Raw genomic sequence first — 55,769 nt, forward strand, 5'->3', positions numbered from 1 at the left:
ACAACCGTGTCCCCAGCAGCATCCTCCGCAGTCTCAGCGGCAATCACGGTCTCCGGCTCAGCTGGCGCACTGTCTGACTCAACCACATCGATAGCCGCGGCGTCGGCGGAAGGGGTTATTCCGGCGTCGAACGTTTCAGGTGATTCAGGTGAATCAGGTGAATCAGGTGAATCCGGCGCATGAGGGGCCGGGGATTCGGAAGCGGGCACTACAGGGGGCGGCACAATCATGCCGTTGGCGTCAATGACCAGCAGGGCTGGAGCCGGGGACGTCTTGGCAACAGGCGCGCCGGCAGCCGCGGTGGCGCGTCGGGGACCCTTGCGAGCAGGCTTGCCAGTAGCAGCAGCGGCAGTAGTGCCAGCGGCTGGATTCGACGGGGTGGGCTCAGCCGGGGAATTGGTGTTGGTCACAACCGTTGATCATCTCACGACTGCCCTGTACAGTGCACACTTTCGTGGCCCCCGATGACGCAACGAACACCGAATGCGTCCATACTCACACCCGCATCGTTCAGCGGTGGGGGTGGAAACTCGGTAGTCTGTATATCTACAACATCATCAATAGGGAGGCGTGCGTTTTTATGACCAAGCCAGATAGGCCCAAAACGGCCGCACGCTCAGGGAACACGCCCTCAGCCATGGATTCAATAGCTGAAGCCCAAAGACTGCACGCGTTTCTTGCCCCCACAGTGGCTGCTTCCGAACTTTTCCTTGAAGAAGTCAAGGTTCACTTCGCCGGCACCCACCGTACTGTTTCGGTGATTGTCGACCTGCCCGAGGGCGAAAGCGGCGGGGTCGGCCTCGACGCCATTTCGGCCGTTTCCCGTGTGCTTTCTGAAGCCATGGACGCAGATCCCAACGATGACGGAAAACCTTTCGACCTGGAAATCTCCTCCCCTGGAGCCACCCGGCCACTGACTGAGCCCCGCCACTGGCGCCGAGCTCTGGGCCGCATGGTCAAGGTCAACGCAAGCGACCGGGAAAACTTCATGGGCCGCGTTCTCGATGTGGACGATGAAGGCGTGTTGTTCAAGCCCGAACTGCCGGTAAAAAAGGGTATGAAACCGAAGCAGGGTGAGCCGGAAAAAGTCTTGTTTTCGGTGATCCGTCGTGGTGTTGTGGAACTGGAATTTGCTCGCCTGGATGAGGCAGAGCTGGACTTGGAATTTGAACCGACAGGCGGCAACGCTGTCGATGGAGAGGGAAGCTGACTATGGATATAGATATGAGTGCGCTGCGAGAACTGGAGCGCCAGCGGGAAATCCCCGTGGAACTGCTGATTCCCACCATTGAGCAGGCCCTGCTGATGGCCTACCACAAGTCACCGGGCTGCCACGAGATGGCGCGCGCTGAGATTGACCGCAAGAGCGGACACGTCACCATTTGGGCTGCAGAGCTCGACGACGACGGTGCCGCCATTGGTGAATTTGAAGACACACCCAAGGGCTTTGGCCGCATCGCCGCCAGCACCGCACGCCAGGTGATTCTGCAGCGCCTGCGCGATGCAGAAGATGACAACGTTGTGGGTGAATACCGTGGCAAGGAAGGCGAGCTGGTCTCCGGCCAGATCCAGCAGGGTAACAACCCCAACATGATCCAGATCGATCTGGGCGCTGTTGAAGGTGTGCTGCCTCCCAACGAGCAGGTTCCCGGTGAAGATTACCGCCACGGAAACCGCATCCGCACCTTCGTTGTTGAGGTGCACCGCGGCACCAAGGGTCCCGCCATCACCTTGTCCCGCTCGCACCCGGGTCTAGTACGCAAGCTCTTCGAAATGGAAGTTCCTGAGATTGCCGACGGCACAGTCGAGATCGTTGCTTTGGCCCGTGAAGCCGGCCACCGCACCAAGATTGCCGTGCAGGCCCACAAGGCCAGCGTCAACGCCAAGGGCTCCTGCATCGGCGAGATGGGTTCACGCGTCCGTGCAGTCATGACCGAGCTCAATGACGAAAAGATCGACATCGTGGACTTCCACGAGGATCCGGCCACTTTCATTGCAAATTCCCTGTCTCCATCGAAGGTGATATCGGTCACCATTGTTGATGAGGCGGCACGCTCTGCGCGCGTTGTGGTCCCTGATTATCAGCTGTCTTTGGCCATTGGCAAGGAAGGCCAGAACGCGCGTCTGGCCGCCAAGCTCACAGGATGGCGCATTGACATCGTCTCCGACGCAGCGGCGGTTTAGGTAAGCGGCCAAGCGGCGCGGTAGACTTAAAGTAACCGGGCCTGATTCGGTCCCGGCATTCAAAGAGCACGAAGGCACAGCAGAATTGGCTAAGAACGCAGTAGCAGCGCAAAGCGAAGCGACTGATTCCAGCCAGGCTGTGCGGACATGCATTGGGTGCCGGAAGACATCAGACCGGATACAGCTTGTACGTCTAGTGCGCTCAAGCAACTCTTCTGGTGAACTGGAAGCGTTGGTTGATGTGCGCCGTCGTATGCCTGGGCGGGGTGCTTGGCTGCACCCCATCCTTGAATGCTGGAACCTAGCGATCAAACGCCGCGCCGTTGGCAGGGCCCTCCCGGGGGTCACTAAACTGTCTGACGTTGAGGCGTTTGCGCAACAGAATTTGCCACCTTCGGCAGAGTAAGTAAGTTACGAACCAATTGTCCCTTTTGTGAAAGCGGGTCAGAAAACCGATGGAAACCCGATGAGTACCCAGCGATGAGTGCCCAAAAATGAGCATCTTCATGTGCTCTCACGCCGCGCGTTCCGACATGGAACGTCGCAGTAAGAATTAAGCGGTTCGTACCTGTCCGGTGCGGGCCGAGACAGGAGAAATGTGGCCAAGGCCCGCGTACACGAGCTTGCAAAAGAGCTCGGCATCACCTCAAAAGAAGCAGTATCCAAACTGCAGGAGATGGGCGAATTCGTTCGCTCAGCATCATCCACCATTGAGGCCCCCGTCGTGAAGAAGCTTCGCGACGCATTCCCCGCAGCAGCTAATGCCGCTGTGGCAACGCCTGCAGCAGCAACACCGGCAGCGGCACCGAAGGCGGAGGCAGCTCCTACAGCTGCTGCGCCCAAGGCACCCGCAGCGTCCGGTGCAGCAGTTCCGGGCCCCAAGGCAGCATCAGCTGCCAAGCCCGGCGCAAAAGCAACCCCGGCAGCTCCGGCTCCCGTTGCAGCTGCCCCTGCGGCTCCGGTTGCACCGGCTCCCGCGCAGGTAGCTCCGGCTGCCCCCGCGGCGCCTGCTCCGGCTCCGAAGGCTGCCCCGGCCGCCAAGTCGGCTACTCCCGGTGCTCCGCGCCCCGGAAACAACCCCTTTGCTACCTCGCAGGGCATGCCCCGCTCCGGTGCACGTAACGAACGCAATGAGCGTTCGGACAACCGTGGCGGCGACAACCGCGCTCCGCGTCCCGCAGGTGCCGGTTCGCCGCGCCCCGCAGGCGCTGGTGCCGGTGCTCCGCGCCCCGGCAACAACCCGTTCGCACCGTCACAGGGCATGCCCCGTCCGGGTTCAGCTCGCAACGCCGAAGCCGGCGCTGCAGGCCCCCGTCCGGGTGGTCCTCGCCCGCCGGCAGGCGCACCCCGTCCGGGCGCTCCGCGTCCGGCAGGTGCCGCTGGTACCGGTGGACCTCGCCCCGGCGCTCCGCGTCCCGGTGGTCCCCGCCCCACGCCCGGCATGATGCCTAACCGTACCGAGCGCCCCGCTGCGCCCGGCCGCGGTAACGACCGTCCCGGTGCTCCGGGCCGTGGACGTCCGGGTGCTCCCGGCGCAACTCCCGGTGGCACTCCAGGCGGAGCTCCCGCCGGTGGTGGCTTCGGCAAGGGTGGTCGCGGTCGCGGCGGTACCCAGGGTGCCTTCGGTAAGGGCGGCGCAGGCCGTGGCAAGCAGCGTAAGTCGAAGCGTGCCAAGCGCCAAGAGCTAGAGCAGATGAGTGCTCCTTCACTTGGTGGCGTATCGGTACCCCGCGGTAATGGCGAAACTGTGGTGCGTTTGCGCCGCGGTGCCTCCATCACCGACTTCGCCGACAAGATCGAGGCGAACCCGGCAGCGCTGGTAACGGTACTGTTCCACCTCGGTGAAATGGCAACTGCTACCCAGTCGTTGGATGAAGAAACCTTCGCACTTTTGGGTGTCGAGCTGGGCTACAAGGTTCAGGTTGTTTCCCCCGAGGACGAAGAGCGCGAACTGCTCAGCAGCTTTGACATCGACTTCGATGCCGAGCTCGAAGCAGAAGGCGACGAGGACCTTGAGGTTCGCCCGCCGGTTGTTACCGTCATGGGTCACGTTGACCATGGTAAGACTCGCTTGCTTGACGCCATCCGCAAGTCGGATGTTGTTGCCGACGAGCACGGTGGCATCACCCAGCACATCGGTGCTTACCAGATCCTTCACGAGCACGAAGGTACCGATCGAAGCATCACCTTCATTGACACCCCCGGTCACGAGGCGTTCACCGCCATGCGTGTTCGTGGTGCCAAGGTCACCGACATTGTCATCTTGGTTGTTGCAGCGGACGACGGCGTTATGCCTCAGACCGTTGAAGCACTCAACCACGCACAGGCCGCTGGCGTGCCGATCGTGGTTGCTGTGAACAAGATCGATAAGGAAGGCGCTAACCCGGAGAAGATCCGTGGCCAGCTGACCGAGTACGGTTTGGTTCCCGAAGAATACGGTGGCGACACCATGTTCGTGGACGTTTCAGCCCGCAACGGCGTCAACATCGAAGAGCTTCTTGAAGCTGTGCTGTTGACCGCTGACGCTGCCTTGGATATGCGCGCCAACCCGAACAAGGACGCTCGAGGCATTGCCATCGAAGCGAACTTGGATAAGGGCCGCGGTTCCGTGGCAACGGTTCTGGTTCAGTCCGGTACCTTGCATGTCGGTGACACGATTGTTGCCGGTACCGCACACGGCCGTGTTCGTGCCATGTTCGATGAGAACGGTGACGTCATCTCCGAAGCTGGGCCTTCACGCCCGGTTCAGGTGCTGGGTCTGTCCAACGTTCCCCGTGCAGGTGACACCTTCTTCGTTACAGGAGACGAGCGCACTGCCCGCCAGATCGCTGAAAAGCGTGAAGCGGCAGATCGCAACGCAGCCCTGGCTAAGCGCCGCAAGCGCATCAGCCTGGAAGACTTCGACCAGGCCGTTGCTGACGGCAAGGTTGACACCCTTAACCTCATCCTCAAGGGTGACGTCTCCGGTGCCGTTGAGGCTCTGGAAGATTCGTTGCTCAAGATCGATGTTGGCGAAGGCGTGCAGCTGCGCGTTATCCACCGCGGTGTCGGTGCCATCACGCAGAACGACGTCAACCTGGCCACCGTTGATAATGCCATCATCATTGGCTTCAACGTCAAGCCTGCTGAGCGTGTTGCCGAACTGGCCGACCGTGAAGGCGTGGACATGCGCTTCTACTCGGTCATCTACGGCGCCATCGATGACATTGAGCTGGCTCTTAAGGGCATGCTCAAGCCTGAGTACGAAGAGTTCCAGCTGGGCACCGCGGAAATCCGCGAAGTGTTCCGCTCCTCCAAGCACGGCAACATCGCTGGCTCGATTGTCCGCTCCGGCATCATCCGCCGTAACACGAAGGCACGCGTTCTGCGTGCCGGCAAGATCATTGGTGACAACCTCACCATTGACTCGCTCAAGCGTTTCAAGGATGACGCAACTGAAGTCCGCACCGACTTCGAGTGTGGTATCGGTCTGGGATCGTTCAACGATCTCGAGCCTGAGGACATCATCCAGACGTTCGAAATGCGCGAGAAGCCCCGCGTATAACGTTGCATAGCCGGTTGGGTGTCCTTCGGGGCGCCCAACCGGCTTTGTTTTCCCTAAGATGGTTTCACGACCGTCTCACATCTTAGAAGTTTGAAGGAGAACAACATGGCTGATTCAGCCCGCGCGTCCAAGCTGGCGCAGCGCATCAAGGTTGTGGTGGCCGAGGGTCTTCGCTCCAGGGTCAAGGACCCCCGTGTTGAGGGCATCACTGTCACCGACGCACGCGTCACCAATGACCTCCAGCACGCCACCATCTACTACACGGTATTTGGTGACGACACGGCGAAGAGCGAGGCCAAGATTGGTCTCGAGCGCGCCAAGGGTGTGCTCCGCGCCGAAGTTGGCAAGAACGTCACCGTTCGCCTGACTCCGACACTGGAATTCATCGCCGACGTCATCCCGGAGAACGCCTCGAACCTGGAAGCCCTCTTGCGGGTTGCCAAGGATCGCGACGCAAAGCTCGCCGAGATCTCTGCCAATGCAGAGTTCGCTGGCGACGCTGATCCGTACAAGAAGGAAGAGGAAGACGAAGACGCATAGTCTTCCCTCTTCACTGTTTTTGAAGCACGACGGCGGCCGGTCACCTTGGTATGAAAGGTGACCGGCCGCCGTCGTACTTCAACGCGGTTAGCGGAGACCCCGGGTGATGAGGCTGCCGCCGGTTTCTGCCAAGGCGTTGGTGAGCATCGCCATGGTGTTGTCACTGACTTCAATGTCAGTTGGCACGGCTTGGGCGTAGTACTTCAGGCCCACCATGCACTCCGGAACCGCCATGCCCATCCCGGCAGCAACGGAGACCACTGCGGCATCAGTGACGATGGGCTCAGCGGCGAGCAGCTAGGACCAACCAGAAGTGTCGCCTCCCTGAAACGCAGGCTTCGACGGGGTTAGAAAGAAGTTTGGCAGACAGCACAATGTCTGCCAACAGCAAAGGGCGCCTCCTGCGGGGGAAGCGCCCTCTGCCATAGCTGCACTAGACCTTATTTGCTCCAGGTGATGGGGCTCTTGAGGTACTTGTTATCTGAGTACTTCTCGTAGTTAAAGGAGGTCATGGCGTAGCTGGCTGAGACAATTTCGTCACCGGCGGGAGCCAAGAAAACGCTGCAAGAGGTCTTGGAGGAACCCACTACATAGCTGAAATCGTCGTCCTTGCCTTCAGTATCAAAGGAACCGGACTTGCAATCGGCCATCGTGCCGAAGACGATCAGCTTCTGCGCATCGGTGCCATCCTTGAGTTGGGCGTTCAAGCTGCCCTCGGACATGCCCGCAGAGGGCTTGGAAAGCGATGTCAGCTTGGAGTCAAAGAACACGTAGTACGGAGTCTGGCCGGCGAACTTGGCAGCGTCTTTGAACTCGGACAGATCGGCAGGATCGCCGGCCACGATCTTGGTGACGGTGGTGTCGAATGTGGCTTCCTTGTACTTCTCCGTGCCCTTCTCGCCGGAGTTGGTGTGCGTCTTGGCAACTTGCCCGAACTTCAATGCCGTTCCGGGCGGCGTGAGCGCACCGGTAGCTCCAGCCGCAGGTGCCGCAGCCTTAGTGGCAGAGGCTTCAGCACTGGCTGAAGGCGTTTCAGTGGCAAGGTTCTGTACCTCGGAGTCGCGCGCCGCTTGGGCCGATTCCTTCGCACTCGACTCGGTGCCCTGCGTCGCGGCGGGCTCTGCCGGCTTCGACGCGGAATCAGCGCTGCCACCGAGGCAGCCCGTCAGAGCCATCATGAGGGCAGCGCCCAGGCCCAAGGCCGCAATCGATCGTTTGTACGTGCTGGTGGCGAGCTGGGCCATGATTCTCCGTCTGAGGTTGGTCAATGCATAATTACTACTTCGAATAGAGTATCCAAGTTGGCTACCGATGCGCGATGGGGACAACTCACCATGGATACCCCACAGCAGGGTGAAGCGCTCGGAGCGGATATACTTGAAATCGTGCTTTCTGGACTGGTAATTGTAGATAAACCGCAGGGATGGACCAGCCACGATGTGGTCGGTCGGATGCGAAGGCTTGCAGGGACCCGAAAAGTGGGGCATGCAGGCACCTTGGACCCAATGGCCACGGGGGTTTTGGTGGTTGGCATCAATAAAGCCACCCGCTTGCTGACATATATTGTCGGTACCTCCAAAACCTATGAGGCCACCATCAGACTCGGCGTTGCCACGGTCACCGACGACGCCGAGGGTGAGGTTACCCACACCGCGTCCGCGCATGCCGTCACTGACGTAGCCATCGAGGCTGGCATTGCACAGCTACGCGGACCCATCGAACAGGTCCCCAGCAGCGTCAGCGCCATCAAGGTCAACGGCGAACGAGCCTATGCGCGCGTGCGCTCCGGCGAAGACGTCAAGCTGGCGTCGCGCCCCGTCACCATTCACGAGTTCAAGGTCTTGGACATCCGCCGCGGCACCCATGAGGCGCCGGCGCACGTTGACGGGGCCGATGCTGACGGGAATGAGCCTCACGAGATCCAGCCTGGCGAGATCCAGCTTGCCGGGAGTGAAGCGCACGACGGCGTTGCCTGGGTAGATGTGGATGTCACCGTCAGCTGTTCCTCAGGTACCTATATTCGTGCGCTGGCTCGTGATTTGGGGAGTGGCTTGGGAGTTGGCGGCCACCTGACGGCGCTGCGTCGCGGCAGTGTTGGACCTTACACCTTGGAGCAGGCTCGCACCCTTGAAGAACTTGCGAGCGATCTACGCATTCTCGACATTGCAGACGCCGCCCGCGCCCTAATGCCGGTGCGTGAACTGACGACCGAGGAGACTATTGAGCTGTCCTTTGGTCGGCGCATTCCGCCCAGCGTTGACGGGAACCACACCGTCGAGGCGCCGGCAGCAGCCTTCGCGCCGGATGGTCGGCTGGTGGCCCTGCTGGCTGATGCTGGCAGGTACGCCAAGCCCGTTTTGGTCTTCCCTCCGGACCCGGCACCTGCAGTAGTTGCACCTGATCCAGCAGCAGTGCCTGATGCCTCTGCTGCTACGGACACGTCCTTGGAGCCGAACGCATGACGCTGGACCCTTGGCTAATCAGTGGCATGGTGGTGGGGATGGCCTCCACCATCGTATGCATCGTTGCCGCGGTGATGAAAAAGAAACCCAACGATGTCACCTTGCTGGCCCTAGCCGCCGTCGAACTTTTCATTATCATTTACGCCATCGCCGCCGCCGTGCGCCTACTCACCGGGGAATCGCTGGCCGGTGCAGGGTGGGAGTTCTGGGGCTACGTCTTCACCGTGGCGATGCTGCCGGTGGCCGCCTTCTATTGGGCCATGATGGAACGTACCCATTGGTCCAACTACGTCATGGGGGCAGTGGGGATCACCTCGGTGGTCATGCTGGCCCGCATGGGACAAATTTGGTACGGGACGGCCGTCCCCGCGCAGGCACTTAACCCCCTCTTAGGACTATAAATATGCGTCTCACCGACAACATCAACGGCTCCGGTAAGACAGACAAGACTACCGACCACGTTCCAGAGGGCCGGACCTCTGGCCCGGGTCGCCTACTGATAGCGGTTTACGGTATTTTTGCCCTTTCGGCAACGGCCCGGGCAAGTTTTCAGATCGCTACATCGTTCGCTGATGCTCCCTTGGCGTACTCGCTCTCCGCGTTTGCGGCCGTGGTGTACATCGTGGCGACCATCTCCCTGGCAAAGCCCGGTGCCACGTGGGCCAAAGTTGCTACGATCGCCATTTGCATTGAGCTCATCGGCGTCATCGTGGTGGGTGCGTTGAGTTTCTTGGACGCAGCCGCCTTTGAGCACGCCAGCGTCTGGAGCAAGTTTGGCCAGGGCTACGGTTATATCCCGCTACTACTGCCCATCATTGGGTTGATCTGGCTGTACCGCCACCGCGACGCGAAGTGAGCTCACGCAAAGGCGCGGCAAGCAACCCCACCCTGAGCGATGGCGTCACCACCCTGCGACGCTTTACCGCGATGGATGCCGACGCCTTTGCCGCCATCCATCGGGACCCTGTCAACGTTATGTGGACCGGATCCGTGGCCACCATGGACAATGCTGCGGCCCTCGGATTCATTGACGGGCACATTGCCGACGGCTGGGAGAGCGGCACCAACCTGCGTTTCGCTATCGAAGAGCTGCATCAAGGAAACCCCGAAGTAATGGGAACTTTGAGCTTGCAGGACATCTTTTCAACCGAGCGTGGGGGATCGGCCCATGTTGGCATCAAGATGTTGCCCTCAGGACGTGGCACCGGAACGGCACAGCGAGCCATGGAATTGTTGTGCGGCTACGCCTTCGGAAATCTTGGACTGAGCCACTTGCATTGGAATTGCACTGCTGGGAACCGTGGGAGTTCCTCCTTGGCGCAACGCAGCGGATTCACGTTGGCGGCCCAGATCCCCGGCTACGGGCACGTGAACGGTGAAGTGACCGACGGTTTGGTCTACGCCCAGAGTGCTGAAGACTGGAACCAGCGAGAGCTGCGCCAGGAGCGTGAACTCTATCTGAATCCTGTGGCTCCGGTACTCGCTGGTACAACCGTGACGCTGCGGGCCCTAGCCTTGACGGACGCGCTAACGCTGGTGTCGATCTGCCGCGACCTTGAATCCGTCCGATGGACCACAGTTCCGTTGAACTACTCCTTGGAGCACGCCGAACACTTCATCAAAAACATCACAGTCGATGGTTGGCGCAAGGGCCATACGCTCACCTTTGCCGTAGCCGATACGGCCACGGACCAGCTCCTTGGCACAGTTGATTTGCAATGCAAGAACCCCGGGGTGGCCTCCATCGGCATTAATATGGGCGCACCATCCCGTGGCACCGGTGCTTCTGAAGCGGCCGTTCGGTTGCTCCTTGATTACGCCTTCAATCACCTCAATCTCAGTTTTGCGCACTGGCAAGCCATGGTGCCAAACTGGGCCAGCCGCAAGCTTGCCTGGAAGCTGGGCTTTAGCTTTGACGGGGAACTCCGCGGTGCCTACAGCGATCGCGGCACTCCGGCAGATAGCTGGGTGCTCTCACTCGCAGCGGTGGATCCGCAGCAACCCCAACATCCGTGGACCGGAGCAGTAGTCGCTAAAGGGTAATCTTGGAGTTGCTTGAGACAGCTGTGATTGATTCGTGCGCAACAACCCCGTGCCGAATACCTAATGAATGAGGAAACGTAGTGCAGATTTGGAACTCATTAGATGAAGTTCCCCAGGACTTTGGCCCGTGTGTGGTCACCCTGGGTAACTTTGATGGGCTCCACCGGGGGCACCAGGAAGTCCTGGCCCAGGTGCGTGCCGAAGCGCAGGCCCGCGGTGCGAAGTCCGTTGCCTTGACCTTTGATCCGCACCCGGCCCTCATTCACCGGCCGGACACGGCGCCAGCCCAGATCATGGGACTGGCCGACAAGCTCGCGGCCATGGCCAAATTGGGTCTGGACGGCGTCCTGGTTCTTCCTTACACGCTGGAATTCGCACAACAGACTCCCGAAGAATTTGTCCGCAGTGTCTTTGTTGACGGGCTCCGCTCATGCGCAGTTGTGGTGGGCCACGATGTCCGCTTCGGCAAAGGCAACACCGGTGACCTGACCACTATGGTGAGTTTGGGCACCCAACTCGGCTTCGACGTCGTGGTTGTCAATGATGAGGGCCACGACCGCCGCTGGTCCTCCACGTGGGTACGCGAGGCCCTGCACAAGGGTGCGGTGGACACGGCCGCCCAAGTCCTTGGCCGCTCACACACCATGAGCGGGGAAGTGGTGCACGGCGCCGCCCGTGGCCGGGAACTTGGATTTCCGACGGCGAACCTGTCCCCGGATGCGTGTGGGATTATCCCCTCTGACGGCGTCTATGCCGGCTGGTTGACTGACACGCACGGGCACCGCTGGCCCGCCGCTATTTCCGTAGGGTCCAACCCCACCTTTGTAGGTGTCAGCCGCCAGGTTGAGGCATATGTCATTGACCGTCCCGCAGAGCCCGTCGAGGCATTCAACCTGTACGGCCAGCACGTGGTGGTGGAGTTTGTGCAGCGACTGCGTGGCATGGTGGCCTACACCGGAGCCGAGGCGCTCATTGACCAGATGCACCACGACGTGGATCAGGCCCGGGAGATCTTGGCCTGAGTGCAAGTCTGAGTGCTTTCTCACTTCGCTTCGACATTGGGGCGCTTTCTGCACTAAACTGAAAGATGGAATCCGGCTGCAGTCCGTGGTGGCTGGAATTTCCTGTGTTAGGAGACCGTCATGGTCGCCTAATCAGTTATTTGTTCACGGCACATTACAAGGAGTTACCTGTGGCACTTGAAGCCGCTGTAAAGCAAGAAATCATGCAGGCTTTCGCAACTAGCGAAGGCGACACCGGTTCACCTGAGGTTCAGGTTGCAATGCTTTCGCGTCGCATCTCCGACCTCACGGAGCACCTGAAGATGCACAAGCATGACCACCACACCCGCCGTGGCCTGATGGCCCTGGTTGGTCGTCGTCGTCGTCTGCTTGGGTACCTGAAGGACACCGACATCGCCCGCTACCGTACGCTCATCGAGCGCCTCGGCCTGCGCCGCTAGTCTGTGTAATAAGGCGGCCTTCCTCAGCCACGACGCTTGCGTCATTGGCTAGGGAGGGCCGCCTTTCACAGTGTTTGCTCTAAAAAGCAACTATTGTGAGAAACGTGCCAGCCCTCAAAGCTGGTGCAGTAAGTGCGGTAACTGCAGCAACTTGCAGAACAAGCCCCTGAAAGACAAGGCACAACCGACGCATTCACGCATTCGCGGTCCTCGGTAGTGGCCTCCGGGAAGAAACTTCGCAAGAAGCTTCACGCCCGTGGGTCTCGATCGAAGACCGGGTGTTGTACAGAGAGCCACAGCAGTATCCGGTGGTGTCCTGGGAAGAACGCGGCATGTTCCTTGGCAGGGGTTCATTAGAATCAGCTACCAGGAAATGGAGGTGACTCTCATATGGAGGGTCCCGAGATTCAGTATTCAGAGGCCGTTATTGACAACGGTCGCTACGGCAAGCGCGTTATCCGCTTTGAAACCGGACGCCTTGCCCAGCAGGCCGCAGGTGCGGCCATGGTCTACATCGACGAAGACACCGTATTGCTCTCAGCTACCTCAGCTGGCAAGCACCCGCGCGAAGGCTTTGACTTCTTCCCGCTGACAGTTGATGTGGAAGAGCGTATGTACGCTGCTGGCCGCATCCCGGGCAGTTTCTTCCGCCGCGAAGGCCGCCCCTCAACGGAAGCCATCTTGGCTTGCCGCCTGATGGACCGCCCGTTGCGCCCGGCATTCGTCAAGGGCTTGCGCAACGAGGTTCAGATCGTTGTTACGGTTCTGGCCATCAACCCCGACGTGCTTTACGACGTGGTAGCTATCAACGCTTCCTCCATGTCAACGCAGCTCTCCGGCTTGCCGTTCTCCGGCCCCATCGGTGGCGTTCGCGTTGCCTTGATCGACGACGGACAGGGCCCTCAGTGGGTTGCTTTCCCGAAGCACTCCGAGCTGGAAAACGCCGTGTTCAACATGGTTGTTGCGGGTAAGGTTGCCGGCGACGATGTAGCCATCATGATGGTTGAAGCCGAAGCTACGGACAACTCCTGGAAGCTCATCAAGGAACAGGGCCACCAGGCTCCTACCGAAGAGATTGTTTCCGAGGGTCTGGAAGCGGCTAAGCCGTTCATCAAGGCTCTGTGTGATGCTCAGGCTGACCTGGCTGCTCGCGCCGCCAAGCCCACCGTCACCTTCCCGATCTTCCTCGACTACGAAGATGACGCTTACGACGCCGTTGAGAAGGCTGCCGCTACCAAGCTGGCTGCCGTCTTCACCATCGCCGACAAGCAGGAGCGCGACAACGCCTCTGACGCTTTGAAGGATGAGACCGTTGCAGCTTTGGCAGGCGACTTCGCTGGCCGTGAGAAGGAACTCTCTGCAGCGTTCCGCTCCGTGACCAAGCACGTCATCCGCCAGCGCATCCTCACCGAGCAGATCCGCATCGACGGCCGTGGCCTGACGGACATCCGCCAGCTCACTGCCGAGGTTGAGGTCCTGCCTCGCGTCCACGGTTCGGCTATCTTCGAACGCGGCGAGACCCAGATCTTGGGTGTCACCACGTTGAACATGCTGAAGATGGAACAGCAGATTGACTCGTTGAGCCCGGTAACGCGCAAGCGCTACATGCACAACTACAACTTCCCGCCGTACTCCACCGGTGAGACCGGCCGCGTGGGCTCGCCCAAGCGCCGCGAAATCGGTCACGGTGCCTTGGCTGAACGCGCAATCGTGCCCGTTCTGCCGTCGCGTGAAGAGTTCCCCTACGCCATCCGCCAGGTATCCGAGGCACTGAGCTCCAACGGCTCCACCTCCATGGGTTCCGTTTGCGCATCGACCCTGTCGCTGCTCAACGCTGGTGTGCCGTTGAAGGCACCTGTTGCAGGTATCGCTATGGGCTTGGTCTCCGACCAGGTTGATGGCCAGACTCGCTACGCTGCCCTGACCGATATCCTCGGCGCCGAAGATGCTTTCGGCGACATGGACTTCAAGGTTGCCGGTACCGCCGAGTTCGTTACGGCTATCCAGCTGGATACCAAGCTTGACGGCATCCCGGCCTCCGTTTTGGCTGCTGCTCTGAAGCAGGCACGCGAAGCACGCCTGCACATCCTCAGCGTTCTGACCAGCGCCATTGACGTTCCGGACGAGCTCTCTGAGTTCGCTCCTCGCGTCATCGCTGTCAAGATCCCCGTGGATAAGATCGGCGAGGTCATTGGGCCGAAGGGCAAGATGATCAACCAGATCCAGGAAGACACCGGCGCTGACATCTCCATTGAAGATGACGGCACGGTTTACATCGGTGCAACGAACGGTCCGTCAGCTGACGCCGCTCGTTCAGCGATCAACGCCATCGCCAACCCTCAGATTCCTGAGATCGGCGAGCGTTACCTGGGCACAGTTGTTAAGACCACTACGTTCGGTGCGTTCATTTCGCTCACACCGGGCAAGGATGGTCTGCTGCACATCTCCGAGCTCCGCAAGCTGGCCGACGGCAAGCGCGTGGACAACGTAGATGACGTGGTTTCCGTTGGACAGAAGATTCAGGTGGAAATCACCAAGATCGATGACCGCGGCAAGCTCTCACTCTCACCGGTTGTTGCCGGTGACGAGGAAGCCGCTGAAGAAGTAGCTACCGAAGGTGCTGCTGAATAATCCATGGCGATCACCCTTTTGCCGCTTCTTAGCGCTGCTGACGGCCACAATGGCAGTGACTCCACCGTAATCTCCGGTCAGGTCGGTGGCGCCGTTGTGCGCCGTTCGGTCCTGCCCGGAGGAGTTCGGGTTCTCACTGAGTCCATGCCCGGACAGCGCAGTGCGACAATCGGGTTCTGGGTTGGTGTTGGCTCTCGGGATGAAACCGAGGGCCAACACGGCTCGACCCATTTCCTTGAACACCTGCTGTTCAAGGGAACCAAACGCAGGACAGCACTGGAAATTGCGTCAGCCTTTGACGAGGTGGGCGGGGAGTCCAACGCTGCCACTGCCAAGGAAAGCACCTGCTATTACGCACGAGTGCTGGACACAGACCTGCCCATGGCCATCGACGTCATTGCCGACATGGTCACCTCCGCCGTGATTGATCCGGAAGAGCTGGAGCAGGAACGCGACGTAATCCTCGAGGAAATCGCCATGGATGGCGATGACCCCACAGATGTTGCGCATGAGAATTTTGTTGCAGCAGTCCTGGGTGACCACGCCCTAGGACGTCCCATCGGGGGCACTCCGGAGGCTATCAAGGCCGTTCCGCGAGAGTCCGTGTGGGAGCACTACCAAAAGCACTACCGTCCTGAAACGCTTGTCATCACCGCAGCTGGTGGCCTGGACCACGACGACGTCTGCAAGCAGGTCCTCAAGGCTCTGCGCACGGCCGGATGGTCTTTGGATGAAGGTGTGGCCCCCGCGCCGCGCCGCGCCAGCGACGCCGTTGCGGTCACCGGAACCGCCGGGCTGCACGTGGTGAAGCGTCAAGTGGAGCAGGCCAATATCATTCTGGGCTGCCCGTCCTTGCGCGCCACCGATTCGCGCCGCTACGTCATGAGCGTGCTGAACTCGATTCTTGGTGGCGGCATGTCCTCGCGGCTCTTCCAAGAGATCCGGGAAAAGCGGGGACTGGTGTACTCCACGTACTCCTTCGCTTCCTCGTACGCTGATACGGGCTACTTCGGCATGTACGCTGGCTGCTCACCGGCCAAGGTGGGTCAGGTCATCGGACTGCTGGAAGCAGAGCTGGACAAGCTGGCGGAACACGGCGTCACCGCAGAAGAATTGAAGAAAGCCCTGGGACAACTCTCGGGTGGGATTGTCCTGGGTATGGAGGACAGCGGCTCGCGTATGTCTCGTCTGGGCCGCTCCGAGCTTGTTTCAGGTCAATTCCTGGACATTGACGAGACCCTCAGCCGCATCCGCGCCGTCACGGCGGAGGAAATCCAGGATTTGGCCCGTGAGCTCGCAGCATCCCCACGCACCATTACGGTAGTGGGTCCCTTCGAGGAAACCGAAACCTTCGGCCTGTAGTCCTTCGCTCTGGCGCAAAAATGCGGGAACGGCGGCATTTCTTGTCTCGCCGTTCCGCAGGGGGCTATTTATATCAGGATTGCTGTTCCGCGATCCGGGTCTTTGGTCCGCCCGCCAGTGCGGGGGACGCTGCCGAGGTCGACCACACCTGACTCCTCAGCCGCTCCAAGAACTTTTCCGCCCCGTCGACAGTTGTGAAATCCAGATCTAGAACCACATAGTGGTCATCGTCAATGGGTCGGTAGATACGTTGGGCCACCACTCCCGAGGCGCACCTGCCCAGCGGATCGTTGCCATAAGCCCCCATCCACATTCCAAAGTCCTTGATGGCGTGCTCAATCTGCAAGGTAAACATGGCCCTCTTCTTTCCGTTTTAATTGATGACTTGACTGTAGGTTTCACCGCAGCTGCACAACATCCCATAAATCTGGGGCAGACGCCCCGACAACGGCCCACGTGTCCGCGCATACTTGAAGCATGACTAGCGATTGGGCCCTTGGCCGCTGCCGGGACAGGATTGCGGCGCTGGGCGCTGCCCGCGGAGACAGTCACAGCTACCGGGCGGGCGTGCTGGCCGAGCTGGGCGCCGTCGTGGGCCATGACGCATGGGTGTGGCCGCTGGCTGACCCGGTGACAACAGTTGGAATTGCACCGATGGCCTGGGGCCCCTTTGCAGCAGAACTGCCCGAACTGATTGCCCTGAGGTACCAGACTCCGGTGAACAGGTGGACAGCGTTGCCCATCCATCCTTCCCGCGCCAGGTCACTGCAAGGGGCCACGGATCATGAGCCGAGCCGAAGTGCGCTTTGGCCCTTGTTGTCTCGTCATGGCGTAGTTGACGTCCTGTCAGTAGCCTTCGCTGACCGATGGGGCCTGTGGGGGTGGCTCGAATTGTGGCGTGGGGAGGGCGCTTCCGAATTTTCCGACGCCGAGGCACACTGCTTGGAGTTGGTGGCTGACGTGATTGCCACCGGCCTAAGAGAATTCTCGGCCCGTGAATTCGCTTCCGGCGGTGCCTCTGGTTCCATCGCGGAGCACCGTCAGGCCGTCCTGGTTCTTGCCGATGATCTGTCCGTCACGAGCCAGACTGAATCGGCGGCGCCGTGGCTCAATCTTCTCCAACGGGCGCCCCGTCCAAACCAAGGGGTTCCGGCGGAAGTCTTGAATGTCGCTGCTCAGCTGTTGGCTGTTGAGTGTGGCGCCGACTCCCATCCTGCCCACTCGCGACTCCATGTCGGTGAGGGGGTTTGGGCCAGTTTGTCGGCCACCAGAATGAAGAGTTCCGTGTCTGGGGCCGCTGCGCCCATTGCCGTGACCATCCAGGACAGCCTCCCAGCAGAACGGATCGAGGTTTTCGAACGATGTTTCGCCCTCAGCCCCAGGGAATGTGAGCTGCTGCAACAGGTTGCGGCGGGCCATGACACGGCGGCACTGGCCCGCAGGCTCGGAATCAGCCGATATACGGTGCAGGATACTTTTAAATCACTCTTCGGAAAATGCGGTGTGCAAAGCCGCGGGGCGTTGTTGGCCCTTGCCCTAGGACCGCTGACCGCGGCGGACCACTAATCGGAGCGTCATCCGCCGGCGAACGGTGGCAGCACGTCCACCACGTCGCCAGACGTGAGCGCCTGGGCCAGGTCGCGCGTGGACACCTCGTTGACCAGGAAGCTGCACCGGGTCAGGACTTCTGCCAGCGGGGGAGTGTGGCTGGAGGCTGAGACCGGGAAGCTTTCTACCAGAAACGCCGAAAGGTCCGCCAATGTGAACGGTGTGGATTCGGCCAGCGTGGCTAGGTCCACGCGCTGTTCCTCAACACCTGTGGCAGCTGCTGCTGCGGCAAAGAATCGAATGTGCATGCTCATCCTCCAATGGCGCTCATGCTGCGGTCCGGCTGGACAAAGTCGGCATCCCCAAGACCGGGGTGGCCCATGCCGTGGGCGCGGGGCTTGGCCCACATGGCGTCCTGCCAGCGGGCGGTGACGGCGTCGTCGTCGTTCGTGGAATCTCCAGCGCGCAGAAGCTCCAGTAGATCAACTTCGGTCCGGGAGAACAGGCAGCTCATGACCTTGCCCTCGGCCGTGATGCGGGTGCGGCGGCAGTCGGCGCAGAACGGTTCCGTCACTGAAGCGATGATGCCCACGGTGCCCAGCAACTCCGTTGACCCGTGGCGCCGGACTTCGAAGCGTTCAGCAGGGGCACCGTCGCGGGCACGCGGATCCGGGGTCAGCTCAAAGTCGGTCGCGATCAAGGCGCGGATTTCGGCGGCGGTGATCATGCCATCGCGCGTCCAGCCGTGATCGGCGTCGAGCGGCATTTGTTCAATGAAGCGCAGTTCGTAGCCACGCTCCAGGGACCACTCGAGGAGTTCGGCGGCAGTGGAATCGTTGATGCCGCGGAGCAGCACGGCGTTGATCTTAATGGGTTTCATGCCTGCGGCAGCGGCGGCCTCAATACCGGCCTTGACCTGGTCAAGGAACGGGCGGCGGGTGAGCTGCAAGAAGGCGTCGTGGTGAATGGTGTCCATGGATACATTCAGGCGCGTCAGCCCGGCGTCGGCCAGTGCCTGAGCCTTCTTGGCCAGCCCCACACCATTGGTGGTCAGCGAGATGGGCAGGTCAGGGTGGTTTACTCGCAGCGCGGCGATGATCTGCACAAGATCGGCCCGCACCAGCGGCTCGCCGCCGGTCAACCGCAGTTCACGCACACCGAGGCGATTCACGCCCAGACCCACCAGCCGGACAATCTCGGCAGCCGTCAGGAGCTTGTCCTTTTTGAGCCAGTCCAAACCGGCTTCTGGCATGCAATAGGTGCAACGCAAATTGCATTTATCCGTCAGAGACAGACGCATGTCTGTGGCGACTCTGCCGAACTGATCCAGCAGGCCGGTTTCGGTGCCGCCAGGCCGGGGCGCACCAAGTCCGGGGGAGACGGGGCGAAGTTCCGGCATGCCCAGTGCCACAGCTTTGGTATCCATGCCTCAACGCTACGCCATTCTCGGGATTCCGGCGCCTCCTCAGAGCGGCGGGTGTTACTGCGCGGCGGGTCAGGGCAGCACGACGGCGGCTCCCGAGCTAGGAGCCCCGCGTCAGCGCCCGTTCGACAAAGGTTTTGGAGACGTCAATGTTGCGCAGGATCCGTGCCTTCCGCCGGCTCTCAGGCAGTGCGGCTGCGGCCGCGATCTCCGCGGCCGTCCAGGGCAGAACGCTGGTCGCGCCCCCGGCCGCCCGCCACCGTCGATACCACGCGGGTCCCAGACGCGGTGGCCACCAGTACACGGATAACACGCAAGGGATTCCCGGGATCCAAAACGGCACGGTCCACATGAACGTGCGGGCCTGCTCCCAATTCAGCGCCTCAAAGAGCAGGGACGGCATAACGGCCAGGATTGCCAGGCCCGCGCACAGCAACGTGAACGGGTAATGGTTGATGGGCAGTTGCTTGCGCAGTGTCAGGATGGGCGGGGCCACCGTCCAGGAACGCCAATCGCCGCGCAGGGCCAACCAGGCCGGATAGAGCAACGAGGCGGCCAGTGCGGCGATGAGGGGCACGCCCACCAGGAGTGCATCGTCGAGCAACCAGCTCATGCTTGACGGCAGGTTCATGGCGCCCAATCCTTCGTGCGGGAAAGTTCCACAGTAGCAAGGCAGCCGCATGCAGACCCGCAGGGCTTTGTCGCGTCTTTGCATGGCTCGCCTAGGATTGGCTCAAAGGGTGCCGCCCGGCGTCCGCCGGAAGGATGCCATGCGCAGGACAGTTACCGAACACCAGAAGGCCGTCGAAGGGCTTTTGCGCCGGAGCTGGGCAGGCCTGCCCGCCTCCATCATGGACGACGGCGGCACCACCTTGCCGTTGGCCCAAGCCCTGGGACGGGTGCTCGCCTCGGACCTGGTGGCGCCTCTGGACCTGCCACCCTTCTCCAATTCCCAGATGGACGGCTACGCCGTTACGGTGCCGGGAGAGCTGGCGGCCGAGGGGCATTCGGAATCGGTTGATGCTGACAAATCAACCACTTTCAGTTTCCTGGTGGGGGACACCATCGCCGCCGGCGCGGTCCCGGCCGCGCTGGAACCCGGCATGGCCGCCCCCATCATGACCGGTGCCATGATGCCAGCGGGCGCCAATGCGGTGGTGCCGGTTGAGCTGGCCGTACCGAGCGAATTTGTGGCAGCGGGAGGTAGCGTGGCGGTGCCTGTTCCACCCGCCGGAACCTTTGTCCGCGAGCGCGGTAGCGACGTGCAGCGCGGCGCCGTGGTTGCGGCGGGCGGAACCCTGCTCAACCAGGCCCATCTCGGATTGGCGGCGGCGCTGGGTTTCACGGAGCTGCCGGTGCGGCGTCGGCCGCGCGTGCTGCTGCTGACCACCGGCGATGAGGTCCTGGCCCCCGGAGATCCTGCCGCGGCGGACGGACTGCCGCCGGGCATGATTTTTGATGCCAACGAGGCGCTGCTGCGTGCGGGACTTGAGGAGGCCGGCGTCGAGGTTCTCCATTCTTACGTGGTGAGAGATGACCCTGCGGCATTGCTGCGCTTGTTGGAAGGGCATGTGGGCAGTGTGCGGGCCGGTAGTGGACCGCCCGAGCCGGGCTGCGACATGGTCATTTCCGCAGGGGGCATCAGCGCCGGCGCGTTTGAAGTGGTCAAGCAGGCGCTGGGGAATGCGGGGCCGCAAGCGCAGATGGACTTTGTCCACGTGGCCATGCAGCCGGGTGGCCCGCAGGGGCTGGGGACGTTCCGAGGCGTGCCATTCCTCGGCTTGCCCGGGAACCCTGTCAGCGCGTTCGTGTCCGTAGAGTTGTTCCTTCGACCGGCGCTCTCGGCGCTGCTCGGTGCCCCGGCGCCGCGACACCGCGTGGTGGCCGTCCTGGAACACGGCATGTCGTCCCCGGAGGGCAAGCACCAGATTCGTCGTGGAGTTTATGCGGGGCCGGAATTTGAATCCGCCCCTTCGGTGCGGGAGGTGGGCGGGTCCTCGTCCCATTTGCTGGGCTCACTGGCCCAGGCCAACGCCTTGATCCAGGTCCCGGCGGGTGTCACCGAATTGCAGGCCGGGGCAAAAGTGGAAGTATGGCTGTTGTGACTACCTCTGAAAAACCGCACCCTGAGACAACTGCACCCCAAGCACCCGTCCTGACCCATCTGCGCCAGGACGGCACCGCGGCCATGGTTGACGTTTCCGACAAGGCGGTGACCACGCGCGAAGCAACCGCCACCGGCACCGTGAGCACCACTGCAGCGGTCATGGCCCTGCTTGGCAGCGGCGGCCTGCCCAAGGGCGATGCCCTGGCTGTGGCCCGCATTGCCGGCATCATGGGAGCCAAGAAGACTTCCGAGCTCATCCCGCTCTGCCACCCCCTGCCCATCTCCAAGGTCACGGTCGACTTTGAACTGGGTGCCCAAGCCGTCACCGTGTTCGCCACCGTGAAGACCCGGGGCGTGACAGGCGTTGAAATGGAGGCGTTGACCGCCGTATCCGTGGCTGCCCTGAACGTGTACGACATGATCAAGGCCGTGGACAAGCATGCCGTCATCTCCGGCATTCAGGTGCTGGCCAAGAGCGGCGGCAAGAGCGGCAGCTGGGTGGTGGACGGCCCCTGCGAGCCCGCAACCGCAGCACCCACGGCAACAGCACCCGCTGCAACCGCACCCGTCGCAACCCACACCGCAGGCGACCAAGCATGAGCGCCTGCGAGCCTGCCGCTCCTCTGGGGAGCGCCGCCGTCGTGATTGCCTCCACCCGGGCGGCCATGGGCGTCTACGACGACAAGACTGGGCCGGTCATCATCGACTGGCTTAACGAACACGGATTCCAGACAACCGCCCCCGTGGTGGTTCCCGACGGCGCCCCGGTAGGAGCGGCGTTGCGGGCCGTGCTGACGCAAGGTCCCGCCGTCGTGCTGACCAGCGGCGGCACGGGACTGAGTCCTACGGATGCGACCCCGGAAATGACGCTGCCCCTGCTGGAGCGGCAGATCCCCGGCATCATGGAGGCGATGCGCGCTGCAGGGCTGGCGAAGACGCCGATGGCCGCACTCAGCCGCGGTTACGCCGGACTCGCCGGGACCACGCTGATTGTGAATTTGCCGGGGTCGCCGTCGGGCGTCATGGACGGGCTGGCCGTGCTGGACCCCATCATCAAACATCTTTGTGAGCAGGTGGCAGGCACCCATGGGCACTAACGTAGAAATTGTGGCGGCACTGCTGAGCGCCGAACCCATCTCGGTGGACGCCGCCATCGCCGCCGTGGAATCTGAGACCGCCGGGGCTGTGGTCAGCTTCAGCGGCGTGGTGCGGAACCACGACGGCGGAGCCTCCGTTGAGCGCTTGAGCTACACCGCTCATCCACTCGCCAAGAAAGTGCTTGGCGAGGTGGTTGCCTCCTTGGTGGATAGTGTCAGCGACCCCGACGGGCACCCCGTGCGGATTTGGGTGGCCCACCGCGTTGGGCCGCTAGCCATTGGTGAACCAGCCCTGGTGTGTGCTGTCGCCTCCTCGCACCGGGCCGAAGCTTTTGAGCTGTGCTCGGCCTTGGTGGAACGGATCAAGGCCGAGGTCCCCATTTGGAAGGAACAGTTCTTCAGCGACGGTTCCGTGGAATGGGTCGGCGCAGGGAAAGCCCCCGGTGAGGGTGACCGCGGGGTGACCTCGGAACGGACCCAGGATCAGGGCCCGGATCAGGGCCCCGGCAAAAGCCAGTAGGCTTAAACCCATGAGTGAAATGCTGAAGGTTGCCGTGCTCGGCGCCAAAGGACGAATGGGAACGGCTGCCGTGGCGGCCATCGACGCTGCGCCGGACATGGAACTGGTTGCGGCGCTGGGTCGGGCCGACTCCCTTGACGTGTTGCTGGAGCGTGGCGCGCAGGTTGTGGTTGATTTGACGGTGCCCGATTCCACCGAAGCCAACGTCCACTTTGCCGTTGACCACGGCATCCACGCCGTGGTCGGCACCACTGGCTGGGACGCCGCGAGGCTCGCGGCGTTGGATTCGCTGCTCGCGCAGCACCCTGAAACCGGCGTGTTGATCGCCCCCAACTTTGCGCTGGGCTCGGTATTGGCCAGCCACTTTGCCGCGAAGGCCGCCAAGTACTTTGACTCGGTGGAGATCATTGAATTGCACCATCCTCGCAAGGTTGACGCTCCCTCGGGCACCGCGTTGCGCACAGCCCAGCTGGTAGCCGCCGCACGCCGCGAAGCCGGTGTTGCTGACGCTCCTGATGCCACCGAAACCGAGCTCGACGGCGCTCGTGGCGCCTCCGTGGACGGCATCCCCGTGCACAGTGTCCGTCTGGCCGGATTGGTGGCCCACCAGGAAGTACTCTTTGGCAGCCACGGTGAAGGCCTGACCATCCGGCACGATTCCTACAACCATGAATCCTTCATGCCCGGTGTGCTGCTCGGCGTGCGCACCGTGGGCACCCGCCCCGGACTCACGGTAGGCCTTGACGGCTACCTTGACCTAGAAGGCTAGGACCATGGCAGAGACAGCAAATACCAGCGCGAAGGCACCGACAATGAAAATCTCCAAGACCAAGATCTGGGTGGCGTTGATCGCCCTGCTGCTGGTGTTTTACATGGTGGTCATGATGCAGCGAGCCGTCCTGCTGCTGGGTGACTCCGACTGGGTCGCCAAACTGATGGGTGCCGCCTACCTGGTTATTCCGTTCGTGGCAGCCTGGGCGCTGGTCGCCGAGATCATGTTCGGTGCGCGCACGGAGAAAATGGCCAGAATTTTGGAAGCCGAAGGTGGCTTGCCCGAGGACAAGCTGCCGCGCACGCCCGGCGGCCGCATTGTCCGGGCCGCCGCGGACGCAGAGTTTGAAAAGTACAAGCTCGAAGCCGAGGCTGCGCCGGAAGACTGGCGCTCCTGGTTCCGACTGTCCTGCGCCTACGATGCCGCCGGAGACCGCAAGCGCGCCCGCAAGTCCATGCGCGACGCCATCGCACTGTTCAAGCGGGCCTAAACGGTGCCTTTCGCCCATAACCCGGACGACGGCGTCGAACTCGCCTACGACGTGGTGGGGGAGGGCACACCCATCCTGCTGGTCCACGGCAGTGCGCTGAGCAAAGCCATTTGGCGCGGATTCGGCTACACCAAGGCGTTCCGCGATCAATATCAGATCATCACCATGGACCTGCGAGGGCACGGCCGCAGCTCCAAACCGCTCACCCCGGACGCGTACCGCATGGAGACGCTGGTGGCTGATGCCCTAGCCGTCCTGGACGCTGTGGATGCGCCGCAGGCCCACTACGGTGGCTATTCCGTGGGCGCCCGCATGGCCTTCTCACTTGCCGTCACGGCCCCGGAGCGGCTGCTCTCCATCACCTCGCTGGGCGGCGGCTACCACATTGAACCCGGCAGTATTGGGCGGCTGTTCTTTCCCGAGTACGACGGCGCCCTCGCCACGGGCGGCATGCCCGCTTTTGTCGATGGCTGGCAAGCGCGGATCGGGCGCCCGCTGGACGCCCAGACCAAGGCTGCCTTCCTTGCCAATGATGCCGGGGCTTTACGTGCCTACTTTGCTCAAACGCAGGCCGACGCCGCGGTTCCAGAGGACGCTCTGGCAGCCATCACCACCCCGGCTTTGCTGATGGCCGGCACCGCGGACACAGGGCGGCTCGCCGATTCCCAACGTGCTGCCAGCCTCATGGCTCACGCCCGCTTCGTGGAACTGCCCGGCCGCAATCACGGCAATACGCTCATCCCGGCACAACCCGTTCTGGATGAATGGCTGCCGTTCCTGGATTCCCTGCGTTAGGAATGCTTGAGGAAGCAGCGCCCGTAGGAAGTACGGCATGGGAGCTGCCAGTCGCTATGCCGTGTTGGTGTCATTGGCGGACAGCGTTGCGTGAAAACACCAAGTACCGGGTAACGTTTTAGCTATGTCTGCCTCAAAACTTTCACTTCGCCCGTTTGGAACCTTGGTGCCCGCAATGGTCACCCCTTTCACCGCCGATGGTGAGGTGGACTACAAGGCTGCCGGGGAACTGGCCAACAAGCTTGTGAACGACGGCTGCGACGGCATCCTCGTCACCGGTACGACGGGTGAAACATCCACCCTGACCGATGAAGAGAACCTGGGCATGTTCCAGGCTGTCATCGACGCCGTCGGTGGGCGCGCCCGCGTGATCGCCGGCACGGGAACCAACGACACCCGGCACTCGATCAGCCTGTCACAGCGTGCAGCCAAGTTGGCCATTGACGGCTTGCTCTTGGTGACCCCCTATTACAACAAGCCCAGCCAGGCCGGCATTCAGGCGCACTTTGAGGCCATTGCCAGCTCCACGGACCTTCCCGTGATGCTCTACGACATCCCCGGCCGCGCCGGTGTTCCCATCACCACCGAAACCATCATCAAGCTGGCCGATCACCCGCAGATCACTGCCTTGAAGGACGCCAAGGCAGACTTCACCGAGACCAGCCGAGTCCTGGCCAACACTGACCTCGATGTTTACTCGGGCGACGACGGACTGACGCTGCCGCTGATGTCTGCCGGCGCCGTCGGACTTGTCAGTGTGAGCGCCCATGTGGCGCCCCAACAGTTCCGTGCGCTCATTGATGCCGCCGCAGCCGGTGACTTTGTCACGGCCCGCGCCATTCACTTCGCGTTGGATCCGGTCATCCGGGCCACCATGGGCCATGTTCAGGGCGCCGTGGCCGTCAAACAAATTCTTAAGTGGCAGGGAATCCTGTCCAACTCGGTTGTTCGCTTGCCCCTCGTGGAGCCGAGCGAATCCGAGATCGCCATGATCAAGGCTGACCTTGCGGAAGCTGGAATGGAACTCTAAATATGACCACTATTGCGCAGCCGGGCCTTCGGACTCCTCCGGAATTAGCCCAGGGGACCCTGCGGATTGTGCCGCTAGGCGGCATCGGCGAGATTGGCCGGAACATGACCGTCTTTGAAATGGACGGCAAGCTCCTCATCGTTGACTGCGGCGTGCTCTTCCCCGAGGAAGATCAGCCCGGTGTTGATGTCATCCTGCCGGACTTCTCCTACATTAAGGACCGACTCGAGGACGTAGTGGGCGTGGTTCTCACCCACGGCCACGAGGACCACATTGGTGCTGTCCCGTACCTGTTGCGTCTGCGCAATGACATTCCGCTGATCGGCTCGCAGCTGACCCTGGCATTCGTTGAGGCGAAGCTCATGGAGCACCGCATCAAGCCGTACACGCTGAGCGTCAAAGAAGAGCAGGTTGAACAGCTCGGCCCGTTCCAGTGCGAGTTCATTGCCGTCAACCACTCCATCCCGGACGCGCTGGCCGTCTTTATCCGCACAGCGGGTGGCTCTGTGCTGCACACCGGCGACTTCAAGATGGACCAGCTGCCGCTCGATGGCCGCATCACCGACCTGCGCCACTTTGCCCGTTTGGGCGAAGAAGGCGTGGATCTGTTCTTAGTGGATTCCACCAACGCCGACGTCCCAGGCTTCACGACCAGTGAAGCCGAGATTGGACCCACCCTTGAGGTCCTGTTCGGCAAAGCGGACAAGCGCATCATTGTGGCAAGTTTCTCCTCCCATGTGCACCGCGTGCAGCAGGTCCTCAACGCCGCTGTCCTACACGGGCGCAAGGTAGCTTTTGTGGGCCGATCCATGGTTCGCAACATGGGTATCGCTGAAAAACTGGGCTACCTGCACGTACCGGCCGATGTTGTGGTGGATCTGAAGAACGTGGACACCCTGCCCGATAACCAGGTGGTCCTGATGTCCACCGGTTCGCAGGGCGAGCCCATGGCCGCGTTGTCACGCATGGCGAACGGGGACCATAAGATTTCTGTGGGAGACGGCGACACCGTGATCCTGGCGTCATCACTGATCCCGGGCAACGAAAATGCGGTGTTCCGGATCATCAATGGCCTCCTCAAGCGCGGGGCTGACGTGATTCACAAGGGCACCGCAAAGGTGCACGTCTCGGGGCACGCCGCTGCCGGTGAGCTGCTGTACTGCTACAACATTCTGACCCCCAAGAACGTTATGCCGGTGCACGGCGAGACTAGGCACCTGATCGCCAACGCCAAGATCGCCATCTCCTCCGGTGTGCCAGCAGAAAACGTGCTGCTCACCGAAGACGGCTCTGTGATCGATTTGCGCGACGGTGTGGCGCAGATTGTTGGCCAGGTGGAATGCGGCTTTGTCTACGTGGATGGTCAGAGCGTTGGCGAGATCACCGATGCCGATTTGAAGGATCGCCGTGTTTTGGGCGATGAGGGCTTCATTTCCATCATTACTGTGGTCAATCGCGCAACCGGCAAGATTGTCTCTGGCCCAGACATTCACGCCCGCGGCGTTGCCGAGGACGATTCCGTCTTTGACGAGATCAAGCCCAAGATCGCCGCAGCGCTGGAAGAAGCCGTCATGGCTAACACCGATCACACCGCCCACCAGCTCCAGCAAGTGGTGCGCCGGGTGATCGGCACGTGGGTCAACCGGAAGCTGCGCCGCCGCCCCATGATCATCCCGGTGGTCCTGGAGGCGTAGCCCGCAGCCACGCACTTTGCTTATACGCAGGCCACGCCCGGGCAGCTTGCGGCACTCTCATTGTGCCGCAACGCCACCGGTACGTCCTTGCGTATAAGCAAAGTGCAGTTTTTTTATACGCAGTGTGGTCCGCCTCAGCTGCGGATAATGCACGGAATGCTCGCAGCCCCGGTTCGTCATTGTGCCTGCCACCACGGCCTGTTCAGGGGTCAAATTCGCGTGATTGCGGGCTCTGGCAGGTACCGTTAGAACCATGGCGACTCGTTCTACCCCCGCCCGTCAGTCCTCCGGTCAGAAGGGCTCTGCCTCCGCGCGCGGCCCCAAGACCACGAAGATGCCGGTGCCCCGCAACAAATCTTCCGCTGCCGTGCCAGAGACGCATCTGGTGTGGCCTGTGCGCATGGCAGTGTCCTTCTGGCAAGGATTCGGTCATCTGGTAGGTGGCGCGATCCGACGCATGGGCACCGACAAGAGTCATATGGCAGCCGAGGAACGCCGCGACGGCTCTGGGCTGTTGTTCTTCCTGTTGGCCGTCCTCATTGCAACCTTCGAATGGTGGGGTTTGAGCGGTCCGGTGGCCGACGGTGTGCGTGGCGTCTTCCAGGGTACTTTTGGTTGGTTTGCAGCATTGCTGCCACCCATGTTCTTGATCTTCTCGGTGCTGGTGTTCCGCCAGCCCACCAACATGTCAACCAATAACCGGGTGGCTCTGGGTTTCGCCATCATGACAGTGGCAGGCTGTGCTCTGGCACATGTTGTGGCAGGGAACCCGGACATTGCCGGGGGTTTTGAAGCCCTCAGTGCTGCCGGCGGGATGGTGGGTGCGCTCAGTGGAAGCCTGGTTGCGAAACTGGGATCCATCACCGCAATTATTTTCTTCTCAATCGTGGCCTTTGCCAGTGTTCTGGTGCTGACCAACACTCCTGTGCGCCACATCCCGGATCGTCTGCGGGGGGTTTACGAAAAACTCATGGGCACCGCCCCGGCCACGGAACCGCGTGGTGACGGGCATGATCAGAGTTATCTCTACGAGCATGACGATCAGCCGCCGGCGAAGAAGCCACGCAGTCTGCGCGCCCGCCAGAAGGCGGCCAAGGACGCCGAGGAAGACGCAGATCTGCTGGGCATTGAAGCGTTCGATACCCCACTCATAGAGGGGGATGAAGACGGCAGCCAAGACTCGGCGTCGTCCGCCCCATCCCTTCGGCCAGGAGTCCGTCGGCCCACTCGCGATCAGCTCGCGGCAGATAAAATCAAGGCCCGCCAGGGACTGCCCACCTCCTCCGAGGTCTATGACGCGCAAAGCGGCAGCGAACCCATTACTGAGGCCATCGGGATCGTTTCCGATAACTCGCCACGGGATCCGCGCGCGGCGGTTGCCAACGCTGGGGGAGTGTACAACGTCGACGCTGCGGTGGCACGTGCCATTCCCGCCCCGCCGATGGCGCCGCCAACGCCCATCCCGGCACGATCGGAACAGCTCCAACTCTCGGGCGATGTCACCTATACGCTGCCTGATTCGGAATACTTGCCGGCGGGCCCTCCGGGCAAGGATGCCACGGCAGCCAATGACGCTGTGGTGGATGCGCTCACCAACACCTTGCAGCAATTCAATGTTGATGCTGCCGTCACCGGGTTCAGCCGTGGTCCCACCGTAACTCGCTACGAAATTGAGCTGGCACCGGGCACCAAGGTGGAGAAGGTAACGGCGCTGAGCAAGAACATCTCTTACGCAGTGGCCTCCTCCGACGTGCGCATCCTGAGCCCCATTCCGGGCAAGAGTGCCATTGGTATTGAGATCCCCAACGCCGATAAGGAAATTGTGGTCCTCGGCGATGTGCTGCGTTCGGCTAATGCCCGGCGCACCGAACACCCTATGGTCATGGGTGTGGGCAAGGATGTTGAGGGTGGCTTTGTGGTGGCCAACCTGGCCAAGATGCCGCACTTGCTGGTTGCCGGTGCCACGGGTGCTGGTAAGTCATCCTTTGTGAACTCCATGATCGTTTCCATCCTGATGCGCGCCACACCTGATGAGGTGCGCATGGTCATGGTGGATCCCAAGCGCGTGGAATTGACGGCGTACGAGGGTGTGCCGCACCTGATCACTCCCATCATCACCAATCCGAAGAAGGCAGCCGAGGCCCTGCAATGGGTGGTGCGGGAAATGGATACGCGCTACGACGATCTGGCCAACTTCGGCTTCAAGCACATTGACGAGTTCAACAAAGCTGTCAAGGCTGGCACCGTGCACCCGCCCGAAGGTTCCAAGCGAGTGGTGCGTCCCTACCCGTACCTGCTGGTCATTGTGGACGAGCTTGCCGACCTCATGATGGTGGCTCCGCGCGACGTGGAAGATTCCATTGTGCGTATCACCCAGCTGGCCCGCGCGGCCGGCATCCACTTGGTTCTCGCCACACAGCGTCCTTCAGTGGATGTGGTGACGGGTCTGATCAAGGCGAACGTGCCCTCGCGTATGGCGTTTGCCACCTCCTCGGTCACCGACTCCCGCGTGGTCTTGGATCAGCCCGGTGCTGAGAAGCTGCTGGGTCAGGGTGACGCCTTGTTCCTGCCTATGGGTAAATCAAAGCCTGTCCGTGTGCAGGGCGCCTGGGTTACTGAGGCTGAAATTAAGGCAGTGGTGGATCACGTCAAGGGCCAGCTCAAGGCCACCTACCGCGACGTTATTGCCGTGGATGCACCCAAGAAGGTCATCGAGGATGACATTGGTGATGACATGGATCTGCTGCTTCAGGCTACCGAACTGGTGGTCACCACGCAGTTCGGCTCCACGTCCATGCTGCAGCGCAAGCTCCGCGTGGGATTTGCCAAGGCTGGCCGCCTCATGGACCTGCTGGAGTCCCGTGGCGTGGTGGGTCCCTCAGAAGGTTCCAAGGCCCGCGATGTGCTCGTCAAGCCGGACGATCTCGCCGAAACCCTTGCCGCCATCCGCGGTGACGGCCCGGTTAGCGCGGAGCCCGGAGCAGAGCCTGGAGCAGCGCCTGTTGCGTCCGATCCCATGACCGCGGCATTGGCCGAGAACGCCAATGCCAACCATGGCTGGGGCGGGGATCTGGTGGCCGATGATTTGGCCAGCCGCCCGCAGGCAGTGGAGTACAACGACGGTGATGATGACGAAGGTGGCGAGGACGCATGGTCTTTGACCGGACGCTAGGTCACCTAGCAGCAACTGCCGTACTGGCGGAAAATGCTACGCCAGCCCACTTTGCCGTTAGCCTTGCACTGTGAGTGAAACGGTGGCGCCGCGCCCTTCGAATTGGAATCTTCCCAACGCTTTAACGTTATTCCGCATTGTGATGGTCCCCTTCTTTGTGTGGGCCTTCATCGCCGACGGCGGTCACTACGGACCTCTGCGTTGGCTGGCGGTGGGTTTGTTTGTTGTTGCCATTTACACTGACAAGCTCGACGGCGACATCGCCCGGGCGCGTGGGCTGATCACGAGTTTTGGCAAGATTGCTGATCCCATTGCCGATAAGTTGCTGATTGGTTCGGCCCTCATCATGCTCTCTGCAGTGGGCGAGCTGTGGTGGTGGGTGACCATTGTCATGCTGGTGCGTGAAATTGGTATTACCCTACTGCGCTTTGTGGTGATCCGATACGGCGTCATGGCCGCTTCCAAGGGCGGCAAGCTCAAGACTGTGCTGCAGACTGTGGCCATCTTCTTCTACCTTTTGCCCGTTACCCCGGCCAATGACTTGCTGAGCATTCTGGCATTGGTAGTCATGTTGGTGGCACTGGCCGTCACTGTTGTCACCGGAGTGGACTACGTTCTCAAGGCCGGGCAACTGGTCCGGTCCGGGCGCGGCAATAGCGGGACTACTGGCTCCGGCCGGAACGCGCCACAGGGCTAAGAGCACCTCATGGACGCTACGATTTCTCTGCTCGGGTCCAGTAGTTTGAGCTCGCTGGTGGCTGACGCCATTGCGAAAAACGTCACAGTAGGCACAGCCGAATCGCTGACAGCGGGCATGGTGGCTGCAACAATTGCAGAAATTTCCGGTGCCTCGGCCACGCTGCAAGGCGGTGTGATCGCCTACCAGAACTCGGTCAAGGAGAAGCTGCTGGGAGTTTCCGCGGCCCTGTTGGCCACCAAGGGAGCAGTAGACCCAGAGGTGGCCCGCGCCATGGCCCTGGGAGTATGTGCTGCAGTGGGCGCGCGGCTTGGAATCGCCACGACCGGCGTGGCAGGCCCTGATGCCCACCAAGGAAAACCAGTTGGCTTGGTTTACATTGGAGTGGCCCTTGACGGCGTGGCCACAGCCCAAGAGTTCCACTTTGACGGTGACCGGGAAGCCATCCGGGTGCAAGCCACGCAAGCTGCCTTGGCCCTGTTGGCAGCAACTGTCAAAGATGCTCGGGAACAAAAGTTGTAACAAGATAGTTAGTCATGATGAACGCTAAATGCTTCCTTTCCCTCTAGGATAGGAACACCAAGCGGGCAAAGCGGCTTCCAGTGAATTTTTCACCGGGAAACGCAAACCTTTGAACTGCAGTGATTAATCTAGGAGTTAGGCGATACCGATGGTGAAACAACCCGTATCCGTAAACGGCGTGGTGCGCTGGCGGGATGTGGGTTTGGCGGACGCAAAACCACATCAGCAGAAGGAACGCAAAATGGTGGTACTACGCCACGAAATTGGCGACGTTCTGCGAGATGTACGTCAACGTCAAGGCCGCACTCTCCGCGAAGTCTCACACAATGCACGAGTCTCTCTGGGCTATCTCAGTGAAGTCGAGCGCGGGCAAAAGGAAGCATCTTCAGAGCTGTTGTCTTCCATTTGTTCAGCCCTAGACGTTCCATTGTCAATTATGCTCCGTGAAGTGAGCGACCGTCTGGCCATCGCCGAAGGCGTGGCTGTCCCGGACACTGTTCCCCAGGAATTCGCCGCACGTTATGGCAGAGACCTGAACGAGGAACTCTCCGACGAACTTAATAAAGGCTTGATGTCCAACGTCTAACAGGCTTTGAGCGCCCGTAGTCAGTGGAGCGACAAAGCCAGCTTGAAAACTGAGCATCAAAAACCGGCTCTACCTTTGAGGTGGGGCCGGTTTTTCATGAGCAATTCTTGGTTCAACGCTGGTTCAGTCTCGTGGTCTGCGTCGGTTCAGCGGCCCAAGTCGGTATTCAGCTTGGCCAGCAACCTGGCTAGATCGGCGAGTTCATTTTCGTCCCAACCGGCAAACCGCTCATGGAAGGCACGCTGCCGCCCGGAATTAATCGAGTTCAGCTTCGCAAGGCCCGCGGGAGTCAAGTTAATGACTTGGGCCCGGCCGTCCTTCGGGTGTTCTTCCTTGGCCACCAGACCCAAGGAAAGCAGGACAGCAATCTGACGGCTGACCGTTGGCTTGCCAACGCCAACCCGCCGAGCAAGATCCGTCAAACGCATGCCGCCTTGGTGCATCAGGATATTCAGCAGTCCGTAAGCGGCCGGCTCTAAATCTGGGTGTACCTCATTGGTGAGTTGGTGGTTGATGGCTCTGGCCCGGCGCCAGAGAAGGCTCAAATGGCTGTCTAGTAGTTCAATGGCAGCGACCTTGGTGCTACTCGTTGTAATGCCGTGTGCGGCAGGACTTGTCATGCATCAATTCTAAGGGTGGCTTCCTAGGCCGGCTGCTCTTGCCGGCGTCCTGTGCCATCTGCTGCTCGTGCCATCCTTGGCCTGGTCCGAGGCCAGCTCAGTGATGATCTCATGCGAGAATAGTTGAGTGAGAGTTAGCGAATTTTGGCGATTGATGGATGATGAATTCAGCCCCTCCTATTCACGGGTTCTAGCCCGGGATCTGGTCTTGGCCGGAGTGGGGGGAAACACTGCGAGCGATGCCTTGCGTGCCGGTTTCGACCCCAAGGAGATCTGGCACGAGGTGTGCAAGGTCCAAGATGTGCCGCCATCCCGGTGGCTCGGGCGGGACATTGAGCCCAAGAACTAGCCACTCAACTGAGCTGGACCCTTCTAGCGGTCTGTTCTAGCTTCGACGACACGCCGTGAAATGTTCGAATATTTATTCGATATTCCCTATACTGGCTTGAGAGTTGAATTGTGGAGGAATGAAAAGTTCTCCACAATTTTGGGTCCAACGCCTTGGCGGTGGCAGACAATGTCAGACCCTTGAACTAGCGTTTTAAGTATGAAGACGAACCAGCGGGTTCGCCGTAGCTCGCTAGAAGCTGGGAAACCGGTGACTAACACAAAGTGCTCGGGCACTTCAGTACAGCATTTCAGTAAGCACTGACCGCATTAACCACAGACCGTGGATCGCGCCCATCGCGCAGGACATGGGGCCGGAAACGGCGCAAAGGAAAGACCGAGGTGAATCATGGCCGCTCCCGCAGACCGTGACAAAGCGCTGGCAGCAGCATTGGCCCAAATTGACAAGCAATTTGGCAAGGGCTCAGTCATGCGCTTGGGTGATGATGTTCGGGCACCCATTGAAGTGATCCCTACCGGATCCATCGCCTTGGACGTGGCTCTGGGCATAGGCGGCCTGCCCCGCGGGCGTGTCGTTGAAATCTACGGGCCTGAATCATCTGGTAAGACAACACTGGCCCTGCACGCCGTGGCCAGTGCCCAGAAGCTCGGCGGGCTTGCAGCGTTCATTGATGCTGAGCACGCACTTGACCCGGAGTACGCAGCAAAGCTCGGTGTCGACACCGACGCGCTCCTCGTCTCACAGCCGGACACCGGTGAGCAGGCCCTGGAAATCATGGACATGCTCATTGGCTCCGGATCGCTGGATGTCATTGTCATTGACTCCGTCGCCGCGTTGGTGCCGCGCGCGGAAATTGAAGGTGACATGGGTGACAGTCACGTTGGTCTCCAGGCCAGGCTCATGAGCCAGGCTCTGCGTAAGATCACCGGACGCCTGAGCCAGACCAAGACCACCGCCATTTTCATCAACCAGTTGCGTGAAAAGATCGGTGTGTTCTTCGGCAGCCCGGAAACCACCACCGGTGGTAAGGCCTTGAAGTTCTACGCGTCCGTCCGCCTGGATATCCGCCGGATCCAGACCTTGAAGGAAGGCGCGGATGCAGTCGGTAACCGCACCAAGGTCAAGGTCGTCAAGAACAAGATGGCCCCGCCCTTCAAGATCGCAGAATTCGACATCATTTATGGTGTGGGCATTTCGCGTGAAGGCGGCATCATCGACATGGGTGTGGAACACGGCATCGTCCGCAAATCCGGTTCCTGGTACACCTATGACGGCGATCAGCTGGGCCAGGGCATGGAGAATTCCCGCCGCTTCCTCAAGGACAACCCCGAGCTGACCGATGAACTGGAGCGGTTGATCAAGGCCAAGTTGGGCGTCGGCGTCATTGCTGAGGCTCCGGCTGAAGCTGCTCCCAAGCTCAAGGCTGTGGACGGCTTCTAGGGCACCCATGAATACCGCACGTCGAGGGCAGGAACTGGACCCTGACGCCAACCCGGCGTCAGTGGCCAGAGCCATCGTGCTACGCCAATTGACGCACTCTCCCAAGAGTCGCTTTCAGCTAAGTCAAAAACTGGCCGAACGTAACATTCCCGAGGATGTTGCCGAGGCAGTACTGGACCGCTTCGAGGTGGTCAAGCTCATCGACGATGCCGAATTCGCTCAGGAGTGGGTCCGCTGCAGGTCACTGTACAAATCGCTGGCCCGCGGTGCCTTGCGTCGCGAGCTAGCCGAGAAAGGCATTTCCGAGGACCTCATCGAGGATGCCTTGGCCCAGGTTGACGACGCTACGGAGCGGGATCAAGCCAAAGATCTGGTCTTGCGTAAGGTCCGTCCATCCATGAACTTAGGGGACCGGTCAGAACGCGATAAGTACACTCGCCGGTGGGTAGCCATGCTGGCTAGGAAAGGCTTCAACCCGTCCTTGGCGTTTGGGATCGTTGGAGACGTTATCGACGAAAGTCTCATGGGAGACTGAGCCGAGAATCTAATGCAGGACGGTGTTTCGATGCCCTTTTCTGCATGAATTCGGCTGTACCCGCTATGCTGACGGCATATGCACACTCAACTTCAGCCCCTGAGTAAATTCCTTGCCGCCACCATGACGGCAGGGATTTTCCTCGTCTGTGGCATGAGCGCCGGGCCGGCACTGGCCCAGGATGCGCCGCCGTCGGGCTTCCCAACATGGGCGGAAGTCCAAGCTGCCAAGGGCAACGCCGCTGCCACGGCCGCCGCAGTGTCCAAGATTGGACACCTGCTGGACTCCTTGGAAAGTGAAGCGGGCACCTTGGGCACTGCTGCCGTACAGGCCGGTACCACCTACGCTCTGACGGAACGCAAACTCGATGCCGCCGCGGCAGAGGTGAGCGTGTTGAATGAGCAGGCCAACCGTGCTGCTGATCAGGCCGCCAAGAACAAAAAGGATGCCGTCGCCGTCGCCGTGCAGAGCTACAAAAACGGAGGCACCGATTTCGGCCTTTTTGCCACCTTGGCTGAACTGGATACGCCAGAAAGCCTCAACGGAGTAGAGCTGATGCAACAGGTGGGGGAGCAGGCGGCACTTAAGCAGGCCAAAGCTACGCAATCGCAAAAAGCAGCAACCGCACTGGAGCAAACACGCCAAGCAGCCCAGGCCGCCCAAGCGCAGCTGACCTCCGAAGCGCTGGTGGACAGGGACGCTGCTGTGTCGGCCCAGACGGCCGTGGTGACTGCGCTTGACGCTAAGAAGGAACAGAGCGCCACGCTGACCGCACAGCTAGCCACCCTCAACAACACCTCCGCAGCCAAGGAAGCACAGTATCGGCAGGGCCAAGAAGCGCTGGCCGCTTACAACGAGGCCCAGGAAGCCAAGCGCCGTGCCGCCGAAGTTGCGCGCCAGGCCGAAGCCAAGCGCCTGGCCGAGGAGCAAGCTGCAGCGCAAGATCAGGCTCAACAACAAAAGCCTGCAATCCCCAACCCGGCGCCCAATCCGGGTAACCCAAATCCGGCGCCTGCCCCGGTACCGGAGCCTGTCACTCCGCCTGCGGAACCAGCACCTGGAGGCGGCTTCATTCCTGTTGAAGTGCTGCTGCCCAACATCCCTGGCGGAGCAGTCAATGACCCTGCAGGAGCCAAAGCTTACGCAGCCTCTCAAATGGCTGCCAATGGCTGGGCGCAGAGCGAATTTCAGTGTCTGAACCAGTTGTGGGAGCGTGAATCCAACTGGCTGACCAACGCCACCAATCCCTCCAGCGGGGCCTACGGAATCGCCCAGTCGCTGCCCCCGGGCAAATATGCATCCGCCGGATCAGACTGGCTGACCAATTACCGAACTCAAATTAATTGGGGTCTGGGCTACATGAAGAACCGATACGGATCACCGTGCGGTGCCTGGAACCACTCACAGAGCGTGGGCTGGTACTAGTCCCCACGCCCTCCCAAAGCTCGTGCCTCGCTTCGGGTCCCTCGGGCGCGTGGGCCCAACCGGTGGTTGGCGAGCGGCGGCCCATCCACGCCCTCCCAAAGCTCGTGCCTCGCTTCGGGTCCCTCGGGCGCGTGGGCCCAATCGGTGGTTGGCGAGCTGGGGCCCATCCACGCCCTCCCCACCCCGTTCCAAAGTTCGGGAGCCCGGGCCCACGCCCTCCCGCCAGCCGGACCGTTTAGCCGATCCATGACCGTTGGTCTTAAGCTTGATGGGTGAGCCTGATCCCAGACATCGTTGATTTTTCCACGAGCCCAGCCAGCCCTGTAAGCCCCAGTACCCATCCCCGCACCTATCAGGTGCGCACGTATGGCTGTCAGATGAACGTCCACGACTCGGAGCGCATGGCCGGGCTCCTGGAAACAGCCGGGATGGTGGCCGTCGAAGAAGCTGGCCCCGCCCGTATTGTGGACGCCAATGGCGACGCCGTCCCAGACGTGGTTGTTTTCAACACCTGTGCCGTTCGTGAAAACGCTGACAACAAGCTGTACGGCAACCTCGGCATGCTCGCACACATCAAGGAAACTAACCCCGGCATGCAGATTGCCGTCGGCGGGTGCCTGGCCCAAAAAGACCGTGACACCATTCAAAAACGTGCTCCTTGGGTGGATGTGGTTTTCGGTACCCACAATGTGGGAGCCCTCCCGGTCCTGCTGGAGCGCGCCCGTCACAACGCCGACGCCCAGATGGAAATTCTGGAGTCTTTGGAAGTCTTCCCCTCCACGCTCCCCACGAAGCGCGATTCGGTGTACTCCGGATGGGTCAGTATCTCCGTGGGCTGCAACAACACCTGCACCTTCTGCATTGTCCCGTCGCTGCGCGGCAAGGAGCGTGATCGCCGTCCCGGTGAAATCTTGGCTGAAATCCAGGCGCTAGTGGACGACGGCGTCATCGAGATTACGCTGTTGGGACAAAACGTCAACTCCTACGGCGTGGAATTTGGCGACAAGCTGGCCTTCGGCAAGCTTCTGCGCGCTTGCGGGCAAATCAAGGGTCTGGAACGGCTCCGCTTCACCAGCCCGCACCCGGCCGCGTTCACCGACGATGTCATTGACGCCATGGCCGCCACCCCCAACGTCATGCCACAGCTTCACATGCCACTGCAGTCCGGCTCGGATAAAGTCCTCAGGGACATGCGCCGCTCCTACCGTTCTGCCAAGTTCCTGGGCATTCTCGATAAGGTGCGCCAGCAAATCCCGAACGCATCATTCTCCACTGACATCATTGTCGGCTTCCCGGGCGAGACCGAGGAAGATTTTCAGGCCACGCTCGACGTCGTTGAAAAGTCACGCTTTGCCACCGCCTTCACCTACCAGTATTCCAAGCGACCCGGCACGCCTGCTGCGGACTTGCCTGATCAGTTGCCCAAGGAAGTGGTCCAGGAACGCTTCTTGCGCCTGACCGCCCTCCAAGACAGGATTTGTGCGGAAGAAAACGCCCTGCAGATTGGTACAAAGGTGGAGGTTATGGTGACAGCCGCATCGGGCCGTAAGGCCGCCGAAACGAACCGCCTGTCAGGGCGTGCCCGCGATCAGCGGCTTGTCCACTTCAGTGTTCCTGAGGGAGCCCCGGCTCCGCGCCCCGGCGATCTGGTCACCGTCACCATCACCGACTCCGCTGCCTTCCATCTCGTGGCGGACCCTGACTTGGCCGACTACCAGCTCCGCCCTTCCCGCGCGGGGGATGCCTGGGATCTGGCCCAGGCAGACTCCTGTGGCGTGCCCGCTGCCCCAGGAACCTCCGACGGCGCTCGGCCGGCAGTCAGCCTGGGCATGCCGACGCTTCCGGTTCGGTCAGCGTGACCGCCGAGCGGAGTATCCCCGGAGCAAACAGCACAGCAGAGCGTGACGGCGAACATGCGCAGACCCTTCCTTTGGTGGCCATTGTTGGCCCTACGGGATCGGGAAAATCGGAATTGGCACTGACTCTGGCGGCGCGCTTCAACGGTGAGGCCATCAACGCTGATTCGATGCAGTTCTATCGGGGCATGGACATCGGTACAGCCAAGCTCCCGCTCGCACAGAGGCGCGGGATCAAACATCACCTGATGGACTTCCTTAGCGTCAAGGAGGACACCACTGTGGCTGCCTTCCAGCAGCTGGCCCGGGACGCCATTGCGGATATCCGCTCCCGAGGCAAGCTGCCCATCCTGGTGGGCGGTTCCGGACTCTACAACCGGGCAGCCATTGACATTCTGGAATTCCCCGGCACCGACCCAGATGTCAGGGCCGCCCTGGAACGCGAATTGGAGGAGGACGGCCTCTCGGTGCTCCTGCAGCGCCTCCATGAGGTAGACCCCGTCTCCGCTGCCCGTATCAATGACGGCAAGCGTGTGGTCCGAGCCCTTGAGGTCCACGCGCTCACGGGACGCCCCTTCAGTTCCTTCATGCCGGAACGTGAGTATGTGAGCCCCACCGTGCAGATCGGACTCAACGGCGACCGAGCCCAATTACACCAGCGGCTGGAAACTCGGGTTCACACCATGGTGGAAGCCGGCCTGCTCGACGAAGTGAAAGCCCTCATCCCGGAGGGACTGCGGGAGGGCCGCACCGCCCACAAGGCACTGGGCTACCAGCAGTTCCTCCGCGTCCTTGACGGAGAGTCAACCGTGGAACAAGCCAGTGAGGAGACCATTGTGGCTACCCGCCAGTTTGCGCGCCGTCAGCTCACCTGGTTCCGGGCTGACCCGCGCATCAAATGGCTTGACTGGTCCCAAAAAGACCTCGGCGAGGCGGCAGCGGCACATGTTACAGCCGCCAGCCAGCCTGCAGTCTAAGAGAACCACGGACCCCAAGCACCACAGCCTGGGCGAGCCGCGCTCAAAAACTTCGGATGACGGCGTCGTGCGTGAGGTGCTTTAGTCTTAATCCATGACTACGCTTTCCACTTCCCTGACAGGCATGCGCTTTGGAAAAGGCCACGGCACCGGCAACGACTTTGTGCTGGTGGCCGACCCTCAAGGTGAGCGCGAGCTGACGCCGGAACAGGTTGCCAGGCTGTGCGATAGGCGCCGCGGACTTGGTGCAGACGGCCTGATCAGGGCCGTAAAGTCCCGGCATATTCCTGAGGGTACGGCGCTTCTGGAAGAAAATCCGGACGCCGAATGGTTCATGGATTACTACAATGGTGACGGCACTATCTCGGAGATGTGCGGCAACGGTGTGCGCGTGTTTGTCCACTTTCTGGTGACGCAGGGACTCGTCGAGTTGGGTGCCGGCGAAGAGCTGGTCATCGGTACCCGAGCGGGCGTCAAGGTGGTGGCGCGCACCGCCGCCGGGTACCGGGTAGACATGGGCCCGTGGGCCTTCATTCACCCCGAGCAGGCCCCGAGCGGCAGCGATGCGCTCGTGGAAGCGTCCGGGATCGACGTGGCCCGCCCCGCGCTGTCCATCACTATGGGCAACCCGCACACTGTGGTGGCGCTGGCCGATCTGGACGAACTGGCCCACATCAACCTCACTGTGGCCCCAACCGTCACCCCTGAGCCCCCGTACGGGACCAATGTTGAGTTTGCGGTGCCCGCGGATCCTTTGGTGATGGACGACGTCGGACACATCAGCATGCGCGTCCACGAGCGTGGCGTGGGGGAGACTCTTTCCTGCGGGACAGGTGCCGGTGCCGCCGCTGCCGCCACCCGTTTCTGGGCAGGTAGTGCGGCCCCGGACATCTGGGCCGTGGCTGTTCCGGGCGGTGTGGTGGGCGTACGTTTCTTTGTCGGCCCCAGCGGTCGTGAGCACGTGGAACTGAGCGGTCCCGCCGTCATGGTGGCTGAAGGCGTCTTGGCCGACGGGCTGAGTGCCTAGACCCCTGCTCATTCACTGGCGATAACCTCTCAGTGCCGAGAGCTTGGGGCCGAGAACTTCGGGCTTGGAACTTAGGGCTTGGTGCGGGTGACCTTCAGAATCCTGAAGGCTTTGTTCGTGGAATCTCGGGCTACGGTGAAGCCAGCGTCGGGGAACTGCTCGGTGAGCTCTGCGCTCAGCCAGCGCTGGAGCGAATCCGAGCCCAAGTTTTTTTGCACCACGAGGTAGGCCGCGCCGTTGTGGGCCAGGCGCGGCAGCCACATGAGCAGGATTGAGTGCAGCTCGGCCTTGCCCACGCGGATGGGCGGGTTGGACCAAATCGTGTCGAAGCGCTGGTCCGCAGGAACGGCCTCGGGAGTTGACGCTTTGACGTTATCCAGACCCAGCTCCTTGGCGTTGTCCTGGGTCAGCTCGATGGAGCGCTCATTGACGTCCACGGCGTACACCGTTGCGGCGGGGGAGCGCAGCGCCAGCGTCAAGGCAATCGGCCCCCAGCCGCAGCCAATATCCAAGAGGTTGCCCGTGGTGGCCGGCGGCGGCGCTTCGTTGAGCAAGATGATGGTGCCTTTGTCCACGCCGTCGGGGCTGAAGATGCCCCCGGCCGTGTGAAGATTGCGCTCCTCCCCGGCCAAAACTACGCGAAGTGGCCGGCGTTTCATCGGCGTGGACGGTTGTGAACTGAAATAGTGATCTGCACCCTGAGTACCCATAGTCATGCCAGATTAGTGCCCAAGGACCGCTTTGTGTATCTAGGCACGCCTAAGGGGAACACATGCGCACGTGTGATTATCCACAGAAAAGGGTGCGTGAAGGTGTGAGTGTCGGTGGGGCGGACTACGATTGAAGGTAAACGCCTATAAGGAGAATATGTCCAACGCATCTGCACACAATGGTTCCGAGAGTAATGAGCTGCCCCTGGACGGGGAAAACACGGCCCCCACACAGGGCCAGAGCTCAGGGGAAGAATCTCTCTCGGTTGCGGAGATCGAAGCCGTGATTGACCGCATCTTGGCCAAAGACGCGGCCTCTTCCCGTGCCGTGCGTGAGGACGAGGAGCTCGACGCGCAGGACCCATTCTCAGGTGAGCCCGCAACCCGTCCGTTGCAGGGCCGTGCTCAGGCTGTCTCTACCCTGAATTTCCAGCACAGCATCTTTGATGGCGATCAAAGTGAGCTGGCAGACCGTAATGCGTTGCGCCGTCGGGCGAGCCTGTCTACCGAGCTCGAGGACGTCACCGAGGTCGAATACCGCCAGCTTCGGCTCGAACGCGTTGTTTTGGCGGGCCTGTGGTCCGGCGGAACCATGGCCGATGCCGAGAACTCACTGCGTGAATTGGCGGCCTTGGCCGAAACAGCCGGCTCGGAAGTCCTGGACGGATTGGTCCAGCGCAGGGCCAAGCCCGATCCAGCAACCTACCTGGGGCAGGGTAAGGCGCAAGAACTCAAGGAAATGGTGCACGCCACGGGCGCTGACACCGTGATCATTGACGGTGACCTGGCCCCGTCTCAGCGCCGAACGCTAGAAGAAGTAGTCAAGGTCAAGGTCATTGACCGTACCGCGTTGATCCTAGATATTTTCGCTCAGCACGCCCAATCCCGCGAAGGCCGAGCGCAGGTTGAACTGGCACAGATGGAATACTTGCTGCCGCGTCTGCGTGGCTGGGGTGACTCCATGTCCCGTCAGGCCGGTGGCCGAGTGGGTGCTGCCGGTGGCGGAATTGGTTCCCGTGGTCCCGGTGAAACCAAGATGGAACTGGATCGCCGCAAGATTCGAACCCGCATGGCGAAGCTGCGTCGTGAGATCGCAGCTATGGCCCCTGCACGGGAAACCAAACGAGCCAACCGTAAGCGCAACAGTGTGCCATCGGTCGCCATTGCCGGCTACACCAACGCCGGTAAGTCCTCGCTGCTGAACCGCTTGACGGACGCTGGCGTACTGGTGGAAAACGCCCTGTTCGCAACGCTGGATCCCACGGTTCGCAAGACTGAGACTGCAGATGGTCTGGGGTACACCTTGGTGGACACCGTTGGGTTTGTGCGCGCACTTCCCACGCAGTTGGTGGAGGCCTTCCGCTCCACTCTCGAAGAAGTGGCCGACGCTGATTTGATTCTGCACATTGTCGATGCCTCCCACCCTGACCCCGAAGGTCAGATCTCCGCCGTACGCACTGTCTTTGCTGAAGTTGGGGCGCTGCAAATCCCGGAAATCATCATCCTGAACAAGGTTGATATTGCTGATCCGTTCGTGGTCGAGCGGCTGCGTCAGCGTGAATCTCGATCCGTGGTGGTTTCGGCCAGGACAGGCCAGGGCATTGAGGAGCTGCTGGAGCAGATCAGCGAAGGCATCCCGCACCCCAGCGTCTTGCTGACCCTGTTGGTCCCTTATGACCGTGGCGATGTACTGAACAGGCTGCACCGCAGCGATGCTGAGATCGTCAGTATCGAACATGGCGAGCACGGCACCTTGGTCCACGCTCGTGTCAAGGAAGATTTGGCTGCAGAGGTTGAACCGTTTGTCCAGCATGCCTGATAGTGAAATTTCGCAGCAGGCTCTGGACCTTTTGGACCGAGCCGTTGAGTCCATGGGCGGTCAACGCCGCGACGGTCAGCATGAAATGGTCCGCCGCGTGGTTGCCGCTATTGAAAGCGGCGACCACCTGTTGGTTCAGGCTGGCACGGGTACCGGAAAGTCCTTGGCGTACCTGATTCCGCTGATTGTCAACTCCCTGACCAGTGATAAGCCGGCCGTGATTGCCACGGCCACGCTGGCCTTGCAGGCTCAGATTGTTGGCCGTGATGTGCCCCGGCTGTTGGCTGCTCTGAAACCGGTTTTGCCGCGTCCTATTGACGTGGCCTTGGTCAAGGGCCGCAGTAACTATGTGTGCCAGCAAAAGCTGGCGGGCGGATTCCCTTCGGAAGACACGGGGGAAGGTGCCCTGTTCACGTTGGGTGAGGACAGCAGCGTGGCGCACCTCCCGGGCGCCACCTCAGGACCAACATCTCAGTTGGGCAAGGAAGTGGTGCGGCTGCGCGAATGGGCGCAGGAAACCGACACGGGAGACCGCGATGAGCTGGTTCCTGGCGTCACGGATAAGGCCTGGCGGCAGGTCTCAGTCTCTTCTATGGAGTGCTTGGGTGCACAGAAGTGCCCCATGGCCACCGAATGCTTCTCGGAGCTGGCCCGCGCCCGCGGAGCTCAAGCCGACATTGTGGTCACCAACCACGCCATGCTGGCCATCAGCGCCTTTGAAGGCATTGCCGTGCTTCCCGAGTATGACGTGGTGGTCGTTGATGAAGCTCACGAGCTTCAAGACCGCGTGACGGGTGCAGTTACGGGGCAGCTCTCGGTGCAGATGGTGCAGGCCGCGGCAGCAAGCACCCGCAAGCACACGGCGGTTTCCGTCGACGCCTTGCACGCCAGTGCTGCGGCGTTGGACTTGGCTCTGGCCGGAATCCCTGAGGGGTTGTTCCCCAATGGCCTGAACGAGATGCAGTCTCAGGCGGTGGAGCAACTGCGTGATGCTGTCCGGGCTGCCCTGTCTGACTCCAAACCCGAGGGCAACTCGGCAGCGGACGGCGGGCGTTCAATTGCCCGCTCCAGGCTCAACCTAATCTTCGATTTGTGCGAACGATTGATGGTGGCCAATGACGCCCGGGAAGTAGTGTGGGCCTCGCGTCCGGGCTCGTTTGCACCCGGGAAGGGCTACCAGAAGGCTGACGAAAACGAACCGGCTGTGCTCAACATTGCTCCCCTGAGCGTGGCGATGAAACTGCGTGAAGGCCTGTTCGCCGATCGAACAGTAGTCCTCACCTCGGCCACACTCGCCATTGGCGAGTCCTTCCAAGCCACTGCCGGCGGGCTGGGCCTTTTGGGTCCCAGTGCGCCCAAGTGGACAGGAGCAGACGTCGGTTCACCGTTCGACTACCCCAAGCAGGGCATGCTTTATGTTGCCGCCCACCTGCAGAAGCCCGGCTTCGGGATGTCACCTGAACAGCTGGATGAACTCGAGGCGCTGATTAACGCAGCAGGTGGCGGAACCCTGGCCCTGTTCTCGTCGAGGCGTGCCGCAGAAGACGCCGCCGAGAAACTGCGCAAGAAGCTCAAGGTCAAGATCTTGTGCCAGGGTGATTCCTCCATGTCCGGGCTCATCAAGCAGTTCGCCGATGAACCGGACACCTGCCTCTTCGGCACAATGTCGCTTTGGCAGGGAGTGGATGTCCAGGGCGCGTCGTGCCGGCTAGTGGTCATTGACAGGATCCCGTTCCCGCGGCCTGACGATCCGCTGGTCACAGCCCGCGCACGTGCCGTTGCGCAAAGTGGAGGCGACGGATTCATCGCCATCTCTGCGACCCATGCAGCTGTCCGGCTGGCCCAGGGTGTGGGCCGTTTGATCCGTTCCAGCCAAGACCGCGGCGTGGTGGCCGTGCTGGATTCCCGGCTGGCCAACGCCAGCTACGGTGGCTTCTTGCGAGCGGCCCTGCCACCCTTCTGGTCCACCAAAGACCGGAGCGTTGCCTTGGCCGCCTTGAAGCGCCTCTCCGGCAAGTAGCAGCACGAACTAAAGCACCCCTCCAGCTCATGAGCTGGAGGGGTGCTTTAGTGTTTCTTCGGCAGTTGCTCAAAGCGGCAGTTGCTCTAAGCCGAAAGCTGCGGCTAACTGCTTAGAGACTACGGAGTACCGAGACGACCTTGCCCATGATGGTGGCGTGGTCGCCCAGGATGGGTTCATAGCGCGTGTTCTGCGGCAACAGCCACGTGTGCCCGTCACGCTGACGGAACGTCTTGACAGTGGCTTCATCCTCGAGCAGGGCAGCCACGATGTCGCCGTTATTGGCTGTGGGCTGCTGGCGGATCACCACCCAATCGCCATCGCAGATTGCGGCGTCAATCATGGAATCACCTTGCACCTTGAGCATGAAGAGCTCACCGCTACCCACAATCTGGCGCGGCAACGGCATGATGTCATCCACTGACTGGTCGGCCAGAATTGGCCCGCCAGCTGCAATGCGTCCCACGAGCGGCACATACGCCGTGTCAGAGGAGCTGCTCAGCTCGGCAAAGTTCAGGCCGTTGGAACTGCGCAAATTCTTCGGAGCACTGACGCCCTCAATAGAGACGGTACCGGTGTCCAGTACCAACGGGATCAGCACTTCCATGGCCCGGGGTCGCTTGGGGTCGCGGCGCAGATAGCCGTGGCGTTCGAGTTGGGTCAGCTGGTGCGTGACGCTGGAGAGACTGGCCAAGCCCACGGAATCGCCAATTTCACGCATCGACGGCGGGTAGCCCTTGTCGGCGATGCATCGCTGGATGCATTCAAGAATCTTCTTTTGCCGCACCGTCAGGCCCTTCATGCCAGCTCGGCTGGGTGCTTGGGGAATGCGGTGCGGCGGGTCTGGAAGCGCCATGGTTCCGTCGTTCCTTTCGTGGCTGCCCTGAACAATGTCAGTGCCTGCTGGTGGACTGCATCAAGCGGCCAATCCTTAGTTCCTCAAGTTTAAGCCACTAAGAGGTGAATTTCAAACATTTGTTCTATTTGCTCTTGGCAAGCATCGTCAATAGATGCTAAAACTGTACTAGAACAAATTAGAACATACGTTCTATCGAAGATGTTGAGTGTGGAATTTTGATCCGATGGGTGCAGGTGGCCACGGGGTTCGGAATCCACTGTGAAAGGACCAGAAGTCATGAATGCAATGCTTGTATCCCACGCATCCTTTGGCGCGTCCACGGGCGCCACCATGTCCCCTTCCAAAGGCGGTGTGGCTTCGGCCGCAGCACTCGCGAGCAGGAAGGCTTCCGCCGGCAACTCGGCTGGAGCGGGGCTCGCACTGACCCGCAGGGGCCGCTTGCTGTTCTTGGGAATCCCCGCCATCATCGCTGCGGCGCTGGTGCTGTTCCTAGCGCTAGCCGTCCTGACGGGCTCCCTGGCCAGCCCAGCTCACGCCTCCGCCGAGCAGCGGACAGTGAGTATGGCTGACTATGCAGTGGCCGTGACAGTCCTGCAAGGCGACAGCTTGTGGAGCATCGCTGCTGCCGCAGACTCCACCCGAGATGTTCGCCACGTTGTCAGAGAGATCATTGCGCTGAACGATCTGGGCACAGGCGTTCTGCAGGCCGGCCAGCGGCTCTACGTGCCCATCCCGAAGTAGCACCCGAAGCAGCTTGCGCGTAGCGGATGCGTGTCCGCATTGTGTCACCGTTTCCAACTTTGACCCGGCCAGCAAATATGCTGGAGGGTATGGACCAGTTTGAACGCTTAAGTCAGTTACCGCTTCGTGACGACTTGCGGGGCCAGCACCCCTATGGGGCGCCCCAGCTTGATGTTCCGATCCTGCTGAATGTCAATGAAAATACCTTCGGAGTTCCTACCGACGCCAAGGAAGCAATCCTGGCAGCCGTGGCCGACCAGCTTGACGGCCTCAATCGCTACCCTGACAGGGAATTCACCGTCCTGCGCCAAGAACTGGCCGCATATCTGGGTCATGGCCTGACGGAAGAAAATCTGTGGGCCGCCAATGGATCCAATGAAGTGCTCCAACAGCTGCTGCAGGCGTTTGGTGGACCCGGCCGCACCGTCATGGGTTTCCCTCCCACCTACTCCATGTACCCACTGCTCGCTAGCGGCACCGGAACTGGATACATCGCAGGAACCCGGGCGCCTGACTACAGCCTTTCTGCGGAATCTGCAGCCGAACAGGTCCGCCAGCAGGCCCCGGATATCGTCTTCTTGTGCTCGCCCAACAACCCCACGGGCACCGCACTGGGCTTGGACGTTGTAGAAGCCGTTTATGCTGCCGGTGAGGCATCTCAAACCATCGTCATTGTTGACGAGGCCTACGCAGAATTCGCTCACACCGGAACCAATAGTGCCCTGAGTCTGCTTGCAGGCCGACCTCGTCTGGTTATTTCACGCACCATGAGCAAGGCCTTTGCCTTGGCCGGTGCGCGGCTTGGCTATATGGCTGCCGCGCCGGAAGTGACCGACGCCCTGCGCCTGGTTCGCCTGCCCTACCACCTCTCCGCCATCACCCAGGCAACGGCCGTTGCTGCGTTGCGAAACTCCGTCTCGCTGCTGGCCAATGTGGAGCAGATCAAGGTCCAACGCGACCGGATCGTCAATGAGCTGACGGAGCTGGGATTCACCCCGGCCCCGTCTGATTCAAACTTTGTGTTCTTTGGTGGCGTAGAAAACCCGCACGCGCTGTGGGAGGCCTTGTTAGCTGACGGAGTGCTCATCCGCGACGTAGGCATTCCCGGGCACCTGCGCGTTACCGCCGGAACCGAAGTGGAGACCACGGCATTCCTTAATGGACTGCGCGCGTTCCTCGCCGCCTAACATTGCGCCCGCGGGCCGCTCACACTCTGAGCGGCCCGCCTGAGGCCACCCACCACGAGGCTTTGTTGGCTAGTCCTCTCAGCCGTTGGAAGTCTGGCCGCCACAGGAGGAGCCGCCGTCGAACCTCAGATAAAAAGTTCGCCGGCAGGGGACTGGTTGGGCATAAGCCTCGCTTCCCTCCTAAACTGGTATTACTACACACGATACGTTCGCGCGTCCTTCCCTGCCCGGTCACTGCCGGCTGAGAGGGCGCACCCCAACAAAGGACTGCCGCAATGACTGAGAACAGCTCGAATCCCGGCCAGGGACGCACCGCCCGTCTGGAGCGTGCCACGAGCGAGTCCAGCGTCATGGTGGAGATCAATCTCGACGGTACAGGTGTGTCGAACATCGACACCTCCGTCCCTTTTTACGACCACATGCTCACGGCGCTGTCCAAGCACTCCTTGATCGACATGACTATCAAAGCCACTGGCGATACCCACATCGATGCGCACCACACGGTGGAAGATGTTGCTATTTCCCTGGGTGAAGTCCTCAAGGAAGCCCTGGGCAACAAGGCCGGGATCCGCCGCTTCGGCGAAGCCACCGTCCCGCTGGATGAAGCTCTGGCCAACGCCGTGGTTGATCTCTCCGGCCGCCCGTACCTGGTGCACGGCGGCGAGCCGGCCGGTCAGGAATATCACTTGATCGGTGGTCACTTCACCGGATCGCTCACCCGCCACGTATTTGAAGCCATCACCTTGCATGCGCAGATCTGCCTGCACATGACAGTCATTGCTGGCCGGGATCCCCACCACATCGTTGAGGCGCAGTTCAAGGCTTTTGCCCGCGCACTGCGCTCGGCCGTTGAAGCCGATCCCCGTGTCACCGGCATTCCTTCCACGAAGGGCCTTTTGTGAGCTCCGAAGCGACAGAGACAGCCATGACAGAGGCAAGCATCTTTGACAAGCCCACCGTCACGGTACTGGACTACGGCTCCGGCAATGTCCGCTCCGCCGTCCGTGCGCTAGAGCGGGCCGGTGCCGTGGTGACACTGAGCGCCAATCCGGAGGACGTTCTGAACGCTGACGGTTTGGTGGTGCCTGGTGTTGGTGCCTTCGCCTCCGTCATGGACGAGCTCAAGGCCGTCGATGCGCTGCGGATGATCGGCCGTCGTGTTGCTGGTGGCCGTGCTGTTCTGGGTATCTGCGTGGGTATGCAGATCCTCTTCGACGCCGGAGTGGAACACGGTACCCACCGCGAAGGCATGGGGGAGTGGCCCGGGACTGTGGAGCTATTGCCAGCCACTGTGGTCCCGCACATGGGTTGGAACACTGTCACCGCAGCGGAGGGCTCCATGCTCTTTGACGGCGTGGAATCCGAACGGTTCTACTTTGTGCACTCCTATGGCGTCCAGAAGTGGGACTTTGAAGTGCTGCAGCCCAAAATGCGCCCACCCATGGTGACCTGGTCCGAGCACGGTGCACCGTTCATTGCGGCCGTGGAAAACGGCCCCTTGTGCGCCACGCAGTTCCATCCGGAAAAGTCCGGTGACGCCGGGGCGCGCATGCTGCGTAACTGGGTCAAGTCCCTGACCAAGGCGGCTAGCTGATGTATTCGCTGTTACTGATGGCACTGGCTGGCCTGCTGATCGGTGGATGCTACACCTTCTACCAGCAGAAAGCTGCCCGATGGATCCCCATCTGCTTTGCCGTACTGGCCGCCATGTCACTCGTGGCTGCCTACATGCTCACGCTCTAGGGCCGCACTTTTCCGCGGTTACGCTTTGCTAGTTTCACGCTCTTCAAGTTTCACGCAGTATCCCGCGGCCATGCCGCGGACTCTCGTCCCGTAGTTTCCACCCGCAGTACACATACCGTTGAGGACCCCATGACCACCCCCATTTTGGAATTGCTGCCCGCTGTCGACGTTGTGGACGGCCAGGCCGTGCGCTTGGTTCAGGGCGAGGCTGGCTCAGAAACCAGTTATGGCTCCCCGCTTGAGGCCGCCATGAAGTGGCAGAACGACGGCGCCGAGTGGGTTCACTTGGTGGACCTGGACGCAGCCTTTGGCCGCGGTTCCAACGTGCACCTGCTGAGCGAAATGGTGCAGGCCTTGGACATCAAGGTTGAGCTCTCCGGTGGTCTGCGCGATGACGCAACGTTGGAAGCCGCCTTTGAACTGGGTGTAGGCCGCGTCAACCTTGGAACGGCTGCTTTGGAGAACCCGGAGTGGACCGCGAAGGTGATTGACCGCTTTGGTGACAAGATCGCCGTCGGACTTGATGTTCGCGGTAGCACCTTGGCTGGCCGTGGCTGGACCAAGGAAGGCGGGGACATTTGGGAAGTCCTGGCTCGCTTGGAAGATGCCGGCTGCGCCCGGTACGTGGTCACCGACGTCACCAAGGACGGCACCTTGCGCGGGCCCAACGTGGAACTGCTGCGTGAAATGTGCACCCGCACCTCCAAGCCCGTGGTGGCCTCCGGCGGAATTTCCAGCCTCGAGGACCTGCGGGTGCTGCGCGAATTAGTAGGCGAAGGCGTTGAAGGTGCCATTGTTGGCAAGGCACTGTACTCCGGCGCGTTCACGCTCCCGCAGGCCCTTGACGTTGCAGGCCGCCGCTAAATTATGACTGAGATGCCCAAGAAGGCGCTGCCCGGACACATTGCCGCCGCACTAGCTGGTGCTGGTGGTAGCACCGATTCTGCCGGGCAGCCCTGGGCCGGCCGGGACCTTCCCACGCAGGAAAAGTACCACAACTTTGACACCGACGACGGCGCTACGGACGCAGGATTTGCCGCAGCCCTCCAGGCACTTGCCGCGGGTGACGGCAGCGAAGCGCAGGTAGTTGCCTCACTGGCTACCGCCCGGGTGTTCATCCCGATTGTCGCTCAACTGGCCGAGCAGACAGTGGGCGAGAACGGCCTGGTCTCGGACAAAGAATCAGATATGGCCCTGGTGACGCTCAATGGTCCCGATGGACGGCGTGCGCTGCCGGTCTTTACTAATGCAGCCGCACTCACCCGCTGGCATCCCGAGGCACGGCCTGTGGCAGTTTACGCAGCTCGTGCAGCCTTGTCAGCGGTGGCTGAGGACGCTGCGATGCTGGTGTTAGATCCAGGTTCCGACCGTCCTTTTGTCGTCCGCCGCCCCGCCATGTGGGCTCTGGCGCAGCAGCAACAGTGGCAACCCAGCTATGGGGATGAGGCGGTTGACAGAGTTCTCCGCGACTCCGTGTCGGCGGCAGGTAACACAGCCGTGACCGACATTTCCGCCAGTGCCGGGCAGGGCATAGAATCCCTCTGGGGCACTAAGGGCGAACCATCTGAACGGGTGTCAGGTGGGGGAACCGGACCGGAACTGTGCGTCACCCTTACGTTGCTGCCCGGGCTCGATCAGCTTGAAGTGAATGAGCTTTTGAACCGGCTGCAAGAATATTGGGCCAGCAACGAATATTTTGCTGCGGCAGTTGATTCGATCCAGATTCGTTTGCAGCTCCAGCACCCTCAGAACTGAACCACACAGAAGCAGCGTCACGCTCTCTTGTGATGGATACCAAGAGAGAAGTCATCAACGTGAATTTTGCTGCATACCGTGAAATTCTCGCGGTTGGATCCGTCCGCCGGCTCCTGATCGTGGCCATGCTGGCCCGCGTTCCGCACGCAGCAGCAGGCGTCCTGCTGACGCTGCACGTGGTCAAGTCCATGGAACTCGACTACGCTGCAGCGGGATTGATCGCGGCGTCAGTCACCATCGGTATTGCGATCGGGGCGCCGTGGCGCGGACGTATGGTGGACCGCTACGGCTTGCGCCGAGCCTTAATCCCCTCGGTAATTGCCGAGGTCACGGTCTGGGGGACAGCGCCATTTTTGAACTTTCAGCTGCTCCTCGTGGCGGCGTTCATCGGCGGCCTTTTTGCCGTCCCCATCTTCTCCGTGGTTCGCCAGGCACTGGGTGTCATGGTGCCACCGGAACAACGCCGAACTGCCTACGCGCTGGATTCCATGGGTGGGGAACTGACGTTCATGATCGGCCCGGCAGCCGGTGTCCTGTTGGCCACCAACAACACTGTGCTCGGTCTGGTTGTCATTGGTGTGAGCGCGTCGCTGGCCGGCCTCTTCCTCATGTGGTTCAACCCGCCCACTCGAACTGGCCACAAGGGATCCTATGTTGCCGTAGGTGACGCGGTCACCGAACTGCCCGATCCGGTAGAAGACCAACAAGCCCCCGACCTAACGGGGAAGAACGTCATGGCCCGCTGGTGGGAGAACACTCATCACAACCTGCGTTGGGTCAATATTGCAGTCCTAGCCATTCTGGCTACGTCGCTGGGTGCCGGTCTGGTGCTGACAGGCGTCAACGTTGGCATGGTCGCGTTGATGAACTTCAATGACAGCACGGCCGATCTCGGAATTGTGTTCCTCTTTTGGTGCGGCGCCTCAATTGTGGGCGGCATTGTCTACGGCGCACTGAAGCAGTCCGTTAACCCGTTGTGGCTACTGGGTGCCATGGCCGTCTTGATTATTCCCATGGGATTCGCCACCAACGCCTGGACACTTGGATTGCTGTCCATTCTGCCTGGCCTGCTCTGCGCGCCAGTGTTGACATCAAGTGCTGAGCATATTGCTGATCTAGTGAGCGAAAAGCGTCGTGGCGAGGCCATGGGCTGGTACGGATCCTCCATGACTATTGGCAATGCCATGGGTGCACCGTTCGCCGGCGTCATGATTGACCGCATCGGTCCCTGGGCCGGCTTCGTCATTGTGGGCGCCATCTGTGCGGTTCTGGCAATTATCGGACTGATCGCCATGGCTGCCTGGCGACGAGGAAAATCAGCCGTAGTGAAATCACAGCAACCAGATGATTCTGATGACCTTTTGGGTGAGCCGGACCTGGTGTAACGGCCCTTTAAACACCTCGAGCGGTGAGTAGTTAGCAATGTCACGCATAAACATTGCTAACTACTCACCGTTCGGGAAGCGATTGGGAGTGTGCGCCGGAAGCGAGGCACGAGCCGTTCGAGAAACGATTGGGCCCACGCTCGCGAGGGCCCCAACTTAAAGACGCGCCAGCGGCTTCAAGTTGGGAGCGAGTGGGGACTAGTTGACCGCTCCGGTGTACTTCTCGCCCGGCCCCTTGCCCGGAGCATCTTGGATGGTTGATGCTTCACGGAAGGCGAGCTGCAGAGAACGCAGGCCATCGCGCAACGGTCCAGCGTGCTGGCTGCCGATTTCAGGGGCTGCGGCGGTCACGAAACCTGCCAGCGCGGTGATGAGCTTGCGGGCCTCGTCTAGGTCCTTGAGTTCTTCAGCGTCGGGTCCGGCGGCTAGGCCGCACTTGACGGCTGCGGCGCTCATGAGGTGAACGGCGGCAGTTGTAATGACCTCAATGGCGGGAACCTCTGCGATATCACGTACTACCGAGGCAGCCTGAGAATCGGTCAGGGCTTCCTCGGGGGCTGCTTCAAACGTGTTGCGGGTGTCTGGATTATTATCTGAGCTACTCATGCTGCTAAGCTTGTCATAGACCGACTCGATGCTGTTATTTATCGCGTGTCCTCAAGGCGAAAGTCACAGGGGCTGGCGAATAGCTGCAAAGAGTTTGCAAGTGGAGTCCTCTCCCACCTTTCGACCCAAACTTTGGCGTTGTCTGGTTTTAGGTCGGCACCGCCCCTTGGGGGCGGACAAGCACGTCTCCTTTCTAGGGGGCCTGTGCCGATCATTCGAGGCCTCCATTGCATCAGCAAATTGGAGGCCTTCTTCGTTGCTGGTGGTACTCACCCTTTTAGGCAACAGGAGCTACACATTAGCGAGCCACGCATCAATGATCGAATCCGCGTCCCCGAGGTGCGGTTGGTTGGGCCAGCAGGCGAACAAGTAGGAGTTGTCCGCATTGAGGATGCCCTCCGTTTAGCAGCTGAGTCTGACTTGGATCTGGTTGAGGTCGCGCCGACGGCTAAGCCGCCGGTGTGCAAACTGATGGACTTCGGCAAGTACAAGTATGAAGCCGCAGTCAAGGCTCGTGAAGCCCGTAAGAACCAGACCAATACCGTCTTGAAGGAAATCCGTTTCCGTCTCAAGATTGACACCCATGACTACGAGACCAAGCGTGGACACGCAACACGCTTCCTCGGAGCCGGTGACAAGGTCAAGGCCATGATCCAGTTCCGTGGACGCGAGCAGCAGCGTCCGGAAATGGGCATCCGTCTCCTGCAGAAGTTCGCCGCAGATGTCGCCGAAGTTGGCGTCATCGAATCGAGCCCCCGCATTGACGGCCGCAACATGGTCATGGTTATCGGTCCCCTGAAGAACAAGGCTGAAGCCAAGGCAGAAGCACGCCGCAACCAGCAGCGCGCCGATGCCAAGGCCCACAACGAGGCCGTTGCCAATGGCACCGCCCGCGTTGATGTGGATCGCGAGAACAAGGCACCTATGACTCAGTCATTAGCTGACTTGTTGCCCGATGGCTTGCGTTTGAACGAGGACATCGCGGCTCCCGCAGCCGCTGCTGCCCAGGAAGTTGTAGCACCGGTTGCACAGACTGTCGCTCCGACCAAGGCTCCGGCCCCTGAAGCAGCTCCGGCGAAGGAAGCTCCGGCCGAAAAGCCAGCAGCCGCCGTCGCACCTGTCAAGGCTCCGGCCAAGGCAGCCCCCGCTAAGGCACCGGCCGCAGCTAAGGCCCCCGTGGCCAAGGCAGCACCTGTTGCTAAGGCTGCAACCAAGCCCGCAGTAGCGCCCAAGCCGGTTGCTGCTCCGAAGCCGGTTGCCGCAAAGCCCATTCCTATGCCGAAGCCCATGACCAAGCCCGTTGCTGCGAAGCCCGCAGCAAAGCCGGCCGCCAAGGCTGCTGCAAAACCGGCCGCGAAGGCAGCCTCTGCAAAGAGCGCTCCCGCGGACGAAACCCCCAGTTCGGCTGAATAAGGTTTCACCTTTTCAGCGGTGAATACACCCACACAGTGACCCAATCGGTCGCTGCAAGAGAACCACAGGCAGCGCCGGTGGATACGTAAGGAGATAGGTCCTCATGCCTAAAATGAAGACACATAGTGGTGCTAAGAAGCGTTTCAAGCTGACCGGTTCCGGTAAGCTGCAGCGCCAGCAGGCTAACCGCCGCCACTACCTGGAGCACAAGCCTTCCAGCTTGAAGCGTCGTCTGAAGGGTGACCTCACGGTTGCCAAGGCAGATGTTCGCAACATCAAGAAGATGCTCGGCATCTAATTTCGCAAGTCAATCGGTGTGATTCCCAGTTCAGGGTCTGACACCATTCATCAAAGCCTTCCCTGGCATGATTGGCTTGGGATCTTTAAAATTGAAGGAGTACGCACGTGGCACGTGTGAAGAGGGCTGTAAACGCCCATAAGAAGCGTCGGGTTATTCTTGAGCGCGCAAAGGGTTACCGTGGACAGCGTTCACGTCTGTACCGCAAGGCCAAAGAGCAGCTGCTGCACTCGTTTGTTTACAGCTACGGTGACCGCCGCAAGCGTAAGGGTGACTTCCGTCGCCTGTGGATCCAGCGTATCAACGCTGCATCACGCGCCAAC

The 55,769-nt window shown here is 61.0% G+C and carries 57 protein-coding genes and 1 pseudogene (2 of these 58 running past the window's edge); 47 read left to right on the plus strand and 11 right to left on the minus strand.

The window, feature by feature from the left end:
- Window positions 1–410: the start of a DUF4439 domain-containing protein gene (locus tag CXQ93_RS03420; RefSeq protein ID WP_104109032.1), read on the minus strand. 1,987 nt of this gene lie to the left of the window's left edge; 410 of the gene's 2,397 nt are visible here — the first part of the coding sequence; it begins with the start codon at window positions 408–410; the stop codon falls past the left edge of the window.
- Between the two features lie 170 nt (window positions 411–580).
- On the opposite strand from CXQ93_RS03420, the gene rimP reads away from it, so the two are divergent.
- The 5 genes from rimP to rbfA all read left to right on the plus strand — a co-directional run bounded on the left by rimP (window position 581) and on the right by rbfA (window position 6,268).
- Complete coding sequence (rimP, locus tag CXQ93_RS03425; protein WP_104109033.1) at window positions 581–1,210, plus strand: ribosome maturation factor RimP; 630 nt, start codon at window positions 581–583, stop codon at window positions 1,208–1,210.
- A gap of 2 nt (window positions 1,211–1,212) precedes the next feature.
- The gene (gene nusA / locus CXQ93_RS03430; RefSeq protein WP_062290720.1) at window positions 1,213–2,184 is read left to right on the plus strand and encodes a transcription termination factor NusA; all 972 of its coding nucleotides are present in this window, start codon (window positions 1,213–1,215) and stop codon (window positions 2,182–2,184) included.
- A gap of 139 nt (window positions 2,185–2,323) precedes the next feature.
- On the plus strand, window positions 2,324–2,590 hold the full coding sequence (locus CXQ93_RS03435; protein WP_258068576.1) for a YlxR family protein: 267 nt from the start codon (window positions 2,324–2,326) through the stop codon (window positions 2,588–2,590).
- Between the two features lie 192 nt (window positions 2,591–2,782).
- Entirely contained in the window at window positions 2,783–5,728 is a 2,946-nt protein-coding gene (gene infB / locus CXQ93_RS03440; protein WP_104109034.1) for a translation initiation factor IF-2, read from the plus strand.
- Between the two features lie 105 nt (window positions 5,729–5,833).
- Window positions 5,834–6,268 carry a 30S ribosome-binding factor RbfA gene (rbfA, locus tag CXQ93_RS03445; protein ID WP_104109035.1) on the plus strand — a complete coding sequence of 145 codons (435 nt, stop codon included), beginning with the start codon at window positions 5,834–5,836 and terminating at the stop codon, window positions 6,266–6,268.
- An 87-nt stretch (window positions 6,269–6,355) separates the two neighbouring features.
- On the opposite strand, the gene CXQ93_RS20585 is transcribed toward rbfA, so the two are convergent.
- Together CXQ93_RS20585 and CXQ93_RS03450 are read right to left on the minus strand one after the other, a co-directional pair.
- Window positions 6,356–6,529 carry a hypothetical protein gene (locus CXQ93_RS20585; RefSeq protein WP_181036032.1) on the minus strand — a complete coding sequence of 58 codons (174 nt, stop codon included), beginning with the start codon at window positions 6,527–6,529 and terminating at the stop codon, window positions 6,356–6,358.
- 179 nt (window positions 6,530–6,708) lie between these two features.
- Window positions 6,709–7,512, minus strand: a complete 804-nt coding sequence (locus tag CXQ93_RS03450; protein ID WP_104109036.1) for a hypothetical protein — start codon at window positions 7,510–7,512, stop codon at window positions 6,709–6,711.
- 141 nt (window positions 7,513–7,653) lie between these two features.
- Between CXQ93_RS03450 and truB the strand changes: the two genes are divergently transcribed.
- The 8 genes from truB to CXQ93_RS03490 all read left to right on the plus strand — a co-directional run bounded on the left by truB (window position 7,654) and on the right by CXQ93_RS03490 (window position 16,228).
- Complete coding sequence (gene truB / locus CXQ93_RS03455) at window positions 7,654–8,730, plus strand: tRNA pseudouridine(55) synthase TruB (protein ID WP_258068578.1); 1,077 nt, start codon at window positions 7,654–7,656, stop codon at window positions 8,728–8,730.
- Window positions 8,727–9,131 carry a hypothetical protein gene (locus CXQ93_RS03460; protein ID WP_104109038.1) on the plus strand — a complete coding sequence of 135 codons (405 nt, stop codon included), beginning with the start codon at window positions 8,727–8,729 and terminating at the stop codon, window positions 9,129–9,131. The genes truB and CXQ93_RS03460 overlap by 4 nt, the downstream gene beginning before the upstream one ends.
- Before the next feature lie 2 nt (window positions 9,132–9,133).
- Complete coding sequence (locus CXQ93_RS03465; protein WP_256939918.1) at window positions 9,134–9,586, plus strand: hypothetical protein; 453 nt, start codon at window positions 9,134–9,136, stop codon at window positions 9,584–9,586.
- Window positions 9,583–10,773 (plus strand): GNAT family N-acetyltransferase, encoded by a 1,191-nt coding sequence (locus CXQ93_RS03470; RefSeq protein ID WP_104109039.1) that lies wholly within the window; start codon window positions 9,583–9,585, stop codon window positions 10,771–10,773. The genes CXQ93_RS03465 and CXQ93_RS03470 overlap by 4 nt, the downstream gene beginning before the upstream one ends.
- Window positions 10,774–10,853: 80 nt before the next feature.
- On the plus strand, window positions 10,854–11,795 hold the full coding sequence (locus CXQ93_RS03475; RefSeq protein ID WP_104109040.1) for a bifunctional riboflavin kinase/FAD synthetase: 942 nt from the start codon (window positions 10,854–10,856) through the stop codon (window positions 11,793–11,795).
- Between the two features lie 170 nt (window positions 11,796–11,965).
- Complete coding sequence (gene rpsO, locus CXQ93_RS03480) at window positions 11,966–12,235, plus strand: 30S ribosomal protein S15 (protein WP_104109041.1); 270 nt, start codon at window positions 11,966–11,968, stop codon at window positions 12,233–12,235.
- A gap of 390 nt (window positions 12,236–12,625) precedes the next feature.
- Window positions 12,626–14,866 carry a polyribonucleotide nucleotidyltransferase gene (locus CXQ93_RS03485; RefSeq protein WP_104109042.1) on the plus strand — a complete coding sequence of 747 codons (2,241 nt, stop codon included), beginning with the start codon at window positions 12,626–12,628 and terminating at the stop codon, window positions 14,864–14,866.
- A gap of 3 nt (window positions 14,867–14,869) precedes the next feature.
- On the plus strand, window positions 14,870–16,228 hold the full coding sequence (locus tag CXQ93_RS03490) for a pitrilysin family protein (RefSeq protein WP_104109043.1): 1,359 nt from the start codon (window positions 14,870–14,872) through the stop codon (window positions 16,226–16,228).
- A gap of 73 nt (window positions 16,229–16,301) precedes the next feature.
- Here the strand turns inward: CXQ93_RS03490 and CXQ93_RS03495 are convergent, their stop codons facing one another.
- Window positions 16,302–16,583 (minus strand): hypothetical protein, encoded by a 282-nt coding sequence (locus CXQ93_RS03495; RefSeq protein WP_104109044.1) that lies wholly within the window; start codon window positions 16,581–16,583, stop codon window positions 16,302–16,304.
- Between the two features lie 122 nt (window positions 16,584–16,705).
- Between CXQ93_RS03495 and CXQ93_RS03500 the strand changes: the two genes are divergently transcribed.
- Window positions 16,706–17,794 carry a helix-turn-helix transcriptional regulator gene (locus CXQ93_RS03500; protein ID WP_104109045.1) on the plus strand — a complete coding sequence of 363 codons (1,089 nt, stop codon included), beginning with the start codon at window positions 16,706–16,708 and terminating at the stop codon, window positions 17,792–17,794.
- Window positions 17,795–17,802: 8 nt separating this feature from the next.
- Here the strand turns inward: CXQ93_RS03500 and CXQ93_RS03505 are convergent, their stop codons facing one another.
- The 3 genes from CXQ93_RS03505 to CXQ93_RS03515 all read right to left on the minus strand — a co-directional run bounded on the left by CXQ93_RS03505 (window position 17,803) and on the right by CXQ93_RS03515 (window position 19,830).
- Complete coding sequence (locus tag CXQ93_RS03505) at window positions 17,803–18,084, minus strand: MoaD/ThiS family protein (RefSeq protein ID WP_104109046.1); 282 nt, start codon at window positions 18,082–18,084, stop codon at window positions 17,803–17,805.
- Between the two features lie 2 nt (window positions 18,085–18,086).
- Entirely contained in the window at window positions 18,087–19,202 is a 1,116-nt protein-coding gene (gene moaA, locus CXQ93_RS03510) for a GTP 3',8-cyclase MoaA (RefSeq protein ID WP_181036033.1), read from the minus strand.
- Between the two features lie 97 nt (window positions 19,203–19,299).
- Window positions 19,300–19,830 carry a hypothetical protein gene (locus tag CXQ93_RS03515; protein ID WP_104109047.1) on the minus strand — a complete coding sequence of 177 codons (531 nt, stop codon included), beginning with the start codon at window positions 19,828–19,830 and terminating at the stop codon, window positions 19,300–19,302.
- 139 nt (window positions 19,831–19,969) lie between these two features.
- Here CXQ93_RS03515 and glp point away from each other — a divergent pair, with 139 nt between their 5' ends.
- The 13 genes and pseudogenes from glp (at window position 19,970) to CXQ93_RS03580 (ending at window position 32,681) form a co-directional block, all read left to right on the plus strand.
- Window positions 19,970–21,304, plus strand: coding sequence for a gephyrin-like molybdotransferase Glp (gene glp / locus CXQ93_RS03520; RefSeq protein WP_104109048.1), 1,335 nt, complete (start codon window positions 19,970–19,972; stop codon window positions 21,302–21,304).
- An 83-nt stretch (window positions 21,305–21,387) separates the two neighbouring features.
- A pseudogene (gene moaC, locus CXQ93_RS03525) lies at window positions 21,388–21,810 on the plus strand (cyclic pyranopterin monophosphate synthase MoaC); the annotation flags it as partial.
- A gap of 92 nt (window positions 21,811–21,902) precedes the next feature.
- Window positions 21,903–22,403 carry a molybdenum cofactor biosynthesis protein B gene (locus CXQ93_RS03530; protein ID WP_104109050.1) on the plus strand — a complete coding sequence of 167 codons (501 nt, stop codon included), beginning with the start codon at window positions 21,903–21,905 and terminating at the stop codon, window positions 22,401–22,403.
- Window positions 22,393–22,923: a molybdenum cofactor biosynthesis protein MoaE gene (locus CXQ93_RS03535; RefSeq protein ID WP_104109051.1), complete on the plus strand. Its 531-nt coding sequence runs from the start codon at window positions 22,393–22,395 to the stop codon at window positions 22,921–22,923. Before CXQ93_RS03530 ends, CXQ93_RS03535 begins: the two co-directional genes overlap by 11 nt.
- A gap of 10 nt (window positions 22,924–22,933) precedes the next feature.
- The gene (gene dapB, locus CXQ93_RS03540) at window positions 22,934–23,692 is read left to right on the plus strand and encodes a 4-hydroxy-tetrahydrodipicolinate reductase (protein WP_104109052.1); all 759 of its coding nucleotides are present in this window, start codon (window positions 22,934–22,936) and stop codon (window positions 23,690–23,692) included.
- Window positions 23,693–23,696: 4 nt separating this feature from the next.
- Window positions 23,697–24,185, plus strand: a complete 489-nt coding sequence (locus CXQ93_RS03545; RefSeq protein WP_258068559.1) for a hypothetical protein — start codon at window positions 23,697–23,699, stop codon at window positions 24,183–24,185.
- A gap of 3 nt (window positions 24,186–24,188) precedes the next feature.
- Entirely contained in the window at window positions 24,189–24,980 is a 792-nt protein-coding gene (locus CXQ93_RS03550) for an alpha/beta fold hydrolase (RefSeq protein WP_104109054.1), read from the plus strand.
- A gap of 124 nt (window positions 24,981–25,104) precedes the next feature.
- Window positions 25,105–26,010 carry a 4-hydroxy-tetrahydrodipicolinate synthase gene (gene dapA, locus CXQ93_RS03555; protein WP_104109055.1) on the plus strand — a complete coding sequence of 302 codons (906 nt, stop codon included), beginning with the start codon at window positions 25,105–25,107 and terminating at the stop codon, window positions 26,008–26,010.
- A gap of 2 nt (window positions 26,011–26,012) precedes the next feature.
- A complete protein-coding gene (locus CXQ93_RS03560; protein WP_104109056.1) occupies window positions 26,013–27,704 on the plus strand; it encodes a ribonuclease J in 1,692 nt (563 codons plus the stop codon).
- Window positions 27,705–27,957: 253 nt separating this feature from the next.
- Window positions 27,958–30,876, plus strand: a complete 2,919-nt coding sequence (locus CXQ93_RS03565; protein ID WP_104109057.1) for a DNA translocase FtsK — start codon at window positions 27,958–27,960, stop codon at window positions 30,874–30,876.
- Window positions 30,877–30,946: 70 nt separating this feature from the next.
- Entirely contained in the window at window positions 30,947–31,573 is a 627-nt protein-coding gene (gene pgsA, locus CXQ93_RS03570; protein ID WP_258068560.1) for a CDP-diacylglycerol--glycerol-3-phosphate 3-phosphatidyltransferase, read from the plus strand.
- A gap of 9 nt (window positions 31,574–31,582) precedes the next feature.
- Complete coding sequence (locus CXQ93_RS03575) at window positions 31,583–32,095, plus strand: CinA family protein (RefSeq protein ID WP_104109059.1); 513 nt, start codon at window positions 31,583–31,585, stop codon at window positions 32,093–32,095.
- Between the two features lie 148 nt (window positions 32,096–32,243).
- Window positions 32,244–32,681: a helix-turn-helix domain-containing protein gene (locus CXQ93_RS03580; protein ID WP_062290651.1), complete on the plus strand. Its 438-nt coding sequence runs from the start codon at window positions 32,244–32,246 to the stop codon at window positions 32,679–32,681.
- A gap of 146 nt (window positions 32,682–32,827) precedes the next feature.
- Here CXQ93_RS03580 and CXQ93_RS03585 read toward each other — a convergent pair whose 3' ends face one another.
- Window positions 32,828–33,301 (minus strand): MarR family winged helix-turn-helix transcriptional regulator, encoded by a 474-nt coding sequence (locus CXQ93_RS03585; RefSeq protein ID WP_104109060.1) that lies wholly within the window; start codon window positions 33,299–33,301, stop codon window positions 32,828–32,830.
- A 127-nt stretch (window positions 33,302–33,428) separates the two neighbouring features.
- On the opposite strand from CXQ93_RS03585, the gene CXQ93_RS03590 reads away from it, so the two are divergent.
- From CXQ93_RS03590 to dapF, 7 genes are all read left to right on the plus strand, one after another.
- Window positions 33,429–33,650 (plus strand): DUF3046 domain-containing protein, encoded by a 222-nt coding sequence (locus CXQ93_RS03590; RefSeq protein WP_062290645.1) that lies wholly within the window; start codon window positions 33,429–33,431, stop codon window positions 33,648–33,650.
- Between the two features lie 387 nt (window positions 33,651–34,037).
- Window positions 34,038–35,090 carry a recombinase RecA gene (gene recA / locus CXQ93_RS03595; RefSeq protein WP_104109061.1) on the plus strand — a complete coding sequence of 351 codons (1,053 nt, stop codon included), beginning with the start codon at window positions 34,038–34,040 and terminating at the stop codon, window positions 35,088–35,090.
- Window positions 35,091–35,097: 7 nt separating this feature from the next.
- Window positions 35,098–35,625: a regulatory protein RecX gene (locus CXQ93_RS03600; protein ID WP_104109062.1), complete on the plus strand. Its 528-nt coding sequence runs from the start codon at window positions 35,098–35,100 to the stop codon at window positions 35,623–35,625.
- A gap of 78 nt (window positions 35,626–35,703) precedes the next feature.
- Complete coding sequence (locus tag CXQ93_RS03605) at window positions 35,704–37,050, plus strand: lytic transglycosylase domain-containing protein (protein WP_256939647.1); 1,347 nt, start codon at window positions 35,704–35,706, stop codon at window positions 37,048–37,050.
- Between the two features lie 281 nt (window positions 37,051–37,331).
- Window positions 37,332–38,909 (plus strand): tRNA (N6-isopentenyl adenosine(37)-C2)-methylthiotransferase MiaB, encoded by a 1,578-nt coding sequence (gene miaB, locus CXQ93_RS03610; protein WP_374953386.1) that lies wholly within the window; start codon window positions 37,332–37,334, stop codon window positions 38,907–38,909.
- A 14-nt stretch (window positions 38,910–38,923) separates the two neighbouring features.
- On the plus strand, window positions 38,924–39,883 hold the full coding sequence (miaA, locus tag CXQ93_RS03615; RefSeq protein ID WP_104109211.1) for a tRNA (adenosine(37)-N6)-dimethylallyltransferase MiaA: 960 nt from the start codon (window positions 38,924–38,926) through the stop codon (window positions 39,881–39,883).
- A 94-nt stretch (window positions 39,884–39,977) separates the two neighbouring features.
- Window positions 39,978–40,910 carry a diaminopimelate epimerase gene (gene dapF / locus CXQ93_RS03620; protein ID WP_104109064.1) on the plus strand — a complete coding sequence of 311 codons (933 nt, stop codon included), beginning with the start codon at window positions 39,978–39,980 and terminating at the stop codon, window positions 40,908–40,910.
- Between the two features lie 71 nt (window positions 40,911–40,981).
- Here the strand turns inward: dapF and CXQ93_RS03625 are convergent, their stop codons facing one another.
- Window positions 40,982–41,626, minus strand: a complete 645-nt coding sequence (locus CXQ93_RS03625; protein WP_258068561.1) for a class I SAM-dependent methyltransferase — start codon at window positions 41,624–41,626, stop codon at window positions 40,982–40,984.
- A 151-nt stretch (window positions 41,627–41,777) separates the two neighbouring features.
- Between CXQ93_RS03625 and hflX the strand changes: the two genes are divergently transcribed.
- Both hflX and CXQ93_RS03635 read left to right on the plus strand, forming a co-directional pair.
- Window positions 41,778–43,439, plus strand: a complete 1,662-nt coding sequence (gene hflX, locus CXQ93_RS03630) for a GTPase HflX (protein ID WP_104109066.1) — start codon at window positions 41,778–41,780, stop codon at window positions 43,437–43,439.
- Window positions 43,432–45,459: an ATP-dependent DNA helicase gene (locus CXQ93_RS03635; RefSeq protein WP_104109067.1), complete on the plus strand. Its 2,028-nt coding sequence runs from the start codon at window positions 43,432–43,434 to the stop codon at window positions 45,457–45,459. The genes hflX and CXQ93_RS03635 overlap by 8 nt, the downstream gene beginning before the upstream one ends.
- Window positions 45,460–45,571: 112 nt before the next feature.
- On the opposite strand, the gene lexA is transcribed toward CXQ93_RS03635, so the two are convergent.
- A complete protein-coding gene (gene lexA / locus CXQ93_RS03640; RefSeq protein WP_104109068.1) occupies window positions 45,572–46,315 on the minus strand; it encodes a transcriptional repressor LexA in 744 nt (247 codons plus the stop codon).
- A gap of 279 nt (window positions 46,316–46,594) precedes the next feature.
- Here lexA and CXQ93_RS03645 point away from each other — a divergent pair, with 279 nt between their 5' ends.
- From CXQ93_RS03645 to CXQ93_RS03675, 8 genes are all read left to right on the plus strand, one after another.
- The gene (locus tag CXQ93_RS03645) at window positions 46,595–47,059 is read left to right on the plus strand and encodes a LysM peptidoglycan-binding domain-containing protein (RefSeq protein ID WP_258068562.1); all 465 of its coding nucleotides are present in this window, start codon (window positions 46,595–46,597) and stop codon (window positions 47,057–47,059) included.
- Window positions 47,060–47,148: 89 nt separating this feature from the next.
- Entirely contained in the window at window positions 47,149–48,246 is a 1,098-nt protein-coding gene (locus CXQ93_RS03650; RefSeq protein ID WP_104109069.1) for a histidinol-phosphate transaminase, read from the plus strand.
- 275 nt (window positions 48,247–48,521) lie between these two features.
- Window positions 48,522–49,148, plus strand: a complete 627-nt coding sequence (hisB, locus tag CXQ93_RS03655; RefSeq protein WP_104109070.1) for an imidazoleglycerol-phosphate dehydratase HisB — start codon at window positions 48,522–48,524, stop codon at window positions 49,146–49,148.
- Window positions 49,149–49,171: 23 nt separating this feature from the next.
- Entirely contained in the window at window positions 49,172–49,840 is a 669-nt protein-coding gene (gene hisH / locus CXQ93_RS03660) for an imidazole glycerol phosphate synthase subunit HisH (protein ID WP_104109071.1), read from the plus strand.
- On the plus strand, window positions 49,840–49,989 hold the full coding sequence (locus CXQ93_RS20590) for a hypothetical protein (RefSeq protein WP_181036034.1): 150 nt from the start codon (window positions 49,840–49,842) through the stop codon (window positions 49,987–49,989). The genes hisH and CXQ93_RS20590 overlap by 1 nt, the downstream gene beginning before the upstream one ends.
- 129 nt (window positions 49,990–50,118) lie before the next feature.
- Window positions 50,119–50,853, plus strand: a complete 735-nt coding sequence (gene priA, locus CXQ93_RS03665; RefSeq protein ID WP_104109072.1) for a bifunctional 1-(5-phosphoribosyl)-5-((5-phosphoribosylamino)methylideneamino)imidazole-4-carboxamide isomerase/phosphoribosylanthranilate isomerase PriA — start codon at window positions 50,119–50,121, stop codon at window positions 50,851–50,853.
- Window positions 50,854–50,856: 3 nt separating this feature from the next.
- Entirely contained in the window at window positions 50,857–51,744 is an 888-nt protein-coding gene (locus CXQ93_RS03670) for an SseB family protein (RefSeq protein ID WP_104109073.1), read from the plus strand.
- Window positions 51,745–51,776: 32 nt separating this feature from the next.
- Entirely contained in the window at window positions 51,777–53,129 is a 1,353-nt protein-coding gene (locus CXQ93_RS03675; RefSeq protein ID WP_258068563.1) for an MFS transporter, read from the plus strand.
- A 198-nt stretch (window positions 53,130–53,327) separates the two neighbouring features.
- Here the strand turns inward: CXQ93_RS03675 and CXQ93_RS03680 are convergent, their stop codons facing one another.
- Window positions 53,328–53,735, minus strand: coding sequence for a DUF1844 domain-containing protein (locus tag CXQ93_RS03680; protein ID WP_062290605.1), 408 nt, complete (start codon window positions 53,733–53,735; stop codon window positions 53,328–53,330).
- A gap of 204 nt (window positions 53,736–53,939) precedes the next feature.
- Here CXQ93_RS03680 and infC point away from each other — a divergent pair, with 204 nt between their 5' ends.
- The 3 genes from infC to rplT all read left to right on the plus strand — a co-directional run.
- Window positions 53,940–55,148, plus strand: coding sequence for a translation initiation factor IF-3 (gene infC, locus CXQ93_RS03685; RefSeq protein ID WP_258068564.1), 1,209 nt, complete (start codon window positions 53,940–53,942; stop codon window positions 55,146–55,148).
- A gap of 103 nt (window positions 55,149–55,251) precedes the next feature.
- A complete protein-coding gene (gene rpmI / locus CXQ93_RS03690; protein WP_044571805.1) occupies window positions 55,252–55,446 on the plus strand; it encodes a 50S ribosomal protein L35 in 195 nt (64 codons plus the stop codon).
- 107 nt (window positions 55,447–55,553) lie between these two features.
- A protein-coding gene (gene rplT, locus CXQ93_RS03695) for a 50S ribosomal protein L20 (protein WP_103466429.1) crosses the window boundary here: on the plus strand, window positions 55,554–55,769 show its 5' portion. The gene runs 168 nt beyond the window's last position; 216 of the gene's 384 nt are visible here — the first part of the coding sequence; its start codon is at window positions 55,554–55,556; the stop codon falls past the right edge of the window.

The organism is Arthrobacter sp. N199823 (assembly GCF_002929705.1).
In the GTDB taxonomy this organism is placed as follows: Bacteria; Actinomycetota; Actinomycetes; order Actinomycetales; family Micrococcaceae; genus Specibacter.

Bases quoted from the DNA above. Each gene is read 5' to 3' on its own strand.
- rimP (WP_104109033.1), top strand. From the start codon at position 581: ATGACCAAGCCAGATAGGCCCAAAACGGCCGCACGCTCAGGGAACACG.
- nusA (WP_062290720.1), top strand. From the start codon at position 1,213: ATGGATATAGATATGAGTGCGCTGCGAGAACTGGAGCGCCAGCGGGAA.
- rbfA (WP_104109035.1), top strand. From the start codon at position 5,834: ATGGCTGATTCAGCCCGCGCGTCCAAGCTGGCGCAGCGCATCAAGGTT.
- CXQ93_RS03450 (WP_104109036.1), bottom strand. From the start codon at position 7,512: ATGGCCCAGCTCGCCACCAGCACGTACAAACGATCGATTGCGGCCTTG.
- CXQ93_RS03460 (WP_104109038.1), top strand. From the start codon at position 8,727: ATGACGCTGGACCCTTGGCTAATCAGTGGCATGGTGGTGGGGATGGCC.
- CXQ93_RS03465 (WP_256939918.1), top strand. From the start codon at position 9,134: ATGCGTCTCACCGACAACATCAACGGCTCCGGTAAGACAGACAAGACT.
- CXQ93_RS03485 (WP_104109042.1), top strand. From the start codon at position 12,626: ATGGAGGGTCCCGAGATTCAGTATTCAGAGGCCGTTATTGACAACGGT.
- CXQ93_RS03490 (WP_104109043.1), top strand. From the start codon at position 14,870: ATGGCGATCACCCTTTTGCCGCTTCTTAGCGCTGCTGACGGCCACAAT.
- CXQ93_RS03495 (WP_104109044.1), bottom strand. From the start codon at position 16,583: ATGTTTACCTTGCAGATTGAGCACGCCATCAAGGACTTTGGAATGTGG.
- CXQ93_RS03500 (WP_104109045.1), top strand. From the start codon at position 16,706: ATGACTAGCGATTGGGCCCTTGGCCGCTGCCGGGACAGGATTGCGGCG.
- CXQ93_RS03505 (WP_104109046.1), bottom strand. From the start codon at position 18,084: ATGCACATTCGATTCTTTGCCGCAGCAGCAGCTGCCACAGGTGTTGAG.
- moaA (WP_181036033.1), bottom strand. From the start codon at position 19,202: ATGGATACCAAAGCTGTGGCACTGGGCATGCCGGAACTTCGCCCCGTC.
- CXQ93_RS03515 (WP_104109047.1), bottom strand. From the start codon at position 19,830: ATGAACCTGCCGTCAAGCATGAGCTGGTTGCTCGACGATGCACTCCTG.
- glp (WP_104109048.1), top strand. From the start codon at position 19,970: ATGCGCAGGACAGTTACCGAACACCAGAAGGCCGTCGAAGGGCTTTTG.
- CXQ93_RS03530 (WP_104109050.1), top strand. From the start codon at position 21,903: ATGAGCGCCTGCGAGCCTGCCGCTCCTCTGGGGAGCGCCGCCGTCGTG.
- CXQ93_RS03535 (WP_104109051.1), top strand. From the start codon at position 22,393: ATGGGCACTAACGTAGAAATTGTGGCGGCACTGCTGAGCGCCGAACCC.
- dapB (WP_104109052.1), top strand. From the start codon at position 22,934: ATGAGTGAAATGCTGAAGGTTGCCGTGCTCGGCGCCAAAGGACGAATG.
- CXQ93_RS03545 (WP_258068559.1), top strand. From the start codon at position 23,697: ATGGCAGAGACAGCAAATACCAGCGCGAAGGCACCGACAATGAAAATC.
- dapA (WP_104109055.1), top strand. From the start codon at position 25,105: ATGTCTGCCTCAAAACTTTCACTTCGCCCGTTTGGAACCTTGGTGCCC.
- CXQ93_RS03560 (WP_104109056.1), top strand. From the start codon at position 26,013: ATGACCACTATTGCGCAGCCGGGCCTTCGGACTCCTCCGGAATTAGCC.
- CXQ93_RS03565 (WP_104109057.1), top strand. From the start codon at position 27,958: ATGGCGACTCGTTCTACCCCCGCCCGTCAGTCCTCCGGTCAGAAGGGC.
- CXQ93_RS03575 (WP_104109059.1), top strand. From the start codon at position 31,583: ATGGACGCTACGATTTCTCTGCTCGGGTCCAGTAGTTTGAGCTCGCTG.
- CXQ93_RS03580 (WP_062290651.1), top strand. From the start codon at position 32,244: ATGGTGAAACAACCCGTATCCGTAAACGGCGTGGTGCGCTGGCGGGAT.
- CXQ93_RS03585 (WP_104109060.1), bottom strand. From the start codon at position 33,301: ATGACAAGTCCTGCCGCACACGGCATTACAACGAGTAGCACCAAGGTC.
- recA (WP_104109061.1), top strand. From the start codon at position 34,038: ATGGCCGCTCCCGCAGACCGTGACAAAGCGCTGGCAGCAGCATTGGCC.
- CXQ93_RS03600 (WP_104109062.1), top strand. From the start codon at position 35,098: ATGAATACCGCACGTCGAGGGCAGGAACTGGACCCTGACGCCAACCCG.
- CXQ93_RS03605 (WP_256939647.1), top strand. From the start codon at position 35,704: ATGCACACTCAACTTCAGCCCCTGAGTAAATTCCTTGCCGCCACCATG.
- dapF (WP_104109064.1), top strand. From the start codon at position 39,978: ATGACTACGCTTTCCACTTCCCTGACAGGCATGCGCTTTGGAAAAGGC.
- CXQ93_RS03625 (WP_258068561.1), bottom strand. From the start codon at position 41,626: ATGACTATGGGTACTCAGGGTGCAGATCACTATTTCAGTTCACAACCG.
- hflX (WP_104109066.1), top strand. From the start codon at position 41,778: ATGTCCAACGCATCTGCACACAATGGTTCCGAGAGTAATGAGCTGCCC.
- CXQ93_RS03635 (WP_104109067.1), top strand. From the start codon at position 43,432: ATGCCTGATAGTGAAATTTCGCAGCAGGCTCTGGACCTTTTGGACCGA.
- lexA (WP_104109068.1), bottom strand. From the start codon at position 46,315: ATGGCGCTTCCAGACCCGCCGCACCGCATTCCCCAAGCACCCAGCCGA.
- CXQ93_RS03645 (WP_258068562.1), top strand. From the start codon at position 46,595: ATGAATGCAATGCTTGTATCCCACGCATCCTTTGGCGCGTCCACGGGC.
- CXQ93_RS03650 (WP_104109069.1), top strand. From the start codon at position 47,149: ATGGACCAGTTTGAACGCTTAAGTCAGTTACCGCTTCGTGACGACTTG.
- hisB (WP_104109070.1), top strand. From the start codon at position 48,522: ATGACTGAGAACAGCTCGAATCCCGGCCAGGGACGCACCGCCCGTCTG.
- hisH (WP_104109071.1), top strand. From the start codon at position 49,172: ATGACAGAGGCAAGCATCTTTGACAAGCCCACCGTCACGGTACTGGAC.
- CXQ93_RS20590 (WP_181036034.1), top strand. From the start codon at position 49,840: ATGTATTCGCTGTTACTGATGGCACTGGCTGGCCTGCTGATCGGTGGA.
- priA (WP_104109072.1), top strand. From the start codon at position 50,119: ATGACCACCCCCATTTTGGAATTGCTGCCCGCTGTCGACGTTGTGGAC.
- CXQ93_RS03670 (WP_104109073.1), top strand. From the start codon at position 50,857: ATGACTGAGATGCCCAAGAAGGCGCTGCCCGGACACATTGCCGCCGCA.
- CXQ93_RS03675 (WP_258068563.1), top strand. From the start codon at position 51,777: ATGGATACCAAGAGAGAAGTCATCAACGTGAATTTTGCTGCATACCGT.
- CXQ93_RS03680 (WP_062290605.1), bottom strand. From the start codon at position 53,735: ATGAGTAGCTCAGATAATAATCCAGACACCCGCAACACGTTTGAAGCA.
- rpmI (WP_044571805.1), top strand. From the start codon at position 55,252: ATGCCTAAAATGAAGACACATAGTGGTGCTAAGAAGCGTTTCAAGCTG.